This is a genomic window from Arthrobacter sp. 10T419 (assembly GCF_056394105.1).
This window is the reverse complement of sequence record NZ_JBFTHF010000001.1, coordinates 56,392-111,648: the sequence shown is the minus strand read 5'-3', so window position 1 is coordinate 111,648 and position 55,257 is coordinate 56,392. Positions and strand designations below refer to the sequence as shown.

Annotated in this window: 55 protein-coding genes and 1 riboswitch (2 of these 56 cut by a window edge); of the genes, 26 read left to right on the top strand and 29 right to left on the bottom strand. The window is 68.8% G+C overall.

The features are described 5' to 3' along the window. From AC1DBD_RS00520 to AC1DBD_RS00505, 4 genes are all read left to right on the top strand, one after another. Positions 1-649, top strand: partial view of an SDR family oxidoreductase gene (locus tag AC1DBD_RS00520; RefSeq protein ID WP_476925509.1) — the 3' portion only. Its footprint begins 116 nt before the window's first position; the window shows 649 of its 765 coding nt (coding positions 117-765); the start codon falls outside the window, past its left edge; it ends in the stop codon at positions 647-649. A 20-nt stretch (positions 650-669) separates the two neighbouring features. Then, the gene (kce, locus tag AC1DBD_RS00515) at positions 670-1,602 is read left to right on the top strand and encodes a 3,5-dioxohexanoate:acetyl-CoA acetone transferase (RefSeq protein ID WP_476981178.1); all 933 of its coding nucleotides are present in this window, start codon (positions 670-672) and stop codon (positions 1,600-1,602) included. Between the two features lie 4 nt (positions 1,603-1,606). Continuing rightward, on the top strand, positions 1,607-2,596 hold the full coding sequence (locus tag AC1DBD_RS00510) for a glycerate kinase (protein ID WP_476981177.1): 990 nt from the start codon (positions 1,607-1,609) through the stop codon (positions 2,594-2,596). Between the two features lie 315 nt (positions 2,597-2,911). Next, positions 2,912-3,430 (top strand): carboxymuconolactone decarboxylase family protein, encoded by a 519-nt coding sequence (locus AC1DBD_RS00505; protein ID WP_476981176.1) that lies wholly within the window; start codon positions 2,912-2,914, stop codon positions 3,428-3,430. A 22-nt stretch (positions 3,431-3,452) separates the two neighbouring features. Here the strand turns inward: AC1DBD_RS00505 and AC1DBD_RS00500 are convergent, their stop codons facing one another. The 5 genes from AC1DBD_RS00500 to AC1DBD_RS00480 all read right to left on the bottom strand — a co-directional run bounded on the left by AC1DBD_RS00500 (position 3,453) and on the right by AC1DBD_RS00480 (position 7,721). Further along, a complete protein-coding gene (locus AC1DBD_RS00500; RefSeq protein ID WP_476981175.1) occupies positions 3,453-4,535 on the bottom strand; it encodes an SDR family oxidoreductase in 1,083 nt (360 codons plus the stop codon). 132 nt (positions 4,536-4,667) lie between these two features. Next, on the bottom strand, positions 4,668-5,717 hold the full coding sequence (locus AC1DBD_RS00495) for a sulfate/molybdate ABC transporter ATP-binding protein (protein ID WP_476891927.1): 1,050 nt from the start codon (positions 5,715-5,717) through the stop codon (positions 4,668-4,670). Continuing rightward, positions 5,714-6,547, bottom strand: coding sequence for an ABC transporter permease (locus AC1DBD_RS00490; RefSeq protein WP_476981174.1), 834 nt, complete (start codon positions 6,545-6,547; stop codon positions 5,714-5,716). Before AC1DBD_RS00490 ends, AC1DBD_RS00495 begins: the two co-directional genes overlap by 4 nt. Next, positions 6,544-7,314 (bottom strand): molybdate ABC transporter substrate-binding protein, encoded by a 771-nt coding sequence (modA, locus tag AC1DBD_RS00485; RefSeq protein ID WP_476981173.1) that lies wholly within the window; start codon positions 7,312-7,314, stop codon positions 6,544-6,546. Before modA ends, AC1DBD_RS00490 begins: the two co-directional genes overlap by 4 nt. After that, positions 7,311-7,721, bottom strand: coding sequence for a TOBE domain-containing protein (locus AC1DBD_RS00480; RefSeq protein ID WP_441416635.1), 411 nt, complete (start codon positions 7,719-7,721; stop codon positions 7,311-7,313). Before AC1DBD_RS00480 ends, modA begins: the two co-directional genes overlap by 4 nt. Positions 7,722-7,815: 94 nt before the next feature. On the opposite strand from AC1DBD_RS00480, the gene AC1DBD_RS00475 reads away from it, so the two are divergent. Next, positions 7,816-8,685 carry a DUF4031 domain-containing protein gene (locus tag AC1DBD_RS00475; protein WP_476925515.1) on the top strand — a complete coding sequence of 290 codons (870 nt, stop codon included), beginning with the start codon at positions 7,816-7,818 and terminating at the stop codon, positions 8,683-8,685. 88 nt (positions 8,686-8,773) lie between these two features. Here the strand turns inward: AC1DBD_RS00475 and AC1DBD_RS00470 are convergent, their stop codons facing one another. The 4 genes from AC1DBD_RS00470 to AC1DBD_RS00455 form a co-directional block, all read right to left on the bottom strand. Continuing rightward, on the bottom strand, positions 8,774-9,262 hold the full coding sequence (locus tag AC1DBD_RS00470) for an SRPBCC family protein (RefSeq protein WP_476891922.1): 489 nt from the start codon (positions 9,260-9,262) through the stop codon (positions 8,774-8,776). 44 nt (positions 9,263-9,306) lie between these two features. Next, positions 9,307-9,708, bottom strand: a complete 402-nt coding sequence (locus AC1DBD_RS00465; RefSeq protein ID WP_476891921.1) for a YccF domain-containing protein — start codon at positions 9,706-9,708, stop codon at positions 9,307-9,309. A gap of 76 nt (positions 9,709-9,784) precedes the next feature. Then, positions 9,785-10,336, bottom strand: coding sequence for a YceI family protein (locus AC1DBD_RS00460; protein ID WP_476891920.1), 552 nt, complete (start codon positions 10,334-10,336; stop codon positions 9,785-9,787). Positions 10,337-10,490: 154 nt separating this feature from the next. After that, positions 10,491-11,090, bottom strand: a complete 600-nt coding sequence (locus AC1DBD_RS00455; protein ID WP_476981172.1) for a phosphoribosylanthranilate isomerase — start codon at positions 11,088-11,090, stop codon at positions 10,491-10,493. A 130-nt stretch (positions 11,091-11,220) separates the two neighbouring features. On the opposite strand from AC1DBD_RS00455, the gene AC1DBD_RS00450 reads away from it, so the two are divergent. The 5 genes from AC1DBD_RS00450 to AC1DBD_RS00430 all read left to right on the top strand — a co-directional run bounded on the left by AC1DBD_RS00450 (position 11,221) and on the right by AC1DBD_RS00430 (position 14,571). Beyond that, positions 11,221-11,838, top strand: a complete 618-nt coding sequence (locus AC1DBD_RS00450) for a HutD/Ves family protein (protein ID WP_476981171.1) — start codon at positions 11,221-11,223, stop codon at positions 11,836-11,838. A gap of 108 nt (positions 11,839-11,946) precedes the next feature. After that, a riboswitch (guanidine-III (ykkC-III) riboswitch) is annotated at positions 11,947-12,014 on the top strand. A gap of 9 nt (positions 12,015-12,023) precedes the next feature. Continuing rightward, the gene (locus tag AC1DBD_RS00445) at positions 12,024-12,347 is read left to right on the top strand and encodes a DMT family transporter (protein WP_476981170.1); all 324 of its coding nucleotides are present in this window, start codon (positions 12,024-12,026) and stop codon (positions 12,345-12,347) included. After that, the gene (locus tag AC1DBD_RS00440; protein WP_476981169.1) at positions 12,347-12,715 is read left to right on the top strand and encodes a DMT family transporter; all 369 of its coding nucleotides are present in this window, start codon (positions 12,347-12,349) and stop codon (positions 12,713-12,715) included. The genes AC1DBD_RS00445 and AC1DBD_RS00440 overlap by 1 nt, the downstream gene beginning before the upstream one ends. 174 nt (positions 12,716-12,889) lie before the next feature. Next, positions 12,890-13,900: an aldo/keto reductase gene (locus tag AC1DBD_RS00435; RefSeq protein ID WP_476981168.1), complete on the top strand. Its 1,011-nt coding sequence runs from the start codon at positions 12,890-12,892 to the stop codon at positions 13,898-13,900. Positions 13,901-13,920: 20 nt separating this feature from the next. Continuing rightward, positions 13,921-14,571 (top strand): MBL fold metallo-hydrolase, encoded by a 651-nt coding sequence (locus AC1DBD_RS00430; RefSeq protein ID WP_441416620.1) that lies wholly within the window; start codon positions 13,921-13,923, stop codon positions 14,569-14,571. A 113-nt stretch (positions 14,572-14,684) separates the two neighbouring features. Here the strand turns inward: AC1DBD_RS00430 and AC1DBD_RS00425 are convergent, their stop codons facing one another. The 3 genes from AC1DBD_RS00425 to AC1DBD_RS00415 all read right to left on the bottom strand — a co-directional run bounded on the left by AC1DBD_RS00425 (position 14,685) and on the right by AC1DBD_RS00415 (position 19,536). After that, the gene (locus AC1DBD_RS00425) at positions 14,685-16,592 is read right to left on the bottom strand and encodes a DEAD/DEAH box helicase (protein ID WP_476981167.1); all 1,908 of its coding nucleotides are present in this window, start codon (positions 16,590-16,592) and stop codon (positions 14,685-14,687) included. Between the two features lie 409 nt (positions 16,593-17,001). Then, the gene (locus AC1DBD_RS00420) at positions 17,002-18,408 is read right to left on the bottom strand and encodes an MFS transporter (protein WP_441416618.1); all 1,407 of its coding nucleotides are present in this window, start codon (positions 18,406-18,408) and stop codon (positions 17,002-17,004) included. Positions 18,409-18,501: 93 nt separating this feature from the next. Further along, positions 18,502-19,536: an Lrp/AsnC family transcriptional regulator gene (locus tag AC1DBD_RS00415; RefSeq protein WP_476981166.1), complete on the bottom strand. Its 1,035-nt coding sequence runs from the start codon at positions 19,534-19,536 to the stop codon at positions 18,502-18,504. Positions 19,537-19,666: 130 nt separating this feature from the next. Here AC1DBD_RS00415 and AC1DBD_RS00410 point away from each other — a divergent pair, with 130 nt between their 5' ends. Next, complete coding sequence (locus AC1DBD_RS00410; RefSeq protein ID WP_441416616.1) at positions 19,667-20,929, top strand: M20 metallopeptidase family protein; 1,263 nt, start codon at positions 19,667-19,669, stop codon at positions 20,927-20,929. A 24-nt stretch (positions 20,930-20,953) separates the two neighbouring features. Then, positions 20,954-22,243 carry an MFS transporter gene (locus AC1DBD_RS00405; RefSeq protein ID WP_476891911.1) on the top strand — a complete coding sequence of 430 codons (1,290 nt, stop codon included), beginning with the start codon at positions 20,954-20,956 and terminating at the stop codon, positions 22,241-22,243. 25 nt (positions 22,244-22,268) lie between these two features. Here AC1DBD_RS00405 and AC1DBD_RS00400 read toward each other — a convergent pair whose 3' ends face one another. Continuing rightward, positions 22,269-23,549: an MFS transporter gene (locus tag AC1DBD_RS00400; protein ID WP_476892279.1), complete on the bottom strand. Its 1,281-nt coding sequence runs from the start codon at positions 23,547-23,549 to the stop codon at positions 22,269-22,271. A 163-nt stretch (positions 23,550-23,712) separates the two neighbouring features. Between AC1DBD_RS00400 and trmB the strand changes: the two genes are divergently transcribed. Further along, entirely contained in the window at positions 23,713-24,636 is a 924-nt protein-coding gene (gene trmB / locus AC1DBD_RS00395; RefSeq protein WP_441416614.1) for a tRNA (guanosine(46)-N7)-methyltransferase TrmB, read from the top strand. A 152-nt stretch (positions 24,637-24,788) separates the two neighbouring features. After that, a complete protein-coding gene (locus AC1DBD_RS00390) occupies positions 24,789-25,607 on the top strand; it encodes a DUF1206 domain-containing protein (protein ID WP_441417822.1) in 819 nt (272 codons plus the stop codon). A gap of 8 nt (positions 25,608-25,615) precedes the next feature. Here AC1DBD_RS00390 and AC1DBD_RS00385 read toward each other — a convergent pair whose 3' ends face one another. Further along, positions 25,616-26,290 (bottom strand): anti-sigma factor family protein, encoded by a 675-nt coding sequence (locus AC1DBD_RS00385; protein ID WP_476981165.1) that lies wholly within the window; start codon positions 26,288-26,290, stop codon positions 25,616-25,618. Beyond that, entirely contained in the window at positions 26,287-26,787 is a 501-nt protein-coding gene (locus AC1DBD_RS00380) for a sigma-70 family RNA polymerase sigma factor (RefSeq protein ID WP_476981164.1), read from the bottom strand. The genes AC1DBD_RS00385 and AC1DBD_RS00380 overlap by 4 nt, the downstream gene beginning before the upstream one ends. Positions 26,788-26,940: 153 nt before the next feature. Between AC1DBD_RS00380 and AC1DBD_RS00375 the strand changes: the two genes are divergently transcribed. Continuing rightward, positions 26,941-27,507, top strand: coding sequence for a COG4315 family predicted lipoprotein (locus tag AC1DBD_RS00375; RefSeq protein ID WP_476909227.1), 567 nt, complete (start codon positions 26,941-26,943; stop codon positions 27,505-27,507). Here AC1DBD_RS00375 and AC1DBD_RS00370 read toward each other — a convergent pair. Continuing rightward, entirely contained in the window at positions 27,504-28,403 is a 900-nt protein-coding gene (locus AC1DBD_RS00370) for a DMP19 family protein (RefSeq protein WP_476909226.1), read from the bottom strand. The two genes, AC1DBD_RS00375 and AC1DBD_RS00370, sit on opposite strands and share 4 nt — an antisense overlap. 163 nt (positions 28,404-28,566) lie before the next feature. Here AC1DBD_RS00370 and AC1DBD_RS00365 point away from each other — a divergent pair, with 163 nt between their 5' ends. Both AC1DBD_RS00365 and AC1DBD_RS00360 read left to right on the top strand, forming a co-directional pair. Next, positions 28,567-32,025: a DEAD/DEAH box helicase gene (locus AC1DBD_RS00365; RefSeq protein WP_476909225.1), complete on the top strand. Its 3,459-nt coding sequence runs from the start codon at positions 28,567-28,569 to the stop codon at positions 32,023-32,025. 109 nt (positions 32,026-32,134) lie between these two features. After that, complete coding sequence (locus AC1DBD_RS00360) at positions 32,135-33,760, top strand: FG-GAP repeat domain-containing protein (RefSeq protein ID WP_476916917.1); 1,626 nt, start codon at positions 32,135-32,137, stop codon at positions 33,758-33,760. Positions 33,761-33,776: 16 nt separating this feature from the next. On the opposite strand, the gene AC1DBD_RS00355 is transcribed toward AC1DBD_RS00360, so the two are convergent. Beyond that, on the bottom strand, positions 33,777-34,175 hold the full coding sequence (locus AC1DBD_RS00355) for a hypothetical protein (protein ID WP_441416607.1): 399 nt from the start codon (positions 34,173-34,175) through the stop codon (positions 33,777-33,779). A 669-nt stretch (positions 34,176-34,844) separates the two neighbouring features. Here AC1DBD_RS00355 and AC1DBD_RS00350 point away from each other — a divergent pair. The 4 genes from AC1DBD_RS00350 to AC1DBD_RS00335 all read left to right on the top strand — a co-directional run bounded on the left by AC1DBD_RS00350 (position 34,845) and on the right by AC1DBD_RS00335 (position 38,011). Beyond that, positions 34,845-35,297, top strand: coding sequence for a hypothetical protein (locus AC1DBD_RS00350; protein ID WP_476981163.1), 453 nt, complete (start codon positions 34,845-34,847; stop codon positions 35,295-35,297). Positions 35,298-35,416: 119 nt separating this feature from the next. After that, positions 35,417-36,250 (top strand): COG1470 family protein, encoded by an 834-nt coding sequence (locus AC1DBD_RS00345; RefSeq protein ID WP_476981162.1) that lies wholly within the window; start codon positions 35,417-35,419, stop codon positions 36,248-36,250. Position 36,251: 1 nt separating this feature from the next. Further along, positions 36,252-36,758 carry a hypothetical protein gene (locus AC1DBD_RS00340; RefSeq protein WP_476981161.1) on the top strand — a complete coding sequence of 169 codons (507 nt, stop codon included), beginning with the start codon at positions 36,252-36,254 and terminating at the stop codon, positions 36,756-36,758. Beyond that, positions 36,755-38,011 (top strand): hypothetical protein, encoded by a 1,257-nt coding sequence (locus AC1DBD_RS00335; RefSeq protein ID WP_476981160.1) that lies wholly within the window; start codon positions 36,755-36,757, stop codon positions 38,009-38,011. The genes AC1DBD_RS00340 and AC1DBD_RS00335 overlap by 4 nt, the downstream gene beginning before the upstream one ends. 57 nt (positions 38,012-38,068) lie before the next feature. Here AC1DBD_RS00335 and AC1DBD_RS00330 read toward each other — a convergent pair whose 3' ends face one another. The 6 genes from AC1DBD_RS00330 to AC1DBD_RS00305 all read right to left on the bottom strand — a co-directional run bounded on the left by AC1DBD_RS00330 (position 38,069) and on the right by AC1DBD_RS00305 (position 45,305). Beyond that, positions 38,069-38,494, bottom strand: a complete 426-nt coding sequence (locus AC1DBD_RS00330; protein ID WP_476981159.1) for a heat shock protein transcriptional repressor HspR — start codon at positions 38,492-38,494, stop codon at positions 38,069-38,071. 10 nt (positions 38,495-38,504) lie between these two features. After that, positions 38,505-39,488: a DnaJ C-terminal domain-containing protein gene (locus AC1DBD_RS00325; protein WP_441416605.1), complete on the bottom strand. Its 984-nt coding sequence runs from the start codon at positions 39,486-39,488 to the stop codon at positions 38,505-38,507. A 94-nt stretch (positions 39,489-39,582) separates the two neighbouring features. Further along, positions 39,583-40,233, bottom strand: a complete 651-nt coding sequence (locus tag AC1DBD_RS00320) for a nucleotide exchange factor GrpE (protein ID WP_476981158.1) — start codon at positions 40,231-40,233, stop codon at positions 39,583-39,585. Between the two features lie 2 nt (positions 40,234-40,235). Then, positions 40,236-42,095: a molecular chaperone DnaK gene (gene dnaK / locus AC1DBD_RS00315; protein WP_175322345.1), complete on the bottom strand. Its 1,860-nt coding sequence runs from the start codon at positions 42,093-42,095 to the stop codon at positions 40,236-40,238. A gap of 324 nt (positions 42,096-42,419) precedes the next feature. Further along, complete coding sequence (locus tag AC1DBD_RS00310; protein ID WP_476981157.1) at positions 42,420-42,872, bottom strand: hypothetical protein; 453 nt, start codon at positions 42,870-42,872, stop codon at positions 42,420-42,422. A 207-nt stretch (positions 42,873-43,079) separates the two neighbouring features. Next, a complete protein-coding gene (locus AC1DBD_RS00305; RefSeq protein ID WP_476891908.1) occupies positions 43,080-45,305 on the bottom strand; it encodes an MMPL family transporter in 2,226 nt (741 codons plus the stop codon). A 176-nt stretch (positions 45,306-45,481) separates the two neighbouring features. Between AC1DBD_RS00305 and AC1DBD_RS00300 the strand changes: the two genes are divergently transcribed. The 4 genes from AC1DBD_RS00300 (at position 45,482) to AC1DBD_RS00285 (ending at position 48,186) form a co-directional block, all read left to right on the top strand. After that, positions 45,482-45,985: a MarR family winged helix-turn-helix transcriptional regulator gene (locus AC1DBD_RS00300; protein ID WP_476981156.1), complete on the top strand. Its 504-nt coding sequence runs from the start codon at positions 45,482-45,484 to the stop codon at positions 45,983-45,985. Between the two features lie 63 nt (positions 45,986-46,048). Further along, positions 46,049-46,864: a methyltransferase domain-containing protein gene (locus tag AC1DBD_RS00295; protein WP_476891906.1), complete on the top strand. Its 816-nt coding sequence runs from the start codon at positions 46,049-46,051 to the stop codon at positions 46,862-46,864. A gap of 86 nt (positions 46,865-46,950) precedes the next feature. After that, positions 46,951-47,502 (top strand): dihydrofolate reductase family protein, encoded by a 552-nt coding sequence (locus AC1DBD_RS00290; RefSeq protein ID WP_476981155.1) that lies wholly within the window; start codon positions 46,951-46,953, stop codon positions 47,500-47,502. A 60-nt stretch (positions 47,503-47,562) separates the two neighbouring features. Continuing rightward, the gene (locus AC1DBD_RS00285) at positions 47,563-48,186 is read left to right on the top strand and encodes a LysE family transporter (protein WP_441416598.1); all 624 of its coding nucleotides are present in this window, start codon (positions 47,563-47,565) and stop codon (positions 48,184-48,186) included. 19 nt (positions 48,187-48,205) lie between these two features. Here AC1DBD_RS00285 and AC1DBD_RS00280 read toward each other — a convergent pair whose 3' ends face one another. From AC1DBD_RS00280 to AC1DBD_RS00255, 6 genes are all read right to left on the bottom strand, one after another. Further along, positions 48,206-49,798: an acyl-CoA synthetase gene (locus AC1DBD_RS00280; RefSeq protein WP_476981154.1), complete on the bottom strand. Its 1,593-nt coding sequence runs from the start codon at positions 49,796-49,798 to the stop codon at positions 48,206-48,208. Positions 49,799-49,840: 42 nt separating this feature from the next. Continuing rightward, a complete protein-coding gene (locus AC1DBD_RS00275; RefSeq protein ID WP_476925526.1) occupies positions 49,841-51,184 on the bottom strand; it encodes an MFS transporter in 1,344 nt (447 codons plus the stop codon). Between the two features lie 41 nt (positions 51,185-51,225). Next, positions 51,226-51,681 (bottom strand): MaoC family dehydratase, encoded by a 456-nt coding sequence (locus tag AC1DBD_RS00270; protein ID WP_441416595.1) that lies wholly within the window; start codon positions 51,679-51,681, stop codon positions 51,226-51,228. A gap of 79 nt (positions 51,682-51,760) precedes the next feature. Continuing rightward, on the bottom strand, positions 51,761-52,981 hold the full coding sequence (locus AC1DBD_RS00265; RefSeq protein WP_476891901.1) for an acyl-CoA dehydrogenase family protein: 1,221 nt from the start codon (positions 52,979-52,981) through the stop codon (positions 51,761-51,763). A gap of 1 nt (position 52,982) precedes the next feature. After that, the gene (locus AC1DBD_RS00260) at positions 52,983-53,876 is read right to left on the bottom strand and encodes an amidohydrolase family protein (RefSeq protein WP_476925527.1); all 894 of its coding nucleotides are present in this window, start codon (positions 53,874-53,876) and stop codon (positions 52,983-52,985) included. Then, on the bottom strand, positions 53,873-54,826 hold the full coding sequence (locus AC1DBD_RS00255; protein WP_441416592.1) for an SDR family NAD(P)-dependent oxidoreductase: 954 nt from the start codon (positions 54,824-54,826) through the stop codon (positions 53,873-53,875). Before AC1DBD_RS00255 ends, AC1DBD_RS00260 begins: the two co-directional genes overlap by 4 nt. 123 nt (positions 54,827-54,949) lie before the next feature. Here AC1DBD_RS00255 and AC1DBD_RS00250 point away from each other — a divergent pair, with 123 nt between their 5' ends. After that, on the top strand, positions 54,950-55,257 hold the 5' portion of the coding sequence (locus AC1DBD_RS00250) for a MarR family winged helix-turn-helix transcriptional regulator (RefSeq protein ID WP_476981153.1). 166 nt of this gene lie beyond the right edge of the window; the window shows 308 of its 474 coding nt (coding positions 1-308); it begins with the start codon at positions 54,950-54,952; the stop codon falls past the right edge of the window.

Genomic DNA, 55,257 nt, shown 5'->3' with positions numbered 1-55,257 from the left:
CGACGCCGTCGAGAAGGCCCGCGTCAACGGCCTCGCCGCTGCGGTCAGCGACGTCTCCGACGAAGCCCAGGTGCGCGCCCTCATGACCACCGTGGCCGAGGAACTGGGAGGGCTGGACGTGCTGGTCAACAACGCCGGCATCGCCGGCCCCACCGGCCCGCTCGAAACCCTCGACGCCGCCGCCTGGAAGGCCACCTTCGACGTCAACATCCACGGCCAGTTCTACTGCATCAAGCACGCGCTGCCCCTGCTCCGGCAGGGCACCGGCGCCTCGATCGTGAACCTCTCCTCCGCGGCGGGACGGCTCGGCATGGCCGGGCGCAGCGCCTACTCCGCGTCCAAGTGGGCCGTCGTCGGGCTGACCAAGACGCTCGCAATCGAACTGGGCCCGGACCGGATCCGGGTCAACGCGATCTGCCCCGGCGCCGTCAACGGGCCCCGGATCGACGCCGTCATCGCGGCCAAGGCGCAGATGCTGGACCTCCCGGCAGACCAGGTTTCCGAGCTCTATCACAACCAGTCCTCCCTCGGCCGGCTGATCGAGGCGGAGGACATCGCGAACATGGCCGCCTTCGCCGCGAGCGACCTGGCCCGCAACGTCAACGGCCAGGCCCTCGCCGTCGACGGCAACACCGAAAAGCTTTACTGAGCCCCGAAGGAGCGACCCCCATGGCTGCTGCACGCAAAGTCATCATCACCAGCGCCGTCACCGGCGCCATCCACACCCCGTCCATGTCCCCACACCTGCCGGTGTCGCCGGATGAAATCGCCGACGCCGCGATCGGTGCCGCCGAGGCCGGCGCCGCGATCGTGCACATGCACGCCCGCGACCCGAAGGACGGCCGGCCCTCGCAGGACCCGGAGCACTTCGCCCCGATCCTGGACAAGCTCAAGCGCAACACCGACGCCGTCATCAACATCACGACCGGCGGCTCCCCCCACATGACCGTGGAGGAGCGCATGCAGCCTGCCGCGCTGTTCAAGCCCGAACTGGCCTCGCTGAATATGGGGTCGATGAACTTCGGCCTCTACCCGATGCTGGACCGTTTCACGGACTTCGGGCACGAGTGGGAGCGCGAAGGACTCGAAAAGAGCCGCGACCTGGTCTTCAAGAACACCTTCCAGGACATTGAAACCATCTTAGGGCTGGGCAACGAGAACGGCACCCGGTTCGAATTCGAGTGCTACGACATCTCCCACCTGAACAACCTGGCCCACTTCCACGCCCGCGGCCTGGCCCGCGGCCCCCTGTTCGTCCAGTCCGTTTTCGGCCTGCTCGGCGGGATCGGCGCCCACCCGGAAGACCTCATGCACATGCGCCGCACCGCGGACCGGCTGCTGGGCGAGGACTACCAGTGGTCCATCCTGGGCGCCGGCAAGAACCAGATGCCGCTCGCAACGATCGGTGCGGCCATGGGTTCGCATGTCCGCGTCGGACTGGAGGACTCGCTCTGGATCGGCCCCGGCCAGCTCGCCACGTCCAACGCCCAGCAGGTCACCCGGATCCGCACCATCCTGGAGGCGCTCAACTTCGAGATCGCCACCCCGGACGAGGCCCGCGAAATGCTGCAGCTCAAGGGCCGCGACAAAGTGGGATTCTAGGCCGGTGAGCATCCTCGTTGCCCCGGACAGTTTCAAGGGGACCTTCCCGGCAGCGGACGTCTGCGCCCACATCGCTGCCGGGATCCGCGCGGCCGGGGCGGCCGCCGTCGAACTGCCGGTGGCCGACGGCGGCGAGGGGACCTTCGACGTGCTGGTCCGGGGCCTCGACGCCCGGCCGGTCCGGGTCCGCACGGTGGGACCCTGGGGCGATGACGTCGAGGCGGTCATCGCGCTGGCCCCGGACGGGACCGCCGTCGTCGAGCTTGCGTTTGCCAGCGGCCTGAACCTGCCCAGCACCGGCGACCGGGACCCCGTCCGCGCCAGCACGTACGGCACCGGGGTGATGATGGCGGAGGCCGTCCGGCTCGGTGCCCGGCGGGTGCTGGTGGCGGCCGGCGGCTCCGCGACCACCGACGGCGGGGCCGGGGCCATCGCCGCCATCGAGGAGCGCGGCGGCCTGGACGGCGCCGAGGTGGTGGTGCTCAGCGACGTGACCACCCGCTTCGCCGACGCCGCCCGGGTCTTCGGCCCGCAGAAGGGCGCGGACCAGGCCACGGTGGAGGTACTCACGTTGCGGCTCAACGAGCTGGCGGACGGGTTTGCCCGCGAACTGGGCCGGGACCCCCGGCCGTTGGAGCGGACCGGGGCCGCCGGCGGCTTCTCCGGCGGCATGTGGGCGAAGTACGGGGCCAGCCTGGTCTCCGGCGCCGACCATGTGCTGGACGTGCTCGGCTTCGAGGCCCACGCCGCCGCCAGCACCGCGGTGGTGGTCGGGGAGGGCCGGCTGGACTCCCAGACCGGCCAAGGCAAGATCATCGCCGCCATCCTGGCCCGCAGCGGCACGACGCCCGTGTACGCCGTCGTCGGTTCCGTCCACGAGGACCTGGGCGACTATGCCGACAACTTTGCCGGCGTAATCGTGGCCAGCGATGCGGAAGCCCTGGTGGCCGCGGGGTCGCAAGTGGCACGCATCGCCGGACACGCCCTGCCCTGACCCGGGGCTGCTCTCCCCGGAGGACGGACATGCCCATTCCCCGCCTCGAACGGTGGGCATAATCCCACTATGTCCATTCTTCGTGCCAAGGGTTGGGCATGTCCCCGGGGCGGCCGCGGGGAGAGGGGGCATGCGCGGCGGCAGGCGTCGAGGGTTGGACATGTCCCGCAAAAAAGAAGCGATCCGGCGGTCGGCTCCCCCAAGGAACCGACCACCGGATCGAATTATGGCTACACGCAAAGCTTGTCACACGTTTGACAACTTTGTCACATGACGCGCGGGCGGTACTGGCCGGACCTCTGTAATCTGGGAGTCATGGATGAGACTCCGGCACCCGGGCACAGCACCCGCAGCGTTTTCCTGGACAAGGCGCACCCCGCCGCGTGGCGCGCGCTCAACGGCCTGGGCCTGAAGGCCAAGGAAGCCGCGGAGGAGGCAGGGCTGGACCAGACGCTGATCGAGTTGCTGAACGTCCGCATCTCGCAGATCAACGGCTGTGCCTTCTGCCTGGACCTTCACGTGGGGGACGCGGTCAAGAACGGTGAATCAGCCCAGCGCCTGTCGGTGCTCCCGGCCTGGCGCGACACCACCCTTTTCAGCGAAAAGGAACGTGCGGCCCTGACTCTGGCCGAGGCGATCACCAACATCTCCGACGCCGAGGCCCGCGAGCGCGAAGGAGGCCGGGCGCGCAGGCACCTCACCGACGTCGAGTTCTCCGCCATCAGCTGGCTGGCGATCACGATGAACGCCTTCAACCGCGTCTCGATCGTCAGCCAGCACCCGGTGCGGAACAAGGCCCAGGGCAGCAAGGACCAGGAAACCAAACCCAAGTAACAACCGGCCCCGCAGCCGGCGGCTACGGGATCAGCCGGTCCGCCCGGAGCCGGTCAAAGAGCACTGTGAACGAGTCCAGGGTCCGGCGGTATCCGGTGAAGCCCGCGAGGCGGCTCGTGCTCATGTCGGCCAGCACCTCGATGTTGCGTCCCAGGTCGCCGTCGGTGTGCCACCACGAGGAGACCCGCGCGAGGTCCGGTTCGGCGAGTCCATGCCGGGCGGCCAAATCTGCCCACACCGTTTCCATGCCCCGCATCTGCTCTTCCAGCGGCCTGGGTTCGTTCTCGAAGCCAACGGCTTCGACGCCGAAATATGCGGCAAGGCGCGGCCACATCCAGCGCCAGCGGAAGACGTCGCCGTCGACGATGTTGTACGCCTGATTGCCTGCCGACTCCGCGGTCGCTGCCCAGAGCATGTGCTCTGCCAGCAGTCCACTGTCGGTCATATCGGTGAGGCTGTTCCACTGCGTCTCCGAGCCGGGGAAGATGAACGGCCGGTTCAGCTCCTTGCAGAGTGACGCCTGTACCGCGAGGGTGGTCCCCATGTTCATGGCGTTGCCCACCGCGTGGCCGATGACCGTGTGCGCACGGTGAACCGACCAGCTGAACCCCTGTCGTTCGGCCGCGGCCCACAGTTCGTCCTCCTGGGCGTAGTAGAAGTTGGGCACCGGCAGCCGCGGTTCCTCCTCATGGAAGGGCGTGTCCGGCATTTCCCCCGCGGCGTAGGCCTCAAAGGGGCCCAGATAGTGCTTCAGCCCGGTCATCAGGGCGACGTGTTCCACCGGGCTGTCGCGCAGGGCGTTAAGCAGGTTCCGCAGCAGCGCGGCGTTGACTTCGATGTTTTCCCGTTCGGTGTCCTGCCGCGACCAGGCGGTGAAGAACACGTGGGTCGGGCTTTCGCCGACCAGCGCGGCCGTAAGGCTCTCCGGTGAGCTGAGGTCCGCACTAACGGGCCGCACCCCGGGACGGGCAACGACGCCGCGGGACAGGGCCAAGACGTCCCAGCCTGTTTCCGTAAGGAGGGTGACGAGGGCGGACCCGGCGATGCCGCTGGCTCCGACCACCAGTGCGGTGCGTCCATGGGCTGGGGCTGGGTTGTTCTGCACGAGATTCCTCCTGGTTGCGGGGCGGGCCTCTCTCCACCCTAGGCCGTGGGGCCGGCCCGGCTGATACCGGGGCGTGGCCCAGAGCCGCCGGGACCGGGGCGTGGCCCAGAGCCGGCCGGCACTCCAGTGGCCCTACGCCGGGTATATCGACACCGCCGCCGCCTTGACCACGAAGTAGACGCCCACTCCGGGCGCCAGGCCGAGGTCCGCCGACGCGGCGGGCGTCACGTCCGCGGACAGTTCCCCGGCCCGGACCCGGATCTGGTCGCCATGCGGTTCCAGGTCGGTGACCGTGACCGGGAACGAGTTGCGCGGGCTGCCGTGTGCTTCGCTGAGGAAGACTGAGACGGCCGACGGCGGGAAGGCCGCCACGCCGCTTTGGCCGGGAACCGGCGGATCCTCATGCCGGCCAGCGAATTCCTGGCCCGCGGCCGTCCGGAGCCCGGCCGCGGTGACGGTGCCGGCCACGAGGTTCAGCCCGGCCAGCCCGGCGGCGAAGCGGCTGCGGGGCCGCTGGAGCACGTCCCGGGTGGGGCCGTCCTCGGTGATCCGGCCCTGTTCCAGCACGATCACGCGGTCGGCGAGCATGTAGGCGTCCAGGACATCGTGCGTGACGATGATGGCCCGGCGCCCGGCCAGGACCCGCTTCAGCAGCCGCCGCAGCAGCGGGGCTGCGTGGACGTCCAGGGCGGCCATCGGCTCGTCCAGCAGGAGCAGCCCGGGATCGGCGGCCAGCGCCCGGGCCACCGCGACCCGCTGGGCCTGGCCGCCGGAGAGTTCCCCGGGCCTCCGTCCGGCGAGGTCCGCCGCGTCGACCTCCGCGAGCCAGCGCCGGGCCGTCTCCCTCGCCTGGGCCCTGGCGGCCCCAGCGCTCCGGGGGCCGAAGGCAACGTTTTCGAGGACCGTCAGATGCGGAAATAGCAGCGGCTCCTGGGCCAGCAGGGCGGTGCCGCGGCGGTGCGGCGCGGTCCAGGTGTTCTGCCCGGGCCCCAGCTCGAAGAGGATCCGGCCGTCCACCTGCGCCCGTCCGGCATCGGGGCGGAGCAGGCCCGCGACCACGGAGAGCAGGGTGGACTTCCCGGCCCCGTTCGGCCCGAGCACGGCCACCGTCTCCGCGTCCGCCAGGCTCAGCGAGACGTCGAACCCGCGGGCGGCGACGGCGGCGTCGAGCGTGAACGTCATCCCCGCACCTGCCCGGCGGCCGCGGGGCTGCCCGCCCGGCGGCCGGCCGCGGCCGGTCCCCGGTAGCTGAGCCCGACGACGATGACCGCCACCGCGACGAGCAGCAGCGAGAGGGCGACGGCGGCGTCGGCGTCGGTCTCGCGCTGCAGGTAGATTTCCAGCGGCAGGGTGCGGGTGACGCCCTGGAGGCTGCCGGCGAAGGTGAGGGTGGCGCCGAATTCGCCGAGGCTGCGGGCGAAGGAGAGCACGGCCCCTGAGGCGAGGCCCGGCAGGACCAGCGGTACGGTGACACGGCGCAGCACCGTGGTGGGACGGGCGCCGAGGGTTGCCGCCACCGCCTCGTAACGGCTGCCCGCGGAGCGCAGCGCACCTTCGAGGCTCACCACGAGGAAGGGCAGCGCGACGAAGGCCTGGGCGAGCACCACCGCCGTCGTCGAGAACGCGATCTGGATGCCGGCCACCTCGAGGCTCCGGCCCAGCAGGCCCTGCCGGCCGAAGGTGTAGAGCAGCGCGATGCCGCCCACCACCGGCGGCAGCACCAGCGGCAGCAGCACGAACGAGCGCAGCAGTCGCTGGCCCGGGAAGGCGCCCCGGGCCAGCACCAGGGCCAGCGGGACGCCGAGCAGCACGCATAGCACGGTACTCGCCGCTGCCGTGCGCAGGCTGAGCCCCAGGGCCGTGAACGAGGCTTCCGAGGTGAGCAGCGGGACGAACTGCGGCCAGTTGACCCTGGCGACCATGGCGGCGAGGGGCAGCAGGACGAACAGCGCCCCGGCCGCGGCGATGGCCTGCACCCAGCGCGGAATGCCGCTGTAGCCGTGGCGGGTCACGGGCTGCCGAAGCCCGCGTCGGCGAGGACCTTCCGGCCCCCGGCTCCGGTGACCAGCGAAACGAAGGCGTCCGAGAGTTCCTGGTTTCTGCTGGTCTTCAGCGCGGCGATCGGATAGTGGTTGACGGCGGCGGCCGCCTCGGGGAACGGGATCCCCCTGACCTTGCTCCCGGCCGCCCGGACGTCGGTGACATAGACGAGTCCGGCGTCGGCTTCTCCCGAGGTGACCTTGCCCAGCACGTCGGTGACGGAGGATTCCTCACTGACGGGCTTCAGGGCCACGCCGCTCCTCCCCTCGACCGACTTCGCCGCCGCTCCGCACGGGACCTGGGCCGCGCACACCACCACTTTGACCCCGGGTTTCGCCAGATCGGCGAAGGAGCCGATGCCCGCGGGGTTGGCTGGAGGCACGGCGATGGCGAGGACGTTGCTGGCGAAGTTCCGGGGCGCGCCTGCCACCAAGCCTGCGTCGGCGACCTTGGCCATGTTCTTCAGGTCCGCGGAGGCGAACACGTCCGCGGGTGCGCCTTGGCTGAGCTGCGTGGCGAGGTCGGCGGACCCGGCGAAGCTGAGTACCACCTTGGTTCCGGGGTGGCCGGCCTCAAACTCCCGGGCCAGGGCAGTGAAGGGCGCCTTGAGCGAGGCCGCCGCGAACACTGTCAGGTTCTTCTCCGCCCCTCCCCCGACGGCCGGTGCGGCGCAGGCGGCGGTCCCTGCTGCGAGGGCTCCCGCCAGCAGGAGGGCGGCGACCTTCCGGAGCCGGCTCATACGAGGGCCCTTCCATGCGGGCTTTCGATGATCACCGTGGTGGCTTTCACGACGGCGGTGGCCACGGAGCCCAGTTCCAGGCCGAGTTCGCGGACCGCCTCGCTGCTCATCAGCGACACCACCCGGAAGGGCCCGCACTGCAGCTCCACCTGGGCCATGACGGTGTCGGCCGTGATGGCCGTGACCAGTCCGACGAAGCGGTTCCGGGCCGAACTCCCGGCACGGGCAGGGTCCTCGGGCAGTTTCGCCTGCTCCCGGGCCAGGGTGGCGAGCTCGAGCCCGTCCACGGCGAGCCGGCCCGATTCATCCCTGAGCGGCGTGAGGCTCCCGTTTTCGGTCCAGCGGCGGACGGTGTCGTCGCTGACGCCGAGGAACCGGGCGGCTTCCGAGACGCGAAAAGTAGGCATAGAGACACTGTAACCCGCATTTGCGGAGAATCCGGCCGTTTTCCTTTTCATCTCCGGGTCACCGCCCAATTCGGCCGCCTCGTAGACTTCCTGCATGGCCGTATACCTCGATCCCCCGCTCTGGCCCGCCCACGGAACGCACTTTTCGCACCTCATCTCGGACAGCTCGCTGGATGAGCTCCACACCTTCGCGCGGGCCGCGGGCATCCCGGAGCGGGCGTTCGACGGCGACCACTACGACGTGGCCGAGGCCCGCTACGACGCCCTGGTGGCGGCCGGCGCCCTCCCCGTCGAGGGCCGGATCCTGGTCCGCAAACTGATCGAAAGCGGCCTGCGGATTCCTGCGCGGCGACGCAACGGATCGCTGAAACTGCCGCTGCTGACCCGCTGGAACGAGGCCCTCCCCGGTCACGACGCGCTCTTCCTCGACCTGCTGGACCGCTGGGGCGAGGAGCACCGGAAGTACCACGGCCGCACCCACCTGCTCGCCGTGCTGGAGGCCCTGGACCGGCTGACCGCGCCGGCACGGCCACCGCGGACCGTGCTGCTCGCGGCCTGGTTCCACGACGCCGTCTACCTCGGCATCGCCGGCGAAGACGAGGAGGAGTCTGCCCGGCTCGCCGAGGAGCGGCTGGAGCGCGCGGGGCTTCCCGCCGACGAGGTCGACGAGGTCGCGCGGCTGGTCAGGATGACGGCGGACCATCGGCCGGATCCCGACGACGAACCCGCCGCCCTGCTCAGCGATGCCGACCTCTCCGTCCTGGCCGGCGATCCCGGCGCCTACGCCCGCTATCTTGCGGCCGTCCGCGAAGACTTCGCCCACATTGGCGACGCAGATTTCGCCGCCGGACGCGCCGCCGTCGTCCGCCAGCTCCTTGAACTGGACCCCCTCTTCCACACCGCGCGCGGCCGCGAACTGTGGCAGGACACGGCCCGCCGGAACCTGCAGGGCGAACTTGCCTGACTCGGTCCCGCCACCACATCGCGGGGTCACTTAGCGCCTATAAATCCCTTCGGGATGGCGCTAAGTGACCCCGCGATGCTTGGTTGTTTCAGGCCGCCTTGCGGAGGTGGTCGGCGAGACGGTCGAAGGACTCCCGCCAGCCGGTGCCGTTGCTGTCCCGGTTCTCCGCCGTGTCAAAGGGTCCCTGCGTGAACGTCATCCGGGTACCGCCGTCGATCTCCTCCAGCCGGAAAGTCACCTCGGTCTCAAAGCCGCGGGTGCCGTCGGCCTTGTCCCAGGCATGGGTGAACACGAACAGGTTCGGCGGTTCGATGTCCGTGTGTACGCCGCTCCACCAGTACTGCTGGCCAGTGGCGTCCTGGACCATGCAGGCGCGGTAGAGGCCGCCAATTTCCAGGTCGGCATCGATGCTCTCCCGCGGGGTATGGAAACCGCGCGGCCCCCACCACGCGGGCGCCTGTTCCGGGTCGGTCAGGGCGGACCATACCGCCGAAATCGGGACCTGGAACTCGCGGGTGATGACCAGCATCAGTTCATCGTTACTGTTCTCTGCCTCCGGGATTGTTGGCTCTGGCATTGCTCTTCCCTCGGCTTCCTGTGGTTGTCCGGACCGGGCGCGCCCTAGCGGTAGCTGACGGCAAACGGCCGGTCTGTGGGCACGATCTGCTTGCCCAGCGGCATCAGGGATACCGGAATGAGCTTGAGGTTGGCGATGGCCAGCGGGATGCCGACAATCGTGATGGCCATGGCGAAGGCCGTGACAACGTGCCCGATCGCGATCCAGATGCCCGCCACGAGCAGCCAGATGACGTTGCCCAGCAGGGTGAACACGCCGTTTCCGCCGGGCTTGTCCACCACCATGCGGCCGAACGGCCACAGGGTGTAGGACGCAATACGGAACGAGGCCAGCCCCCACGGAATGGTGATGACCAGCAGGCAGCAGACGATGCCGGCAAGGAAATACCCGAGCGCAAGCCAGAGGCCGCCGAAAAGCAGCCAGATGATGTTGAGCAGTGTCTTCATGGCTTCATTGTCTCCCGCGAGCCGCAGATTCGGATCAGGGGTTGGCCCTGATCAATCCCTGATCTTCGGACCGTTCTTAGGTGTCAGCCTGCTTGACCATGGCCGCTTCGACGTTGATCTTGACCTTGTCGCTGACGAGCAGTCCGCCCGCCTCGAGGGCGGCATTCCAGGTCAGGCCGAATTCCTTGCGGCTGATGTCCGCCTCGGCGCTGAAGCCGGCCCGGGTCGCTCCGAAGGGATCCACCGCGACGCCGGTGAACTCGACTTCGAGGTCCACCGGCTTGGTGACGCCGCGGATGGTGAGGTCGCCGGTGAGCACGTAGTCCTCGCCGTCGCCCCGGACGGACGTTGCGCGGAAGGTCATCTCGGGGAAGTTCTCGACATCGAAAAAGTCCGGTCCGCGGACATGGCCGTCGCGGTTGGCGTCGCCGGAATCGAAGCTCGCGGTCTTGATCGTGGCGTGCAGGCTGGCATCGGCCAGGGAATCCCGGACCCGGGCCTCCGCAGTGGCCTCGTTGAAGCGCCCCCGGACCTTGCTGATCCCGGCATGACGAACGCTGAAGCCGATCTCACTGTGGGACATGTCCAGCGTCCAGACGCCGGGGGTCAATCCATTGGGCAGGGTCATCGCCGTTTCTCCTTCACGTGGGTGACGAGGGGGCTCGCCTGGATTCGGAGGGCCTAAGAAGCATGCTAACGAGGAAGCCCGCACGGCGATAGGTCCGTCCGCCGGATGGTGCCGCCTCACGCCGTCGGGCCGCCGTCGGGACGTCAACTGGCCGTCAGAACCCTTTGGCCGCCGCCACGAAATCCCGGATTTTCGCGAGGTCCTTGACCCCCCGGGATTGCTCGACGCCGGAGGAGACGTCCACGCCGCAGGCGCCGGCCGCCGCGGCCGCCCCGGCCACGTTTTCCGGGTCCAGCCCGCCGGCCAGCAGCCATTCCCGGCCCTCCAGCCCCAAGGCGCGGACCGACGCGTAGTCCCAGGCCTCACCGGAACCGGGAACCGCCGCGTCGATGAGCAGCAGCTCCTCGCCCCAGTCCGCAAACGCGTCCGGAGCCGCGGACATGGTGACGGCGCGGATAATTTTGAGGCCGGCGTCGTGCACCGTGCGGACATCATCGGCGGTGCGGTCGCCGTGCAGCTGCACCCATTCCAGCCCGGCTTCGCGGGCCACGGCGACGGCGTCGGCCGCCGCCTCGTGCCGGAAGACACCTACCGCGGGAAGCCCGCGCGGCACCGCGGCGAGCAGTTCACGGACGAGGTCCGGGGACACCTCGCGCGGGCTGCGGGTCAGCACGAAGCCGAGCGCATCGGCCCCGGCGTCGACCGCGGCCAGCACCGATTCTGGGGTGCTGAGGCCGCACACTTTGACGAACATTCCGGCTCCCTACGCAGTTTTTCGCTGCTTTGACGTTAGCAAGCCCGCACCGGCCGTGCTGACGTTACGTTCATTGGGCCCCGCGCCGGGAGGTCCCCGGGGGCCTGCGGCCGGCGGCTAGGCTGGGTTGATGGAGATCATCCGGTATGCCGAGCTCAAGCCCCGCCCCTGGAGCAACGGCGGCGGGGTGACCCGCGAACTGGCCAGGTTCCCGGAATCAGCCGCCGGGCGGGCTGCCGCTGCGGATGACGCCTGGGACTGGCGGGTGAGCATCGCCGAGGTGGCGCGGGCCGGCGCTTTCTCCCGCTTTGCCGGGATGGAGCGGGTCCTCACGGTGGTCGAGGGCGAGTTGCTGCTCCTGACCGTGGACGGCGCCGAGCATCCGCTGGAGAAATACCGGCCGTTCCGGTTCTCCGGCGACGCGGACGCCGCCGGCGCCCTGCCTACCGGCGACATCCGGGATCTGAACGTGATCACCCGCACGGGCGCCTTCAAGGGCTACACCTCCATCATCGAACTCTCCAAGAAGCGCGCCCACCCGGTCTTTGCCGGCCAGTTCGGCATCCTGATGCAGGGACAGGCCACCGTCAGCGTCGGTGACACAGCCGACCCGGCGCCGCAACCGCTCGGCCGGTACGACGCCGTCGTAGGCTCCGACAGCGACACCCCGGAAATCCTGGGCCGCGGCTTCCTCGCCGTCGTTTCAATCGACCCGGCTGAGCCGGCCGGCGAGGGCACCGCAGGCTAGTTCCCGCCGGCCTGCACCCCCGGGGCATCCTCCGAAATCCCATCGACGGCCGGGAACGCACGTCGGGTTCGCCCGGGACGGTCGGCGGCCAACGTTGCTACGCTGGAATCAAGGCCCCTCCTTCGGCGGCCTCCGGACGACGGTTCAGTACCCGGCACGCGACAAGACTGGCCACAGGAGCAGTCATGTCGTGGTTGATTCTCATCCTTTCCGGGGCGCTGGAAGCTGTGTGGGCCGCAGCCCTGCACCGGACCTCGCAGGCCACCGGCCGCGGCCGGATCGCGCCGGCCGCCCTCTTCCTCGTGTCCGTGCTGGCCAGCACCGGCGGGCTCGCCATCGCCATGCAGTCCATCCCGACCGGCACCGCCTACGCCGTCTGGGTGGGCGTCGGCGTCGTGCTGACCGCCGTCTACGCGATGGTCACGAAAGTGGAGTCGGCAACCCGCGGCCGGATCCTGTTGCTGGCCGGGATCGCGGCGTGCGTGGTCGGTCTCAAGGTCGTGGCGTGATGGCCGCCCGAGCAGTCCGGGCAACTGCGCCCGCTGCGACGCTGGCCTGGGTCATCCTGCTGGCCTCCGCCGTGCTGGAGGCGGTCTGGGCCACAGCACTGGGCGAATCAGACGGCTTCACCCGCCTTTTGCCGACGGTGATCTTCGCCCTAGCCGCCACCCTGAGCCTGGCCGGGCTGGGTCTGGCCGTGAAGCGCATCCCGCTGGGCACCGCCTACGCCGTCTGGGTGGGGATCGGCGCGGCCCTGACGGTCGGCTGGGCGATGGCGACCGGCGTCGAGCCCGCCAGCCCGCTAAAGCTGGTGTTTATTGCCGGAATTGTGGGCTGCGCGGCCGGGCTGAAGCTGCTGCCGGCCGGGAAATCCTAGGCATCCTAGGCGCTCCCGCCCAGTTAATGCGTGCCCCGAGCGGTAATCCCGGGCGACACGCCGTGGCTCCGGACCGCCCGCCGGCATGAACTGGGCGGGATCGCCGGAATAGCCGCGCGCCTGCCGCGGTTCTTGGCTGGGACGGCAAATTCCGGCAGCGATAGGAGATCAAAGATGACTTCAGCAACAGTCCAGCTCGGCGACGGACTCAGCGTCAGCCCGCTGGGGTTCGGCGGTATGGCCCTGACCCCGGTGTACGGGGAAGTGGACCCGGCGGAGGCCCTGGCCACCCTGCACCACGCGGTGGACGCGGGTGTGAGCTTCATCGACACGGCGGACATCTACGGCGGCGGGAGCAACGAGGAACTGATCGCCCAGCTGCTCAAGGATCGCCGCGGCGAGGTGCAACTGGCCACCAAGTTCGGTCTGGTGGGAACCCCGTCGACCGGCTACTCGGACATCCGCGGTGACGCCGCCTACGTGAAGCAGGCGGTCGACCGCAGCCTGCAGCGCCTGGGCACCGACACCATCGACCTGTACTACATGCACCGCCGCGACCTCCGCGTTCCGATTGTGGAAACCGTGGAGGCCATGGCGGAGCTGGTGCAGGCCGGGAAGGTGCGGCACCTTGGACTGTCCGAAGTGACGGCCGAGGAACTGCGGGACGCCAGCAGCGTCCACCCGATCGCCGCAGTCCAGAGCGAGTGGTCCATCTGGAGCCGCGACGTGGAACGCAACGTTGTTCCTGCCGCCGCCGAACTTGGCGTGGGTTTTGTGCCCTACTCGCCGCTGGGCCGGGGATTCCTCACCGGCACAGTCGACGCCTCGAAGCTGGGCAGCAACGACTTCCGCCGGAACATCCCGCGCTTCGCCGAGACCGCGTTGGACGCCAACCAGGCCGTAGTCGCCGCGGTCCAGTCGGTCGCAGCGGAGCTCAGCAGCCCCGGTCACGCCGCGACGCCGGCCCAGGTGGCGCTGGCCTGGCTGCTCGCGCAGGGCCGGAAACTGGGGCTGCCGGTGGTCCCGATCCCCGGGACGCGCAAGGCGGCCCGGATTGATGAAAACCTCGGCGCCCTGTCGCTCGACCTGACCCCGGCGCAACTGGAGAGGCTCGACGCCGCCGCGGACGCCGTCGTCGGCTCCCGCTCGGCAGACCCCAACTGGGTCTCCCAGGGCCGCGAATAGGCCGTCCTAGACTGATGCCCATGGACTCGCTCATTCATTCACTTCGTGACATCACCATCCGCCGGATTTCGGTCAGCGAGATGGACAACAACGTGTACCTGCTCACCGCCAAGGCGTCCGGCGCGCAGCTCCTGATCGATGCGGCCGATGATCTGGCCGCCATCCAGGGGCTGCTGGCCGACGCCGCCGCGGATACCACCGCGACGCCGAAACTTGCTCTGATCGCCACCACCCACCAGCACTGGGACCACGTCCGTGCGCTGCCGGGCCTGGTGGAAGCGACCGGGGTGAAGACGGCTGCCGGGACGGATGACGCCCCGGAACTGCCGGTGAAGGTCGATGTGCTGCTCGATCACGGCGACGTCGGCAATTTCGACGGGTTCGACGTGACGGCGGTGCACCTGCGCGGCCACACCCCGGGTTCGGTGGCATTCGTGTACCAGGACCCGGAGGGACCGGCGCACATCTTCTCCGGCGACTCGCTGTTCCCCGGTGGAGTGGGCAATACACAGCAGGATCCGGAGCGGTTTGCCCAGCTGCTCACGGATGTCAGCGAGCGGCTGTTCGACGTGTATCCGGACGACACCGTGGTGCACCCGGGCCACGGGAAGCCGACCACTCTGGGCGCGGAACGCCCGCACCTGGAAGAGTGGCGCGCCCGCGGCTGGTAACTGGCGCTAGAGGTTGTGACTTGCGCTGCGCATAATGCCGGTCGCTGCGGGAATTCCCGTAGCGACCGGCATTTTGCGCGTCATCAGCTACTTTATCTGGCGCACAAGCGACCTTAGCGGCTGCGGCGTTCGTTCGACGCCGGGGCCGACGCGCGGCGGGGTCCGCCGCTGCGGGCCGGACGGCCTTCGCCGGAGCGGCCGTTGCCGCCGCCTGCGTAGGATCCGCCGGAGGTGCCGCCGGTGTTGGAGGACCAAACCGCTGCGGAGCCGCCGGACTTGGTGCCTGCCGCGGCACGCTGGCCGGTTGCGGGACGTCCGCCGCGCTGGCCGCCGGCCGAGGCGCCGGTACGGCCTGCACCGGCGCGGGGTGCCCCGCCGGTGCGCGGTGCCGAACCGGTGCGGGGTGCGGAACCGCCGCGGGAGTCGCTACGACCCTCCGCAGCGCGACCGTCCGAGCCACGGCCAGCCGAGGCGCGGCCGCCGGCTGCGGGAACATCGTTGTGGTGCGCGTAGGCCGTGGTGCGGCCACGGCCCCGGGCGTTGCGACGCTCGGCGCGCTCGGCGTCGGCCCGGTCCTGGTTCTTTTCCGCGACGCGCTCTGCGGCGTTTCGGGCAGCGGCCTGGCCTTCGTAGGCCACGGCGCGGCGCTCGGCACGGGGAAGATCGGTACGGGGAGCCTCGGCTCCGACGCGTCCTCGTCCGCCACGGCCGCCACGGCCACCCGCGGTGGGTGCAGCCTGGGTGGTGCGGCGGGCGCGCTTGCGCTCGGCGTTGGCACCGGTGGAGGTGCCGCCGCCCTGCTGCTTGGCCTTGGTGGCCAGCAGCGCGGCGCGGGTGCGCGGATCGATCTTATCGGCCATCTCGCCGACCAGCTCGGCAACCAGCGGGGAGTTGGCGGTGACGCGCTCGAAGTTGACCTCGACGCCGGCAGCCTTCATCAGCTTCTTGACGTCGGACTGCTGCTCCGGCAGGGTCAGCGTGACCACGGTGCCGTCGGAACCGGCGCGGGCGGTACGGCCCGAGCGGTGCAGGTACGCCTTGTGCTCCGTGGGCGGATCCACGTGGATGACCAGCTCGACGTCGTCGACATGGACGCCGCGGGCGGCGACGTCGGTGGCCACCAGCACGCGGACGTCGCCGGAGGAGAACTCGGCGAGGTTGCGGTCACGGGCGTTCTGCGAGAGGTTGCCGTGCAGATCGACCGCGGGGATGCCGGCGTCGGTCAGGGTCTTCGCCAGCTTGCGGGCATGGTGCTTGGTGCGCATGAAGAGCACCCGGCGGCCGGCGCCCGAGGCGAGCTCGACGATCAGCTGCTTCTTGACGGTCTGGTCGTTGACGACCAGGACGTGGTGCTCCATGGTGGTGACCGCAGCCTGTGATTCGTCCACGGCGTGGGTCAGCGGATTGGAGAGGTAGCGCTGCACGATCTTGTCCACGCCGTTGTCCAAGGTGGCGGAGAAGAGCAACCGCTGGCCCTGGCTGGGGGTCATGTCCATGAGCTTCTTGACCACCGGGAGGAAGCCGAGGTCGGCCATGTGGTCTGCCTCGTCCAGGACGGTGATCTCGACGGCTTCGAGGGTCAGGATGCGCTGGCGGATCAGGTCCTCCAGGCGGCCCGGGCAGGCGATGACAATGTCGACGCCGGAGCGCAGCGCCTTTTCCTGGCGGGCCTGGGAGATGCCGCCGAAAATGACGGTAGTGGTCAGGCCCATGGCCTTGGCCATCGGCTCGATGGTCGCGTTGATCTGGGTGGCCAGCTCGCGGGTGGGCGCCAGGACCAGGCCCATCGGGCGGCCGGGCTTGCGGAAGTGCGCGGCTTCCCGCTCGGCGAGCCGTGCCACCAGCGGAATGGCGAAGGCGATGGTCTTGCCGGAGCCGGTACGGCCGCGGCCCAGGACGTCGCGTCCGGCCAGGGTGTCCGGGAGCGTCTTGACCTGGATGGGGAACGGTTCAACGATCCCCTGGGCGGTGAGGGTGTCGGCGAGGGCCTTGGGCGTGCCGAGGGCAGCAAAAGTAGTCATGTGTTTCAAAGGTCTTTCAGGCGGTATCCAAGCGGATATCGGCCCCCGGTGCCGGTTGGCCCAGGGGTTCGCCGAAGAAAAGTCAGGTGATCAACCGGGCCGCTTGCAAAGTTTTGCAGGCCGCCGGGACCAAATAGAACGCGTTCATCGACGCAGGATGTGCCTCTCACATGAATAAAGCCCACGGCCTGCATTTGGAGTCCGGAGGAATCCTGCAGGGGATCCGGCCGGTGAACCGAGGCTGACCAAACCGAATCCAAAGTGGGCATCACTGCACATCAAGTTCCTCCAGTCTAGCATCTGCGCGTGCCCTCCCGTTTTCAGGGCCTCCCAACCAGCTCGCAATAGTTGTCGTTTTGCGCGCTCATAACGACAACTATTGCGAGTCAGTTGGGCGGGCCTGCGGCGCCTAGGCTCGCCCGGATCCGGACACCCGGGGAGCGACCGCCACGCCCGCCACGCCGATCGCCGCAGTAAGCGCGAAGACCCCCGCGAAGGGCGCGACGCCGGTGCCGGCCGCCGTCGTGAACGCCGCGAAGACGATCCCCGTCGCGGCCAGCGCCAGGGCGCCGCCGAGGGAGTCGGAGATGGACATTGCCGAGCTGTTGAAGCCCTCGGTGTCCTTCGTGGACAGCGCCAGGGTCATCACACTCAGCCGCGGATACATCAGCCCCATCCCGCCGCCGGCGAAGATCCAGCCGGTGATCGCGACGGCGGCCGGCCACGCCAGGAGCGTGGTCGCCAGCGCCAGCAGCACGGCGCCGAGGACCAGCGCCGAGCCGATCCTGATCGCGCGGCGGTGGTCCAGCCTGGCCCCGAGCCGGCCCTGGATCGCGGAGGCCGCGGCCCAGGCGAGCGCTCCGCCGGTGAGGGTCAGGCCGGCGAAGGTGGGCGAGAAGACATAGCGCTCCACCAGCAGGTAGGGCAGGTACACCTCGGCGCCGAAGAACGCCGCGGACGCGAGCCCGCGGGCGAGGATGACGGCGGGCAGGCCGCGGCGGGCCGTCAGCGTCCCGCTGGGCACCAGGGGGCGGACGGCCACCAGCGCGACGACGACGGCGGCCGCCGCCAGCACCCAGCCGGCCGCCGGCAGCTCCACGGACAGGTTCAGCCCCAGCACGGCGAGCGCCGCGAGGCCGGCCCAGGCCAGCCGGCCGTAGTCCCACGGTCTGGGCGACGCCGCGCCGTCCTCGGCGCCGCCGGAGAGTCCGCGCAGGGCCGGGACGATCATCAGCAGGGCCGGCACCACCAGCCCCACCACACCGAGGAAGACCCAGTGCCAGCTGGCCAACTGGGCGACCAGCCCGGCGGCGAAGGGGCCCACCAGCGAAGGAATGACCCAGGCCGCGGCGAAGGCGGCGAAGATCTTGGGGTGCAGCACGGGCGGATAGACGCGGGCCACCACCACGTAGAGGGCCACCGTCACCGCGCCGCCGCCGAGCCCCTGGACCAGCCTTCCGGCCAGGAGCATGGCCATGGTCCCGGCCGATCCGGCGATCAGCAGGCCCAGGACGAACAGCGCCACGGAAGCATAGAGCGGGCCCACCGGGCCGCGCCGGTCCGACCAGTTCCCGGCGGCCACCATCCCGATGACGCCGGTCGCCAGCGGCCCGGCGAATGCGAGGGCGTAAAGGCTGGCGCCATCCAGTTCGCGGCTGACCAGCGGCATGATGGTGGTTACCGCCAGCGATTCAAAGGCCGCCAGGAAGACGAGGGCCAGGGCGCCCAGGGTCACCAGCAGGTAGCTGCGGTGGAAGATGCCGCCGGTATCCGGGGCGGTATCAGTGCCCGGTACGGGAGGGTCTATTTGAGGCACGTGCCACAGCCTACTAGAGGGGTGCCGGGCGGGTGCCCCAGCCGGGACGGAGCGCCCAGCCCGCCGGACGGTCCCCGGCCATCACCGAAATGCTCACCCGGGCGCGTCGAGCCCCTGGGCCGAAACCACCACGGCGCCGCTCGCCCTGGAATCCGGATTCAGCATCCAGCCCACCCGTTTGACCGTGCTGAGCATGACGACGCTTTCGACCAGCTCGATCCCGGGCACCTTCTCCTGAAGCTCCAACTCGATGCCCATGACATCCGCCAGGGACTGCAGCCACATGATGATCACGAAGTTTGTGGGACCTGTGGTGGAAGCGCTGAGCCGCACATTCCGCATCGCCTTCAGCTCGGCGGCCGCCGCCTCGTGCCGGCCGGCCGGGACGTTGACGAACCACTGGCAAGTGACGGGGAAAGCCGAAAACCTCTGGGCGACCTCGCAGCGGAAAGACAGGATCCCGCTCGCGAGCACCCGATTCAGCTGCCGCTGCACGGTGGCCGGGTGCCTGCCCAGTCCGCGCGCGATCTCCGCCGCCGTCGCCCGGCCGTCCTTGGCCAGGAACGGCAGGAGCGCCAGGTGGCTGGCCGGCAGGCTCTCCCTGGCGGCAGTCGGGGCGACGCCGGTGGCCTCGGGGCCGGCCATTGCCTTCACGGCGGCCTGCTGTGCGCGGCTGAGCACGTTGAGCCGCCAGGACCCGCCGCTTGCGTGCAGCCTGGTGCACAGCGCGGTCTGATATTTGAGCAAGCCGTCAATCTCCTTCAGCCGTTGGATCACTCTCGTGCTGAACTCGTCCAGGGAGGGCGTGATAACGGTCAGCATCAGGTCCCGGTTGCTGGCCGCCTCCTCGACCGTGATGATTTCCGGCATCCTGGCGAGCCTGGCCGTGACTTCAGCGCGCCGGTGCATTTCGCAGTCCACGGCAACGAACGCCAGGCACATCTGATGGGGGTCGCCGATCAGGTGGGCGGTAATCCAGGAGACGCCCGAAGCCCGCAGCCGTTCCCAGCGGGCGGCCAGGGTGGTGGCGTGGACGCCCAGCACCTCCGCGGCATCCGCCCAGCTCAAGCGCGGCGCGATCTGCAGGACGTTGATCAGGGCGAGGTCGTCCTCGCTGAGTTCCACCATTCACTCCTTCACTCATGCACAAAAACTGTGATGCAGATCAGTTCCTGCATATTTCCAGCCCTTTGACCGCCTGTGAACCACGTCACTTCAGAATAGACGAGAAAGCCGAACCCACCACAAAGGAGACCACGTGCCGATCACCGCAGACGCCCGGGAAATGCAGGCTGACCTTGCCCGGTTCCGCCACGAGCTGCACCAGGAGCCCGAGATCGGACTGACCCTGCCCCGCACCCAGGAGAAGGTGCTCCAGGCACTCGACGGGCTCGGCTACGAGGTCACCCTCGGCACGGACACGACGTCCATCACCGCGGTTCTGCGCGGCCAGGCGGCCGGGAACGGCGTGGATACCCGACCGGCGGTACTCCTGCGCGCGGACATGGACGGCCTGCCGGTGCAGGAGAAAACCGGCGTGGACTTCACGTCCAGGGTCGACGGCGCCATGCACGCCTGCGGCCACGACCTTCACACCGCCATGCTCACCGGCGCCGCAACGCTCCTGGCCGAGCGGCGGCACCGGCTGGCTGGCGACGTCGTGCTGATGTTCCAGCCCGGCGAGGAGGGCTTCGACGGCGCCGGCCACATGATCCGCGAGGGCGTGCTCGATGCCGCCGGCCGGCGCGTGGACGCTGCCTACGGCATGCACGTGTTCTCCGCGCTGGAACCGCACGGCACCTTCTGCACCAAGCCGGGCGTCATGCTCAGCTCCTCCGACGGACTGATGGTCACCGTGCTCGGCGCCGGCGGCCACGGTTCGGCCCCGCATTCAGCCAAGGATCCGGTCACGGCCGCCGCCGAAATGGTCACCGCCCTCCAGGTCATGGTCACCCGCCAGTTCAACATGTTCGACCCCGTTGTCTTGTCCGTGGGGGTGCTCCAGGCCGGCACCAAGCGCAACATCATCCCGGAAACCGCGCGCATCGAGGCCACCATCAGGACCTTCTCCGAGCAGTCCCGGCAGAAAATGATGGACACCGTGCCGCGCCTGCTGAAGGGCATCGCCGCGGCGCACGGCCTCGACGTCGACGTCGACTACCAGCAGGAATACCCCCTCACCATCACCGACGAGGACGAGACGCGCACCGCGGAAACCGTCATCGAGGGCCTGTTCGGCGACTCCCGGCTCGCCCGCTGGGCCACCCCGCTGAGCGGCTCCGAGGACTTCTCGAGGGTCCTCGCCGAGGTCCCCGGCACCTTCATCGGGCTGAGCGCCGTCCCCCGCGACGCCGACCACGCCACCGCCGCGTTCAACCACTCCCCGTACGCGACGTTCGACGACGGTGTGCTGGCCGACGGTGCCGCGCTCTACGCGGAGCTCGCCATTTCCCGGCTTGCCGCACTTGCGGCAGCCAACGCCCCCGCCGCGGCCACGGCCGCCGGCTCAACCCTTTCCTAGCCCCATCCCCTGAGGGAGAAGACCATGACAGCAACCGCGTCCATGCCGACGGCAACCCGGACCTCCACCCGCAAGACAATCATCGGCACCGGCATCGGCAACGCCGTCGAATGGTACGACTGGGCCATCTACGCCACGTTCACGCCATTCATCGCCAGCCAGCTCTTCAGCAAGGCCGATCCCGCCTCGGCGGTGCTGTCGACGCTGGCGATTTTCGCCGTCGGCTTCGTGGCGCGGCCCTTCGGCGGCTTCCTGTTCGGCTGGATCGGTGACCGGATCGGCCGCAAGGCTTCGATGACCCTGGCCGTGGGGCTCGCCTCGGTGGGCAGCCTGATGATCGGCATCGCGCCGACCTTCGCTGCGGTCGGCGCGTGGGCCTCGCTCATGCTCCTGGTGGCGCGCCTGGTCCAGGGGCTGGCCCACGGCGGCGAGCTGCCGTCGTCGCAGACGTACCTGTCCGAGATGGCGCCGAGGGAACACCGCGGCTTCTGGGCCACCCTGATCTACACCTCCGGCACGGTGGGAATCCTGTTCGGAACCCTGCTGGGCGCCGTGCTGAACATGGTCCTCAGCACCGAAGTGATGAACGCGTGGGGCTGGCGCATCCCGTTCCTGGTCGGCGCAGCCATGGGCCTCTACGCGCTGATCATGCGGTCCCGGCTGCACGAAACGGACGTCTTTGCCGGCGAAGCCTCGGCGGAGAAGCACGCTCCGATCTGGCCGCAGATCGTCCGCCACCGCAAGCAGGCCCTGCAGGTGATCGGATTAACGGTCGGCTTGACGGTGATCTACTACATCTGGGGTGTTGTCGCCCCCAGCTACGCCACCACGGCCCTGAAGATTGACCGCGGCGAAGCCCTGTGGGCCGGCGTGATCGGCAACATCGTCTTCATCGCGGCACTGCCCTTCTGGGGCAAGCTCTCAGACCGGATCGGCCGCAAGAAGGTCCTGTGGGCCGGGGCGATCGGCGCAGGCATCATGCACTTCCCGATGACCGCGCTGCTCAAGGACTCCGCCTGGCAGCTGGCCGTCAGCATGTCCGTGATGCTGGTCTTCATCGCCGCCAGCGCTGCGATCGTTCCGGCCGTCTACGCCGAACTGTTCCCCACGAGCATCCGCACTGTCGGCGTCGGCGTTCCCTACTCGATCTGTGTGGCGCTGTTCGGCGGCACCGCGCCCTACCTGCAGCAGTGGCTCGGAACCAGCCTGCAGATGCCGCAGCTGTTCAACGTCTACGCCGTGCTGCTGCTCGCCATCTCCGCCGTCTTCGTCTTCACCATCCCGGAAACGAAGGGCAAGGACCTCACCCTCTGAGGTGGCGCACCAGGGCCGGCCTGCGTCAGTCGCCGACGAAACGATCCTTGCCGGCCCGGTACCCGAACACGGCGGCCAGCGAGCCGACCACCAGGAAGAGCACGCCCGCCGCGGCGAAGGATCCGGTGGCCTGGTGCAACTGTCCGACCAGCAGGGTTCCGGCCGAGCCGACGCCGTAGCCCACCCCCTGCATCATGCCGGACAGGTGGGCGGCGGTGTGGCCGTCGCGGGTGCGGAGCATGATCATGGTCAGGGCCACCGCGGTGAGGCTGCCCTGTCCCAACCCCAGCAGCCCGGTCCACACCCAGACCAGGTCCAGGGGGCCGAAGATGCTCAGGGCGAAGCCGCCGCCGGTCATCAGCGCCACCACCGTGTTGATGGCGCGCTGGTCCCGGAGCCGGGCGGCGAGGGCGGGGGCAAACAGGGATCCGAGCATCTGCAGCACGATCGAGGCGGACACGATCAGGCCGGCCGTACCGCCGTCGACCCCGCGCTCGCGCAGGATCGGCGCCAGCCAGGCGAAAACGCTGAAGGACATCATGGCCTGGAGCACCATGAACCCGGTCACCTGCCAGGCGACCGCCGAGCGCCACACGTTGATCCCGCTGGCCGCGATCTGGTGCCGCCCGTGGCGCTGGGCCGCCGCCAGCGGCAGGAACAGCAGGAGTACGACGCCGGCCGGCAGCGCCCAGAACCACAGCGCCGCCGTCCACTGGCCGCTCGCGCTGAACAGCGGGTAGGTGAAGCCGGCGCCGAGGGCCGCGGACGCGCAGATCGCGGTGGTGTAGAGCCCGCCCATCAGGCCGAGCCGGTGCGGGAAGTCGCGCTTCACGAGGCCCGGAAGCAGGACATTGCAGAGCGAGATGGCAGCGCCGCAGGCCGCCGTGCCGGCCAGGAGCGCAGGCAGGTGGCCCAGGCCGGGTACGTCCAGGGGGCGCAGCAGCAGGCCTGCGGTCAGCACGGCCATGGCTCCAAGCAGCACCCGTTCGGCCCCGAACCGGCGGGCCAGCCGCGGCGCGAGCGGGGCGAACACACCAAGCAGGGTCACCGGCGCCGTGGTCAGCGCGACGACGGCCCAGCCGGGCAGGCCGACGTCGGCCGTCACTTCCGGAAGGACCGCGGCGAAACTGGAGAAGACGGTGCGCAGGTTCAGTCCGATCAGCACCAGGCACACGCCCAAATAGGCCAATGCGCGGCGGCTGCCGAGTAGGGTGGGCTCCGCGGCGGGAACGTCGTCTATCTCCGCGTCCACCAGGGGATCCAGCCGCTGGTGCGGGTGGCCGCCGGCAGCGGTGCGGGCGGGCACGGGTGCGTTTCCAGGTGTCGTCACCGACCCATTCTGGCAGGCGCGGGGCGCCGCTTCGAAAGAATGGCGGAGCGACGCATGGACGCCCGGACCGTCCTCCGCGTGGCCGTATGGTGGTTCCCCGGTCCGTCGGGCCTGCGCGAACTCCACTATTCTGGGAGTGATGAGCGAATCCCCAGAATCCCCCCAGACGCCGCAGCCTCCCCGCCCGGTTACTCCCGGCAGCCAGGCATCGTTCGGCACCTACGGCGGCCGGCCGGTCAGCTTCGTACGCCGCGGCACCCGCCTACAGGGACGCCGCCAGGCCGCGTGGGAAGAGCACTCGGACCGGTGGGCGGTGGAGGTCCCCCGGCACATCGCCAACACGTCCGTGCACCCCGCTTACGTGTTCGACGCCGAGGCCGAGTTCGGCCGGACGGCTCCCTTGATTGTCGAGATCGGCTCGGGGCTGGGCGACGCCGTCTGCCACGCGGCCGAGGAGAACCCGGACAAGGACTTCCTGGCCGTGGAGGTCTACACCCCGGGCCTGGCCAACACCCTCATCAAGATCAACAGCCGCGGGCTGAGCAACGTCCGGGTGGTGGAGGCCAACGCCCCCGAGGTGCTTGCCACCATGCTCCCGGCGGGCTCGGTCACCGAGCTCTGGGTCTTCTTTCCCGACCCCTGGCACAAGTCGCGGCACCACAAGCGGCGCCTTATCCAGCCGGCCTTCGCCGAGCTCGCGGCCCGGGCGCTCAAGCCCGGCGGTATCTGGCGGATCGCGACCGACTGGTCCAACTACGCCGTGCACGTACGCGAGGTCCTGGCCGGCTCCGCCGACTTCGAGAACCTGCACGAGGGCGAGCGCAGCGGCGCTGACAGCCCGCTCACGCAGGTCTGGGAGTCCGGGGTGGAGTCCGTTGTGGGCGGGGCCCCGGTCAAGGAGGGCCGCGCGCCGGTCAGCACCGAACACACCGGGCCCAACGAAGGCGTCGACGAGACCGGCGGCTGGGCGCCTCGGTTCGAGGGCCGGATCCTGACGAGCTTCGAGAACAAAGCCCACGAAGCGGGCCGGCTGATCTTCGACCTCTGCTACCGGCGCCGCTGACACACGCACCCGCCCGGTCCCGGTGCCGGGACAGCGGCCGGCGTGGCACCAGTGCTGTTGCGCAGCAGGTTCCCGTGGCACGATTACCGAAGATGCATGGCTAGCGGCGGCACGAAGGCGCCAGCCGAGCCAGAAGACGCGAAGGACCGATCATCAAAAAAGAACTTAAGGACGCCGCGGAAGTCGCCGAGGACGTCACCAACTCCAAGCCGCTCGAGTACGCGGCACGGGCAGGGTTCGCCGTTTCCGGCGTCCTGCACTTCCTGATCGGGCTTGTCGCGATCCGGCTCGCGATGGGCGGGCAGGGGCAGGCTGATGTCAGCGGCGCCGTTGAGGAACTCGCCAAGCAGCCGGCTGGACCGGCGCTGCTGTGGAGCGCCTTCGCGGCCTGCGTCGCCCTGGCCATCTGGCAGACCAGCGACGCGGTGTTCGACTTCAACCGCCTGCCCACCAAGGACAAGGTCGGCAAGAAGCTCAAGGCCGCCCTCCAGGCCGTGGTCTATGCCGGGTTCGGGCTCACGCTGGCGTCCGTGGCCCTCGGGGCCCACGCAGACCACCGCCGCTCCACCAGCGACCTCACGGTCCAGCTCATGAAAGCCCCGGCCGGCGTGCTGCTGCTGATCGTCATCGGCGCCGCCATCGCGGTCACCGGCGTCGTCTACGCCATCCGTGGCTTCCGGAAATCGTTCCTCAAGTACCTGCGCCTGCCCGCCAACGAGCACACCCGCACCGCGGTGACCGTCGCCGGTGTCGCCGGCTATGCCGCCAAGGGTGTGGCCCTGCTGTTGACCGGGCTGCTGATAGTCATCGCCACCGTGAAGGCGAACCCGGCGGAATCAACCGGGCTCGACGGCGGCCTGAAGGCCCTGCGCGAGCAGCCGCTCGGGATGTACATGCTCGCCGCCGTCGGCGCGGGCCTGATCTGCTACGGCATCTTCCTGGCCGTCCGGGCCCGGCTCGCCCGGATGTAGGGGCTTCCCTACCGCGGCGCCACGGTGATGACCGCGACGGTCTGCTGCTGGCCGTTACGCATCTCGATGCTGGCGATGCTGGCCAGCTGCAGCGGCGTGGCCCCGGTGATGCGCACCTTGCCGCTGGGGGTGGCCGTCCAGGCGCACGCCCGGTCCTCGCCGCCGTCGCGGCCCTTCACCCAGAGCGAGAGGGTGCCGTCCACTGGCATGCTCCTGCCATCGACTGCCAACTCGGTGCCCCACGTTTTCTTCACGAGGCCGACGGTGAACTGCGGCCCGTTGCCGGCCGCCACGGAATAACTGGCGTCCGGCTGGGGCTGCTGTGCCAGCAGCGGCCCGGCCAGGAAACCTACCGCCAGACAGGCCGCGGCAACCGCCGCCAGCGCCGCCGACCACAGCCGTCGCGCCTTCCGCCGGCGGGCCGCGAGCGCGGCCAGCAGCCCCCGAGGGACGGACGCCGGTGCAGCCTCGGCGGCCGGGGCGGGCCGCGTGAGTGTGGTGAGCGCGACGGCGTCGGGCACGGGGACGGCGTCGAGCAGCGCCGGGAGGCTGGCGAGTTCGTCGAGGGCCGTGCGGCAGTCCCGGCAATCGGCCAGATGCCGTTCGAAAGCCTCAGCCTCACCGGGTTCCAGGCCGCCGAGCAGATACGCGCCAAGCACCTGGTGGAGTTCGGTTCCGTTCACTGCTGCACCCCCATTTCGTCGAGGATCGTCCGCAGGGCCCGCACCGCGTAAAAGGCCCGGGACTTCACCGTGCCGGCTGGAATGTTCAGGTGCGCGGCGGCTTCCTGGACGGTGAAGCGGCGGTAGTGGAGGGCGACCAGGACGTCGCGGTGCTCCGCATTGAGGCGCAGCAACGCCTCCTCCATCAGGACCCGGTTGAGCAGCTCATCGACGCGTTCCGCGGCGCCCGCAGGGTCGGCGACCTCACGCTCGGCGGCCTCCCGCGGCCGGCGCTGGGCCTTGCGGTAGTTGTCGATCATGATGTTGCGGGCGGTCCGGAATAGATAGCTGCGCAGGCTGCCGGTGATCTGCGGCGCCTGCTGCCAGACGCGCAGCACCGTTTCCTGCACGACGTCGTCCGCCAGCTGCGGGTCGTGGCACGCGCCCAGGACGAACCGCCGCAGCGCCGTTCCGTGCTCGCGATAGATCGCGGCCACCACGTCTTCATCCAGCGGCATGCGGCACCTCCCGGGCTTGGTCCCTCTGCCCCACTAGGACGTACACGCCGGCCCGAAAGTTCAACGGAACACCCTTGAACCATTCTTCACCCGCCGCCGTCGTAACAGCTAGCCGGACAGCGAGATGGCCGGCACCTAGCCTAGGAGCCAACAATGACAAAGCACTTCGGCGCCACCCTGTCTGCCCTCGCTCTTGCCGTCGTCGTTTCCGGCTGCGCTGGGGGCAGCGGGACCACGACGCCGGCGCCGGCTGCCGGCACAACGGCGGCCTCCGCCACCACAGCGGCTGCCTCCCCGGCGCCGGCAACTTCGGCGACCGGCACCTCCGGGTCCAGCGCCCCGGCGTCGGCCGCTGAGCTTAAGACTGCCGCGACCAGCGCCGGGCAGGTGGTCGTGGACGCCAAGGGCATGAGCGTCTACCTCTTCACCAAGGACACCAAGGACTCCGGCACGAGTGCCTGCACCGGTTCCTGCATCGCCGCCTGGCCGCCGGTGCTTGCCGGCTCCGACGCACCGGCGGCGGAAGGCGTCACCGGCAAGGTGGGCACCATCCCCACGCCGGACGGCAAGAAGCAACTGACCATTAACGGGATGCCCTTGTACTACTATGCCAAGGACCGGGCGCCCGGTGACACCACCGGCCAGGGCGTCGGGAACGTTTGGTACCTCGTCAACCCAGCCGGTGAAATGATCACTTCCGCCGCTGGCGGCGGCTACTAGGCCCCGGACGCGAGGCCGTCGTCGGACTCGTCCTCGAACTCGACGGCGGCCACGATCTCCCGGGTCTCCGGGTGGATCATGTACGCCTCCTCGTCGTCCTCCAGCATGAGGAACTCGCCCTGGTCCGTGGTGAAGTGCCAGGCCAGGACGCGTTCGCCGTTGTGGTCATGGTTCGGGTCGCCCATGGTGATCTTGAGCAAGGTGTGTCCGGCCACCTCGCAGAGCTCCCGGATGATCAGCTCAAACTCCGGCGCGCTGCTGAGTTCCTCCTCGGCCGCTGCTGCCTGACGCTCCGACAGGTTCGGGATCCGGGACACCCGCTCGTGGATGTGCCGGTCGAGTTCGTCCTCGTCCAGGACCAGCAGGTCCGGCTGGCCGCGGAGCCAGGCGGCATTGAGCGCGACAATGTCCTCGGTTTCCAGCAGCGGCTCGAATTCGTCGTCGAGCTGCTCCAGGAGCTGGACCGCCTCGGGTACCGCCGCCGCACCGCCGTCTTCACCACCCAGCTCGGCGTCGCCGTCGAGATAGGCCTCCGCTTCCTCCTCCGAGAGCGAGTCATAGGCAGCCACGCTGCGGTTGAACAGGTCCAGGTGCGCGGCGGCGCCCATGCCGGCCAGCCCTTCGCGGACGTACTCGTCGATCTCCTCGCGCTCCGGCACGGTGAAGACGTACTGGGCGAAGCCGCCGCCGAGCGACTGCGTCAGATAGAAGTCCACGTAATAGCTGCGCAAGGCGTTGGCCGCGATTTCCTCGGCATCCAGCAGTTCCGCGTACATGGCGTTGACGACGTCGACGTTGTTGTCCACGATGTCCACGTTGCCGCCGTTGAGGCTCTCCCTGGTCAGCACCGGGGCATGGCTGGTGGCGGTCGGGCTCTGGGTCAGGCTGGTGCTCATGGGGATCCTCACGGTGGTGGCGGGCGCTGCTCCGGTCCCTTCCACGGTAGGCCCGCCCGGTTCCGGGGCGTCCGAGCGCGAGGTGAACGTCAGGCGAAGTTTCCGGGCACCGCCAGGCTGGCTAAGATGGATCAGATGACCAACTGCTGGAAGTAGTGCGCACATGCCATCCCATCCGGACGAGAGTGCGGCACTGGCAATACAGACCCCCGCAATCAACGACCGCTCCCTCGCGGCCGGACTTGCTTACGCCATGGGGAGCCGGGTTTCCGGGATTTCCTTCGACGCCGCCACCGGGCTGATGCTGGGCAAGGTCCGCGGCGGCGCGGACGTGCCGTATTCGACGACGGCGAAGCTGGTCCGCAAGGGCGGCGGCTGGAGCTGCACCGTCGGTGTCTGCAGCTGCCCGGTGCGCAAGGACTGCAAGCACGTGGCGGCCCTGCTGTTTGCCGCCGAGGACAACCCGGCGACCCGCGTCCAGCTGCTCGCGCCCGCGGAATCCTCCCGGCTGTCGCGCCAGCCCTCGGCGCTGGACCTGCCGGACTGGGAGCAGGCCCTGAGCCCGCTAATCGCCCGGCCTGGGATCACCCAGTCGACCAACGGCGTGCCGCTGGCACTGCAGTTCGAGATCGAGGAACCGGCCCCACACTTCTCCTACACGGGCCGCCGGGACCCGCTGCGCAGCGTCCGCCAGCTCAAGGCCCGGCCCGTCATCATGGGGGCCAAGGGCAAGTGGATCCGGGGCGACGTCTCCTGGAACACCCTGAGCTACCTGAACTACCGGCGCGAATGCAACGAAGCCCACGTTGAGTGGATGCAGGAATTCCTCGCCTCGCACACGGCCCTGGCCAACCGACAGCACGCCGGCACCGCGCCCTGGCTGGGACTGAACACTTACGCCGGCAAGAACCTCTGGAGCCTGCTGGCCGAGGCCCGGAAGATCGGCCTCGCCCTGGTCCACGGCCGGGGCGACGAACCCGTACGGCTGGCCGACGAGCCAGCCGCCGTCGGACTCAACCTGACCCGGCTCGGCGCCGAGGAGGCCGACGGCGGCGGGCTGGCGCTCGCACCGACGATCACCGTCGAGGGCGCGGTGGTGGATCCGGCATCGGTCGGGACCATCGGCCGCCCGGCCCACGGCATCTTCCTGACCTCCGGCGCCGACGCGCTGCCCGGCGTCGCCCCGGGCGACTCCGCGATCACCCTCGCACCCCTGGAGGCCGGACTCAGCGAGGAACTCCTGACCTTCGTCACCGCCGGCACCACGCTGCATATTCCGTCCCGGGACGAGGGGCGCTTCCTCACCGGGTTCTATCCCAAGCTCAAGCAGACCGCCCGGGTGACCGCCTCCGACGAATCCGTCGAGCTGCCCGCCCTGGCCGTCCCCACCCTGTCCCTGCTGGCCAACTACGGCGCAGACCACCGGGTCCGGCTGCACTGGGAGTGGCACTACAAGGCCGGAACCCTGGTCACGGCCCAGCCGCTGTGGCGGCACCCCGGCGACCACGGCTACCGCGACGACACCGCCGAGGCCCGCATCCTGGAAACCGTGGGCCAGCCGTGGGACATGGTGCCGAAGCTCGGCGAATCGGCTACCGGAGGCTGGGGCACTCCGCGGCTGGCGGCGTCCGCGGAGCTCAGCGGCCTGGACACCCTCGCCTTCACGGAGGAGGTCCTCCCTAAGCTGCGCGAGCTTTCGGAAGTTTCCGTGGACACGGCCGGCGAGATTGCCGACTACCGCGAGGCCGAGGAAGCCCCGGTGGTGTCGATCTCCACCAAGGCCACCGACCAGCGGGACTGGTTCGACCTGGGCATCCAGATTTCGCTCGAGGGCCAGCCGGTGTCCTTCGCCGCCGTTTTCTCCGCCCTGGCGTCGGGCCAAACCAAGATGCTGCTGCCCAGCGGCGCGTACTTCTCCCTGGACCTGCCCGAGCTGCACCAGCTGCGCGCCCTGATCGAAGAGGCGCGGGAACTGCAGGACAACAAGGACGCGCCGCTGCAGATCAGCCGGTTCCAGGCCGGGCTCTGGGACGAGCTGGCACAGCTGGGCATCGTCGACGAACAGGCCGCCGCGTGGCGCGAGGCCGTCGGCGGGCTGCTCGAGGGCGGCGTCAAGGGCCTGCCGCTGCCCGACACCCTGGACGCCGAGCTGCGCCCGTACCAGCTCGAGGGCTTCAACTGGCTCAGCTTCCTCTACCGCCACGGGCTCGGCGGCGTCCTGGCCGATGACATGGGCCTGGGCAAGACCGTCCAGGCGCTGGCGCTGATCTGCGCCGCCAAGGTCGCCGCCGCCGAGACCGCCGCGTCCGCCGTCGCCGCCACTGTCGCCCCCGGGGCCGCGGCCGACGTCGTCGTCAGCCCGCCCGGCGGCGCACCCGGCGGGGCGCCCTTCCTGGTGGTCGCGCCCACCAGTGTGGTCGGCAACTGGCAGGCTGAAACCGCGCGGTTCGCGCCGGGCCTGACGGTGCGGGCCATCAGCGAGACCTTCGCGAAAAGCGGCTCGGTGCCGGCCGAGGCAATGGCCGGGGCCGACATTGTGATCACCTCCTACGCGCTGTTCCGGATCGACTACGAGGCCTACGCCTCCCGGCAGTGGGCGGGGCTGGTGCTCGACGAGGCGCAGTTCGTAAAGAACCACCAATCCAAGGCCTACCAGTGCGCCCGGAAGCTCCCGGCCGCCTTCAAGCTGGCGATCACCGGCACACCGCTGGAGAACAACCTGATGGAGTTCTGGGCGCTGACCTCGATCGTGGCGCCGGGACTCTTCTCCAGCCCCAAGCGCTTCGCCGAGTACTACCAGAAGCCCGTGGAGAAGAACGGGGACCGGGCACAGCTGGAGAAGCTCAGGCGCCGGGTCCGGCCGCTGATGATGCGCCGCACCAAGGAACAGGTCATCCACGACCTGCCGCCCAAGCAGGAGCAGGTCCTCGAGGTCGTGCTGAACCCGCGGCACCAGAAGGTCTACCAGACGCATCTGCAGCGCGAGCGGCAGAAGATCCTGGGCCTGATCGAGGACGTCAACAAGAACCGTTTCACGATCTTCCAGTCGCTGACCCTGCTGCGGCAGCTCAGCCTGGACCCGTCCCTGATCGACCCCTCGCTCTCGGGGGTGCGCTCCAGCAAGCTGGACGTGTTGTTCGAGCAGTTGGAGGACCTCGTGGCCGAGGGCCACCGCGCGCTGATCTTCAGCCAGTTCACCGGCTTCCTCGGCAAGGTCCGCGAACGGCTCATCGAGGAAAATATCGAGTTCTGCTACCTCGACGGCAGCACCCGCAACCGCACCGACGTCGTCAACGAGTTCAAGAACGGCGCCGCACCGGTGTTCCTGATCAGCCTCAAGGCAGGCGGCTTCGGCCTGAACCTGACCGAGGCGGATTATGTGTTCCTGCTGGATCCGTGGTGGAACCCGGCCTCCGAAGCGCAGGCCGTGGACCGGACGCACCGGATCGGCCAGGCCCGCAACGTGATGGTCTACCGGCTGGTGGCGAAGGACACCATCGAGGAAAAAGTCATGGCGCTCAAGGCCAAGAAGTCCCAGCTGTTCGCCGACGTGATGGAAGGCGACGCCCTCTCCGGCGGCGCACTGACGGCGGAGGATCTGGCCGGGCTGTTCACCGACTGACGGCTGGTCCGGCCCGTCCGCGCAGGGGCGTCCAGCCCTAGCGGAGGGCGTCGATCCGGGTGTCCAATGGTGCGTATCGGGAAGAGCTTGGGCGAAGGAGCGGGTGGCCATGGCCGCGCGTATGAGGTTCATTGACACCGCGGCGCACCCGCGGCGGCCCGCATCGGCGCTGGCGTCGGTGGTGGCAGCCTTGGCCCTGGTGTTGGGCCTGCTGCCGGCCACCGCTCCGCCGGCGCAGGCGGCCACCCTGTACGGACATGACATCTCCTGGCCGCAATGCCCGACGGCGGTCGGCGGCCTGGGCCTGCCGTTTCCTCCGGCGACTACCCAGTTCGTGGTGCTGGGCCTGACCCGGGGACTGCCCTTCACCGAGAACCCGTGCCTGGCCAGCCAGGTGGCCTGGGTCGGCACCAATAACAAGCGCGCCCACGCCTACACCATGGCGGCTTTCCCCACCGCCGCCCAGCTTGCCACCTACCGCGCGCAGGGGCCGTGGTCCGCCAGTACCCGGGCCGGAGAGCTCTCCAACGTCGGTTACGCCGAAGCCCGCTACGCCCTCGCCAGCCTCCAGCGGGTGAGCTTCCGGCCACCCGTCGTCTGGATCGATGTGGAGCCGCGGCCGGCCCAGCCCTGGCCCGCCGCCACCGCGGTGCAACGGCGCGAGAACCGGTACGTGGTGGAAGGCCTGATGCGGGGCCTCCGGGACGCGGGATACTCCTACGGCCTCTACTCCTTCGCCTCCGGCTGGCAGGACATCACCGGCTCGTGGAGGTTGCCGGGGGTGCCGGTCTGGGCCACCGCCGGGCGCCTCGACTACCCGTCCGAAGCCCTGGACCGGTGCCGGCAGGCCAGCTTCTCCGGCGGCCGGGTCTTCCTGTCACAGTGGTACGACGACGTCCGCGACTACGACCTCACCTGCGCCCCCTACGCGTTTACCGCGCTGCCCGTGCCGGCCTCCGCGCTCTCGGGGGCGACCGCGGATTTCAACGGCAACTGGAACAACGATGTCCTGGCCCGGGTCGCCGCCACCGGCGAGCTGCGGCTGTACCCGGGGACGGGGCGCGGCGGGCTGTTTCCGGGCATCCGGATTGGGGCCGGCTGGGCCGCGTACAACGCCCTCGAGACTCCCGGGGACTTCAACGGCGACGGCCCCCTGGACGTCCTGGCACGGGAGGCCGCGACCGGCAAGTTGTGGCTGTACCGCGGCAACGGCACCGGCGGATGGCTCAGCCGTATCCTGGCCGGCAATGGCTGGCAGATCATGAATGGCATCCTCGGCCCGGGCGATTTCAACGGCGACCAGCGCGTCGACGTGCTGGCCCGCGAGGCAGCGACCGGCTTCCTCTGGCTCTACCCGGGCAACGGCGCCGGCGGCTGGCTCCCGCGGGTGCGGGTCGGGGGCGGCTGGAACATCTTTAATGCGCTGGTGGCCCCGGGCGATTTCGACGGCGACGGCGCCGCGGATGTCGTGGCGCGGGAGACTGCCACCGGCCGGCTGTGGCTGTACCGCGGCAGCGGCACGGGCGGCTGGCTCCCCCGGGTGCTGCTCGGCGGCGGCTGGAACGGCATGACCGCCCTGATGAGTCCCGGGGATCTCAACGGTGACCGCACACCGGACATCCTGGCCCGCGATAGCGCCGGAAGCCTCTGGCTTTACCCGCGAAGCAGTGGCGGCACGTGGCTGGTGCGGGTGCGGGTCGGAGGCGGCTGGAACACCCTCAACGCGATTTTTTGAGCCGGCGCCCCGGGGATCACACGGCGGCGGATGCCACAGCCCGCGGCGCCGGCAGGCTCTTGCGGAGCCAGCGTCCCAGGGCCTTGCCCTTGCCCGTCCACCAGCTGTCCTCGTCCGTGTCGTGGTGCCAGCGGAAGATCACCGCAACCAGGACGAAGACCCCGGCGGCCACCTGTTCCCAGGCGCCGGACGCGGCATGGACCAGCACAACGAGGGACATGCAGAGGATGGACGGAAGCGCCAGCGTCCGGAACACGGTGTTGGCTACGTAGCGCCGCCTGGAGCGCGGCACCGAGACTGCCCGGACCATATCGAAACAGACGCAGACCACCACAACGGATTGGCCAAGGGTGAGCAGGAGCAGGCCCGGCAGGGAATGTCCGAAGAGTGCGACGGCGTACAGTCCGCTGTTCATGGCCGGCCCGCGATCGTTGCGGACGCCGGCGCTGCTGCGTCCGGAATAGTTGACTGAAGCATGTGCTGTGCCCCCCGACATTTTGCACTGGAGCCGAGTCATATCGGCTGTCCACTCGGCGGCCACCCGGCTGCCAAGACCATTCAACCGGCCGCGCAGGCGGGAAGTCACTGCCTGGCGGTACCCGACTATGCGGATTAGGCCACCCGAATTTGCGACCGAGTACTCAGTTCGCCCGGGCCGACTACTTGGAGGCGGTCAGGGCGTCTCGTGCGGCCGCCACACACCACCAGGGCCTGCGAACGGCCGCGGACCGCGACGTCCAAGCCGCCGCCCGGGAGCGGAAAAGCAGACTACTGGCCCTCATCGGCCGTGCGCCGCACGCGAAGGCGGCATGCCGCATGCGAGGGGGGTAGCCCCGCCGGCAGCCCCCGTTAGCCGCGCATTTTCCCAGCCGACGACGGGAAGCCCGGGGCCGGACCGCGGATGCTCGTCTCGGAGGCAGGTAGTGCCGGAGGGAAAAGTCGAGTACAACTACGCGTTGCCCGGGCCGTTCTCCATCGCAAACGATTGGGCCATCGATTCAGCGCGGCAACCGCAGGATTGGGGGAATGCGGCTCAGGCCTGATGACTCCTGCCCGGGTGCCACCCACACAAGGAGTCTCACAAATGCGCAAGCTCACCAAGAAGAGCAAGGTCATCGCCGTTGCGGCCTCGGTCGCCCTCGTGGCCGTCGGCGGCGGCACCGCCTACGCCTACTGGACCACCACCGGCACCGGCACGGGCAACGCCGCCAACTCCACAGGCGGCGGAACGGTGACCCTGCACGCCACCTTTGCCGGAGGCCTGGCCCCGGGCAACTCGGTGCCCGTCGCGTACACGGCGGACAACAGCACCAACACCGGCACCGTCGTCGGCGCCCTCACCGCGAGCGTGACCACCAGTGCGCCCGGGTGCCTGCCGGCATGGTTCACGGTCAGCGCCAATACGTCTAACTCGCCGGTGGCGGCTAACAGCACGGGGACCTCTGTGGGGTCGGGAACGTTGACCTTCCTCAATGACGACGCCAACCAGGATGCCTGCAAGTCGGCCGTCGTCACGGTCACCGTCGGCAGCGAGTAGCTGATGTCCCGGCGGGCCGGAGACCCGGCCCGCCGGGCGGCCTTCGGGCCACCGCACAACAACGCATCAGCACGGACACCCACGACCAGGCCCTGCGCCTGGTCCAAGGAGGATAGGGAATGCAGCATCCACTGCGGTTCTTCCGGCTCGCAAGGGATCACGCGGGCCTCGCCGGCCGCGTCCTCGTCATTGGCATGCTCGCCATCTTCCTGCCAGCTGGCACCCTCTACGCCGCGGCACAGCAGTCGGCTCCCGCGAAGCCCGGAATCACCGTGCAAATCACGCCGTCCAGCCGGAACGTGGATCAGGGGCAGGCCACGAGCTATTCCGCAACGGTCAGCTCCACCGGCGGGTTCGCCGGCACAGTGCTTATGGCCCTCACCGGCCTCCCCGCCGGAGGGGCCTCCAGCATCTCGCCGTCGTCCGTCAAGCTGACCGCGGGGAGTACCGCCCCGCTCAACATCAACGTAACTACGGCATCAAACACCAGGGCCGGAGACTACGAGCTGACGCTGACGGGCCAGGGCGGAAGCGTTCAGGCTGTGCCCATCAGGGTACAACTGCGGGTCAAGGCACCGCTGCGCGTCTTTGGGGTTGCCGGCGATGCTCCAGGCCTTCTCGCGCCGGGCACCAGCCAGTCCCTTGACCTCGGATTCAACAACCCGGACAAGAGCATCGACGTCGGCAATTTGGCCGTATCGATCACGGGTGTGCTCCGCACGTCAAAGGCGATCGCGGCCAACCTGCCCTGCACGTCTCAGGACTACGCCGTGACTCAGTTCAGTGGGCGCTATCCCCTGACTGTCCCGTCCGGCAGCAGCTCACTCTCACAGCTTGGCGTTCCGTCGGCCCAGTGGCCACGGATCGCCATGCTCGACACGCCGCGCCTCCAGGACGGCTGCAAGGGTGCAGTCCTCCAACTGGCTTACACCGGATCAGGGCAGGGAAACTGACATGCAAGTCTCACGATCCATTGTGCGCGCCACCGGGCTGGCCGGAAGCGCCTCGGCCGCTGCCGTCGCGCTGTCCCTGCTGGCCGGCATCGGCACGGCCTACGCGTACTGGGCCAGCACGGGCGCCGGCGCCGGCGCCGCGGCCGCAGGCACCATGCAGATCAGCGTGGACGCGGTGGCGGCAGGCGACGCGAACCGCGCCAGCCTTTTCCCGGGCGGGACGGCCGACGTCATCCTCCGGACCAGCAACCCCAACGCCTTCGCGGTGACGCTGTACTCTGTGGCCGCCAGCGGGCCGGTCACTGCGGATGCCGCGCATGCCGGATGCGTGACCACCGGGGTTTCCTTCACTGCCCCGGCCGCACCGCTCGCCCCCGCCGTCACCATCCCGGCGAAGTCCTCGGTGCTTGTCACCCTTCCTGGCGCGGCGAGCATGTCCGCCCAGTCACAGTCCGCCTGCCAGGGCGCGACTTTCAAGATTCCCGTCACCGTGGAGGCACGACGATGAGCCGTCACCAGGGGCGCGGGGCACGCTCCCGCACCCGAAGCCGGATCGCCGTCGTCCTTACCGGGGCCGCTCTCCTCTCGTGGGCCGGCCCCGGGGCCAATGCCTTCTGGACGGCCACGTCAAATAGCGGTGCCGCATCTGCCAGCGCGGACGGCATGGGCGCCGGCGCCACGCCGACAGCCACAGTGTCCGGCGGCAACGTCACGCTGGCCTGGAACGCCACCACCACCCTCGCCGGGCGGCCTGTCACCGGCTACACGGTGGCGCGCTATGCATCCGCCTCGGCCGGTACCAAGTCCCCCGCGGGCGGAACCTGCTCAGCCACGGTGACGGTCGGACTGGGCTGCACCGACCAGGGCGTCCCGACCGGCACGTGGTACTACACCGTGACCCCGGTACTCGGGCAGTGGCAGGGAGTCGAGAGCGTCCGCAGCAGCGGCGCCGCCGTGGACACCACGCCGCCAGGCGCTCCTACCGTGGTTGCCCCCGCTTATGTCTATGGCGGCAACGTCGCTGCGGTGCCGGTCAGCGGCACCACCGAACCCGGCGCCTCCATTGCCCTGGCTGTCACCGACGCCGGCGACCCGTTGCACACGGTCAACGCCACGGTGACGGCGAACAGTGCCGGGACCTGGGATGCCACCGTCAACCTGACGGGGCTCAACGCCGGAACGCTCACCTACCGCGCGGTTGCCACCGACACCGCGGGCAACCAAGGCAATCCCGCGACCCCGGGCACCGCGAGTTCCATCAAGGACGTCACGGCGCCCATCGTCACCGGGGTGCTCCTTGAAGACGGCGGCGGCAGGAACGGCAAACTCGATCCCAAGGACAAGGCCACCATCACCTTTGGGGAGTCGTTGGACGCGTCTACGATTTGCAGTAATTGGGCGGCCAGCCCCGCCGGAATGCTGACACTGAGCGAGAGTCAAGCCACCGTAAACATCGTCGCCGGCAACACCCTCAGCGTCGCCGTGGATAGCTCAGTCTGTCCCACGTCGAGAATCGGCACCGTCGCCTTGGGCGGCAACTACTACGGCTCAGGCACGCTCAGGTACAAGGGAACCGTGAGCTGGGATCCCTCAAGCAAAGCACTCACCGTCACGCTGGGCGCGTACGTCTCGGGCAATCAAGGGAACGGGACGGAACAGCCCGCTGTCCCGTTCTACACACCTGCAAGCGGAATGGGGGACCTCGCGGGCAACCTCGTCGCTACCGCACCCGCGGTCGCGGGCACCAAGTCACGCTTCTAACGCACTGAGTGCGCGGGACCCATGGGGTCCCGGGCACTCAGTAGGTTTATCCAGGCTTCAGTCTTGGATCCCGTGCGGCCGCCACACCACCAGGGCCTGCGAACGGGCGCGGGGCCGCTGTCCGCGGGCCAATGTGACGACGTCGCCGGCTGCCCCTGCGGCGAAAATGCGGGAGTCCAGCGGCTGCCGGCGCCGGCCCAGTTCCTCTGTCAGCTCCGTGACCCGGCGCTGCAGCGCGGCAACCTGGTTTTCCAGTTGCAGGATCCGCTTGATGCCCTCGAGTGAGACGCCCTCCTGGGAGAGCCGCTGCACCTCGCGGAGCATGTTCACGTCGCGCTGCGAGTACCGCCGGGACTTGCCGGGGGCGCGGCTGGGCGAGACGATGCCGAGCCGGTCGTACTGGCGCAGCGTCTGCGGGTGCATGTCCGCCAGCTCCGCGGCGACGGAGATGACGAAGATCGGCTGGTCGAACTCGATGTCCATGGCAGGACTCCTACAGCCGGGCCTTGGCTGCCAGGCCGGCGCGGACGTCCTCGCCGGAGGTGGCCGCGGCGAAAGCCTTCACGGCTTCCTCGGCGTCCTTGCTCAGCTTCTTCGGCACGGCGACGTCGATGGTCACCAGCAGGTCACCGGTGGCCTTGGTGTGCTTGACGCCGCGTCCCTTGACGCGGAGCGTGCGCCCTGACGGGGTGCCGGCGGGAACGCGGACCCTGACCTTGTCCCCGTCGATGGTCGGAACCTCGATGTCGGCGCCCAGGGCGGCCTCGGCGAAGGTGACCGGGACATGGATGCGCAGGTTGTCGCCGTCGCGGGTGTAGAAGTCGTGCGGTTTCACCGTGACGGTGACCATGAGGTCGCCGTTGCCGGCCGGACCGTACTGGCCCTTGCCGCGGACGCGGACCTTCTGGCCGTCCTTGATGCCGGCCGGGATGCGCACGTCGATGACTTCGCCGTCCGGTTCGCGCAGCCCGATGGTGGTGCCGCGGATGGACCCGGCGAAGGAGATGCTGGTGGACGCGGTCCGGTCGGCACCCTTCTGGGGTGCGCGCTGGAAGGACTGGCCACCGCCGCCGAAGCCGCCGCCGCCAAACAGGTCGGCGAACTCGGGCGGGATGCCGCCGGCGGTGCTGTAGCCGCCGGAGTGGCGTCCGCCGCCGCCGGTGAACAGTCCGCCGAAAAGGTCCTCGAAGCCGGCACCGCCGGCCGCCCCGCCGGCGCCGCCGGGGGCGAAGCGGGCGCCGCCGCCCATGGCCCGGATGGCGTCGTACTGCTGGCGCTCGTCGGCGTCGGAAAGCACCGAGTAGGCCTCGGAGATGTCTTTGAACTTCTTCTCCGATGCAGTGTCCCCGGCGTTGGTGTCCGGGTGATGCTGCCGCGCGAGCTTCCGGTAGGCCTTCTTGATGTCGGCGTCGGAAGCGTCCTTGGCGACACCAAGGATCTTGTAGAAGTCCTTGTCCACCCAGTCTTGGCTAGCCAATGGCGTTTCCTTTCAAAAGTGTGTGCCGAGATGACAGTTCACGCCAATGTTTGCGGGAAACACCGGCGCGAACTGTCATCTCGATGACGTGCTGCTAGGCAGGGACGGCCACGATGACCTGGGCCGCGCGGAGCACCCGGTCGCCGGACTTGTAGCCCGAGCGCAGGACCTGGCTGACGGTGTCGGTCTCGACATCCGGGCCGGGCTGCTGGATGAGGGCCTCGTGGATCGTGGGATCGAACTCCACGCCGGTCTCATCGATGCGCACCAGGCCGTACGTCTTCAGCGCGTTCTCCAGCTTCGCGGCGATCGCGGCGAACGGTCCGTCCGCCAGGTCGCCGTGCTGCCGGGCGGCGTCGACGTCGTCCAGCACCGGAAGCAGGGCGTTGAGGACGCCGATGACGGCCATCTCCCCTGCCACGGCGCGGTCACGTTCAACGCGCTTGCGGTAGTTGACGTACTCGGCCTGCAGGCGGCGGAGGTCGTTCTTCAGTTCCTCCGCCTCCCCGGCACCTGCGCCCTGCGCCACGGACTCCGCTGCCGGAACCTGGACGCTATTGAGGATGTCCTCGGCCTGGGACAGTGCGTCCCCGGAATCGGGCTCCCCTGCGGCGGCGCGCTCCTGGTCGGGATGGCGTGCCTGGCCGGTCTTCGGATCAACCTTGCGGTTGTCGTGGATCACCGGCTTCTGGCTGTCATCACGGCTCTCGTCGCCGTGCTCTTCTTCGTTACCGTGGTGCGGCATGATTACTTCTTCTCGTCTTCGTCTACGATCTCGGCATCAACGATGTCCTCGTCGGAAGCCGCCTGCTCGCCGGCCGGAGCACCCTGGGCGCCAGCGGCACCGTCGGGGGAACCGGGCTGGGCGTAGATGGCCTCGCCGAGCTTGGTCTGGGAAGCCTGCAGCTTCTCAAACGCGGTCTTGACGGCGGCGTCGTCGGTGCCTTCGAGCGCTGCCTTGAGGGCGTCGACGTCGGCCTGGACCTCGGTCTTGACCTCTTCCGGCAGCTTGTCGGCGTTGTCGGCGATCAGCTTGTCCACGGAGTACGCGAGCTGCTCGGCAGTGTTGCGGGTGTCGGTCGCCTCGCGGCGGGCCTTGTCCTCTGCTGCGTGCTCCTCGGCGTCGCGGACCATGCGGTCGATGTCTTCCTTGGAGAGGCTGGAGCCGCCCGTGATGGTCATCGACTGTTCCTTGCCGGTGCCCTTGTCCTTCGCGGAGACGTGCACAATGCCGTTCGCATCGATGTCGAAGGTGACCTCGACCTGCGGCACGCCGCGCGGGGCGGGTGCGATGCCGGTCAGTTCGAAGGTGCCCAGCGGCTTGTTGTCGCGGGTGAACTCACGCTCGCCCTGGAAGACCTGGATCGCCACGGACGGCTGGTTGTCGTCCGCCGTGGTGAAGGTTTCGCTGCGCTTAGTGGGGATGGCCGTGTTGCGCTCGATCAGGTGCGTCATGACACCGCCCTTGGTCTCGATGCCCAGGGACAGCGGGGTGACGTCGATCAGCAGCACGTCCTTGCGCTCACCCTTCAGCACACCGGCCTGCAGTGCGGCGCCGACGGCGACGACCTCGTCCGGGTTGACGCCCTTGTTCGGCTCCTTGCCGCCGGCGAGTTCCTTGACCAGCTCGGAGACGGCGGGCATACGGGTGGAGCCGCCGACCAGCACGATGTGGTCGATGTCGGAGAGCTTGATGCCGGCTTCCTTGATGACGTCGTGGAAGGGCTTCTTCGTGCGCTCCAGCAGGTCCTTGGTGAGGTCCTGGAACTTCGCGCGGGTCAGCTGCTCGTCCAGGTGGACCGGGCCGTCGGGGGTGACGGAGAGGTACTGGAGCGAGACGTTGGTGCTCGAGGAGGAGGAGAGTTCCTTCTTGGCCTGCTCGGCAGCTTCACGCAGGCGCTGCAGGGCGATCTTGTCCTTGGAGAGGTCGATGCCCTTGACCTTGAGCTGGTTCAGCAGGTAATCCACGACGCGCTGGTCCCAGTCGTCGCCGCCGAGGCGGTTGTCACCGGCGGTGGCGCGCACCTGGATGGTGGAGAAGTCGTCTTCGTCCTTGCCGACTTCGAGGAGGGACACGTCGAAGGTTCCGCCGCCGAGGTCGAAGACGAGGATGAGCTCGTCTTCCTTGCCCTTATCCAGGCCGTAGGCCAAGGCAGCCGCGGTGGGCTCGTTGACGATGCGCAGGACCTTGAGGCCAGCGATCTCGCCGGCTTCCTTGGTGGCCTGGCGCTCGGCGTCGTTGAAGTATGCAGGAACGGTGATCACGGCGTCCGTGACCTTTTCACCGAGGTAGGACTCGGCGTCGTTCTTGAGCTTCATCAGGATGCGCGCGGAAATTTCCTGGGCGGTGTACTTCTTGTCATCGATCGCGACGTTCCAGTCGGTGCCCATGTGGCGCTTGACCGAGGCGATGGTGCGGTCGATGTTGTTGACGGCCTGGCGCTTGGCGATCTCGCCGACCAGGACTTCGCCGGACTTGGAGAATGCAACAACCGACGGCGTGGTGCGGCCACCCTCGGCGTTGGCAATGACGGTGGGCTCGCCACCTTCGAGAACGGAGACGACGGAGTTAGTGGTTCCGAGGTCAATACCTACTGCACGTGACATGTGTTGCTTCCTTCTTTCCTTGGAAACTTGCTGGCCCCCGGCAATCGGGCGGGTGCCCGGCGGCCGGGCCATACCCGGCGATCGAGCCCGTCGAAAACGAGGCGCGCCCACTTATTGAGCGCTCTGCACTCAACTTTACCCAGCCCGGGATGGATGTCAATCCGAAGTTGAGTCCATTCGACTCAACTTGGAGTTACGAGTGGTGCTTCCGGGCCGGGAAGCGCCGCAAAGCCGCGGATTTGAGCGGATTTAGGGCAGCGCAAACGCTCCGCAGCCGTGATTTCGCTGTGCGAGAACGGGCCCGCGCCAGGTGCGGCAGCGGAACTAGAGCTCCTCGCGGCCCGCATCGTCCCGGACGGTGCCATCCCGCCCTGCCGGTTCGTCGTGGGCGGCATCCTGGGCGCGGCGGCCTGTGCGCTGGGCGCCCGCGGCCCCGGCGGCCCCATAGTCGCCCTCCGGATATTCGCCCTCCTCGACGCCGGCGGCGTCTGGACCGGTTGCGCCCGCCGCCCCGTAGTTGCCTTCGGGGTAGTCCCCCTCTTCGGCGCCGACGGTGGAGCCGCTGGCTACTCCGGCCCGGCCGTAATCCCCTTCTGCATATTCACCCTCAGGGGCCGCTGCCGGATTCTCCCCCGCAACGCCCGCCCGGCCGTAGTCGCCCTCGACGTACTGGCCGGCGTCGCCCTCGGTCGCCGGTTCTTCGGCGGCAGCCGGAACCGGGGCGGTGCCGTGCTGCTTCTCTGCTGCCGTTCGATCAAACTCACTGTTTTCAGACATGTTTGGATCCCTCCTGCAAGCGTGGGCGCCCGCGCGGGCGCAGTCGCAGTCTATCGAGCGCCGCGGGGAGGCAACAGGGGTCCGCCCGAGCGTGCGGCACCCCGCCTGCCCCCCCGGCGCCGCTTAACGAAGCAGCCGCCGCCACCGCACCTGGTGGGGGCCAGGGACGGTGACGGCGGCTGCGGCAGGGGGTTCGCCGGGTTCCGGCTAGCGGAGCCCCGCCTCGGCGGATTCCGGCTCCGGGGCGGCCGGCAGCTCGCGTGCCGCGGCATCGGATGAGGGCCGTCCCAGCTTGCTCGGCCACCAGATCCGCGGGCCAATGTCGTAGGCCAGGGCAGGGACCAGCAGGGACCGGACCAGGACGGTGTCCAGCAGCACGCCGAACGCGACGATGAAGGCCAGCTGCACCAGGAACATGATCGGAATGACGCTCAGCGCCGCGAAGGTGGCCGCCAGGACCACGCCGGCCGAGGTGATCACGCCGCCGGTGACGCCGAGGCCCCGCAGGATGCCCGGACGGGTGCCGTGTTTGAGGGACTCCTCGCGGACCCGGCTCATCAGGAAGATGTTGTAGTCCACGCCCAGCGCCACGAGGAAGACAAAGCCGAAGAGCGGGACCGTGGCATCGGCCCCCGGGAATCCGAGGATGTGGTTGAAGACGACGGCGGAGACGCCCATCGCGGCCCCGTAGGAGAGCACCACCGAGGCGACCAGCAGGACCGGCGCCAGCACGGAGCGCAGCAGCAGCATCAGGATTACCAGGATGACCGCGAGGACCACCGGGATGATGGTGACGAGGTCACGCTGGGCCGTGGTGTTGGTGTCCAGGGCCGTGGCGGTCACACCGCCGACGAGGGCGCCGCCGTCGATCTTCTTCAGTTCCTGCCGCAGGTTTAGCACGACATTTTCGGCCTCATTTGAGTCCGCGGCGTAGTTCAGCGTGGCGTTGATCAGCACCTTGCCATCCCTGACCGCCGGGGCGGTGGGGGCTGCGGGGGCGCCGGGGGCGCCCTGCGCGCCGGGGATGATCGGCACGTTGCCTTCGGCCAGCAGGTAGGCATCCCCGACGCCGTCGCTCGTCTTGGTCCTGTCCAGCACCTCCTGCGCCTTGGCCTGGTCGGCGACGATCACGGCGGGGCTGCCGGAGCCGGCGTCGAAGTGCCGGGCCAGGGCGTCCTGGCCGTCCACCGCGTTGGAGGCTGCGAGGATGACGTCGGTCTGCGGTACCCCGTTGGCCTTGAGCTGGAGGACGCCGGCGGATGCCACCAGGAGCAGCAGTACGGAGGCGATCCAGACGGTGCGGGGCCGGCGGGACACCAGGGACCCGGTGGCGCGCCAGATGCCCTTCTGGCCCTCCAGGCCGGTGACGAGTTCGGGTTCGCGCTCTGTCTCCGGGAGCAGCTTGGGGCGGAACGGCCAGAAGGCGACGCGGCCCAGCAGCGCCATCATCGCCGGCAGCAGGGTCAGTGCCGCGAAGAGCGAGCACAGGATGCCCGCGGCCGCCACCGGGCCGAGGGCCTTGTTCGAGTTGAGGTCGGAGAAGAGCAGGCAGAGGAGCGCGATGATGACCGTGGCGCCCGAGGCCAGGATCGGCTCCCAGGCGGCCTTCCACGCCGTGAGCGCCGCGGCCGTGCGGTTGGCGGTGTGTGTCAGGGCTTCCCGGAAGCGTGCCACGTAGAGCAGTGCGTAGTCTGTGGCGGCGCCGATCACCAGAATGGAGAGGATGCCCTGGCTCTGCCCGTTGAGCTGGATCCAGCCCAGCTTCGCCATGCCGAAGACCAGCAGGATGGCGGCGCAGAGCGCGAACACGGAGGTGAACAGCACGGCGATCGGCAGCAAGAGCGAGCGGTAGACGACCAGCAGGATCAGGAAGACCGCCGCCAGTGCCACGAGCAGCAGGATGCCGTCGATGCCGGCGAAAGCACTGACCAGGTCCGCCGTCAGCCCGGCCGGACCGGTCACAAAGGTCTGCATTCCCTCCGGAGCGGAGGACTTCACCTCGTCCCGAAGTTCCTTGATGACGGTCTTCACTTCATCGGAGGACGCGATGGGCACCACGAACTGCACCGCCTTCGCGTCCTCCGACGGGATGGGTCCGATCACGGTGCTGCCAAGCTGCAGGGCTTCGAGTTTGCCCTTCAGCGCAGCGGCCTCGCCGAGCTGGGCCCGGGTGAACTCGGTATCGCTTTCGATCACAATAACGGCCGGGATCTCCTTGGAGTCCCGGAATTTAGCCTGCCAGTCCTGCGCCTCGGTGGCCTCGGCGCCCGCGGGAAGGAACGACGCCTGGTCGTTGGAGGAGACCTCGCTTAGCCGCCCGAACGTGGGGCCGCCGATCCCGGCGATAGCGAGCCAGGCGACGACGAGCACCACGGGCACCAGCCAGCGCAGCCAGAACGGGACACGGGTGGAGTTTTGCCGGTTGCGTTTCATGGTGTCCTTCTCGGGGTGGCGGTGCGGAGTAGACTTTAGTAAATCATAGATTATCTCCATGATCGATATAAGTGACAGGCTAGAAAGATTTTGACCGTGAAGGCTTACGGGCTGGAGTAAACTCCGGAAGGCGCGAACCGCGCAGGCCTCCCGAGGCGCCGAGCAGGAAGGGTGAAATGTCAACAGAGATGCCGGCAATCCCCGACGCCGCCGGCCCGCCCCCGCTGGTCAGTCTGCTTCAGGAGTTCAGCCTCGAAGCCAACCGCTACGCGGACTCGGCGGGCGCCCGCAACGACATGCACCGCACCGACCTCAACGCGTTGTCCGTGATCATGCAGCACACCGCGAAGAACCAGGTGGTCACGCCGGGCGTGCTGCGTAGGGAGCTCCATCTCAGCTCGCCCGCCACCACCGCGCTGATCGACCGGCTGGACAAGTCCGGGCACGTGGTCCGGGAACGGCAGGGCACGGACCGCCGGCAGGTCCAGCTCAGGATGACCCCCAAGGCGTACCGCGACGGCGGCGCCATGTTCCTGCCGCTCGCCCGGCACATGGGGGCCGCCCTGGAGGAGTTCACCCCGGCCGAGCTGGAAATCGCCACCCGGTTCCTGCACGCGATGATCGATGCCACGGTCCGCGCCGGCGAGGAAGCCGCCGCGGCCCCGACTGACTCGCAGTAGTCGCCGGCAACTGGCGCCGGTCAGTTGGGCCCGCCCCGGCCGCGGGAGGCGTAGCGTTTCCTTATGAGTGCCGAGCAGCCCGACGATGTCTACACCCACGGCCACCACGAGTCGGTGGTCCGCGCGCACGCCTCGCGAACGGCGGAGAACTCCGCAGCGTTCGTCCTCCCGCATTTGACCCCCGGAGTTTCGGTGCTCGACGTCGGTTGCGGGCCCGGCAGCATCACCTGCGATTTCGCCGCGCTCGTCGCCCCCGGCGAGGTCACCGGAGTGGACCGCTCCCCCGAGATCATCGCCCACGCGGGCGCCCTGGCCGCGGAGCGCGGCGTGGCCAACGTCCGCTTTGTCGCCGGCAACCTCTACGAGCTGGACTTCCCGAACGAGACGTTCGACGTCGTGCACGCGCACCAGGTGCTGCAGCACCTCACCGATCCGGTGGCCGCCCTGCGGGAAATGCGCCGGGTGGCCAAGGCCGGCGGGATCGTGGCGGTCCGCGACGCCGACTTCCACGGCATGAGCTGGTACCCGGCCGTGCCGGAGTTGGACGAGTGGATGGAGCTCTACCAGCGGATCGCCCGACGGAACGGCGCCGAGCCCGACGCCGGACGGCGGCTCGTGTCCTGGGCGCAGGCCGCCGGGTTCACCGACGTCGCGCCGTCGAGCAGCAACTGGCTCTACGCAACCGGCCAGCAGCGGCGCTGGCAGGCCCGGGTCTGGGGCGAGCGCGTGCTGCACTCGGCCTTCGCAGACCAAGCGCTCGAGTACGGTTTCGCCACCGAAGCGGACCTGGCCCGGATTTCCGCGGGCTGGCACCGTTGGGGCTCCACGGACGACGGCTGGTTCCTGATCCCCAACGGCGAAGTGATCGCCCGGGCCTGAGCCACAAAGCAGGTTCCCGCCAGCCATTCCCTGCTTTCCAAACTCCCGCTAGGGTGCACTCAAAGACCCAGCAGCGAGGAGAAACCATGCGCAAAGTGACGGCCGGCCTGTTCAGTTCCGTGGACGGAGTGGTTGAAGACCCGTTCTTGTGGCAGTTCGACAGCTTCGACGAGGAACTGGGGGCCGGGATGGGCGAGATGATGGGCCGGATCGACATCGGGCTTCTGGGCCGGGTCGGGTACCAGCAATGGGCGCAGTACTGGCCCAACGCCGAAGCGGACGCGGATTTCGCAGGGTTCATCAACCCGCTGCCCAAATTTGTGGCGTCCCGGACCCTGACCGGTGACCTGGAATGGCAAAACTCCCGGCTGATCGAAGGCCCCTTGGAGGACTTCGTCGCGGACCTGAAACAGGGCGAGGGCGGCGACATCGGCATCTTCAGCAGCATCTCGCTGGTCCACCAATTACTGTTCGCCGGCCTGCTGGACAGCCTGATGCTGATCGTCCATCCGGTGATCGCGGGCAGCGGCCGGCGGCTCTTCAACGACGGCGATCCCCTGACGCGGCTTGAACTGCAGTCGTCCCAGCAGACCAGCAAGGGCAACATGATTCTCAGCTACGGCCTCCGCGAGGGCTGACGACGGGCAGGGCCGCGTCATCAGGCAGGGCAGCCGGGGCCGGAACCGTAGACTTGGTACGTGCAACTTTCCCTCTGGCTGGCCCTGGCCGGCGCCGGCGTCCTGATCAGCTTCACGCCGGGTGCGGGCGCCATCAACACCATGAGCAACTCCCTGAACTCCGGCTTCCGGCGTTCCATCTGGGGCATCCTTGGCCAGCAGGCCGCCTTGGTGGTGCACATCCTGATCGTGGCCCTTGGCGTCGGGGTGCTGGTGGCGAGCTCGCCGCTGGCCTTCAACATCATCCGCTACGCCGGAGCCGCCTACCTCGTCTACCTGGGCATCCAGCAGTTCCGGCACAAACCCGATCTGGACCAGGAGAAGGCCGCCGCGCTCCGCAACGAGCCGGCGCTCTCAATGTTCCGCCGCGGCCTGTGGGTCAACCTGCTCAACCCTAAGGCGATTGTCTTCTTCCTCGCCTTCATGCCGCAGTTCATCCGCCCGGACCAGCCACTCCTGCCGCAGTACCTCGTGCTGTCCGCCACCGTGATCGTGATCGACATCCTGGTCATGTGGTTCTTCTTCGCGGCAGCCGCCACGAGCTTCCAGCGCTTCACCCACGACGCCCGCGGGCAGCGGATCCTCAACCGGACCTTCGGCGTGCTGTTCATGGCCGTCGGCGTGCTGCTGGCGCTGATCCACTAGCCGCCGCGGACCCGGGCCGCTACTGTCCGTTCGCCGTCGTCAGTTTCCGCAGATCTGCCTTCCGGATCTTGCCGCTGGCGGTCCGGGGCATTTCGGCCACGAAAACCACGGACTTGGGGATCTTGTACCGGGCCAGCCGGCCTTCCAGGTGGCTGCGCAACTGCTCTTCGGTAAGCCGGGCGCCGTCGCGCAGCAACACCACGGCCCGCGGCACCTCACCCCACCTCTCGTCCGGCACGCCGATCACCGCGACGCTTCCGACGGCGTCGAGCTCGGCGATCGCCTGCTCCACCTCGGCCGGGTAGATGTTCTCCCCGCCGGAAATGATCATGTCCTTGAGCCGGTCGGAGATGAACACGAAGCCGTCCGGGTCCTTGTAGCCCATGTCACCGGACTTGAACCAGCCATCCGGGGTGTAGGAATCGGCCGAGGCCTCAGGACGGTTCCAGTACTCCCGGATGACGTTCGGGCCCTTGATCTGGATCTCCCCGACCGTTCCGGGCGCGGCCGGGCCGGCCTCCGGATCAATGGGGTCGGCCACCCGGACATCCGTGAAGAAATGCGGCAGCCCCGATGACCCGGCCTTGTCCCGGGACCGCGCGGCAGGCAGGGTGGTGGCACCCGGGGCCGTTTCGGTCATGCCGTAGCCGTTGGAGAACCGCAGGCCCCGCCGCTCGTAGGCCTCCAGGACGCGCATCGGCACCGCGGAGCCGCCGCAGGTCAGCTTGTTCAGCGAGCCGAGGTCCGTGGCGTCCCAGTCCGGGTGCTCACACAGCATCTGGTAGGTGGTGGGAACCCCGCTGATGGTCGTGGCGCGGTGCTGCTGGATCAGTTCCAGCGTCCGGCGCGGATCGAACTTGGCTTCCAGCACCACGGTGCCGCCCTTCAGGAGCGTCGGCAGCACGCCCATATCCAGCGAGGCCACGTGGAACATCGGAGAGATCATCAGGGCCACGTCGGTGGAGGAGAAATCGAAATCCACCAGCACGTTGAGGCAGTTCCAGGTGATGTTGCCGTGCGTCAGCAGCGCCCCCTTGGGGTTGCCGGTTGTTCCCGAGGTGTAGAGAATCATGGCCCCGTCGTCGAGGCCCACGGGCTCATCCGGCGCCAGCTCGGAACCGGACGCCACCACGTCTTCAAAAGCCTCGACGCTGCTGGAATCGGACCCTGTGCCCTCGGTACCGCCGTCGGGCGTTGCCCCGTCGGGCAACGGCGAGTCGACGACGACGATGCGGGCACGCACCTCGGTCGCCGCCGAGCCGCGCTCCGCGAGCCCGGCGAGCGCCGCCGCGTGGACCAGAAGCGCGGCGCCGCTGTCCCGGAGCTGGAACTGGATCTCGGGCGGAGCCAGCCGGGTGTTGAGCGGCACGAAGACCGCACCGAGCAGCCCGGCGGCAAACAGTGTTTCCAGGAAGGACGGATCGTTCTCCCCGAGGTAGGCCACCCTGTCACCTTTGACCACCCCGCGATCGCGGAAGGCGTTGGCGAGGCGGGCGGCCCGCCGGGCAAGCTCCTCGTAGCTGAGCTCCCGTGTTCCGGCGATGACGGCAGTCTTAGTGCCCGACTTTGGTCTGCGTCGTTGCAGCCACGAGCCGATGCCAAGATTCTCCACGGCAAATCCTTTCTAGTTAGACGGTAATGCCTGCGGGGCCGGTTAGGACCGGACGGCTTCCAGATCGTTGTTCTTCGGCTCCCGCGTCAGCAGGATGAAGACGATCGATACGACAGACATGATGGCGAGGTACCAGACGACGGACGAGGTGTTCTGGCCGGAATCCTTGAAGATCTGCGCCACAATCCCAGGCGTGAACCCTGCCCCCAGGAGGGTGGCGAGCTGGTAGCCCAGCGACGCGCCGGTGTAACGGGAGGTGGTGCCGAACTGTTCGGAGACAAAGGCCGCGAGCGGGCCGAACAGCGTCGAGTGGATCATCAGGCCCACCGCGAACGCCACGAAGATCAGGCCGATGTTGTTTGAGGACAGCAGCTGGAACATCGGGACGAGGTACGCGATGAAGAGGAGGAGCCCGCCGATCATCACGGGCCGGCGGCCCAGCTTGTCGGAGAGCCGGCCGCCCATGACCACGAAGATGATGGAAACGAACGACGCCGCCGCGAAGGCGTAGAGCACGCCCTGCCGGTCGGCGCCCTTGGACACCGCGTAGGTCACGGAGAAGGTCGCCAGCACCACCTGCAGCGCAAATCCCGCCGCACCGGCCAGCATGGTGAAGATGAGGGTCTTGGGCCGCCGCAGGACCTGGAGCAGCGGGATTTCGCGGCGCCCGGCGCCCTCTTCGGCCTGTTCGGCTATTTCCTGCTCGAGGGCAGCCTTGAAGATCGGGCTTTCGGAGACCTTGAGCCGGACAAACATGCCCACCCCCAGCAGGACGAAGGACAGCAGGAACGGCACGCGCCAGCCCCAGGCGAGGAACTGTGCGTTTGGCAGGGCGGAGAAGGCGCCCATCACGAGGGTGCCAAGCACGGCGCCGGTGGGGGCGCCCGCGTTGACGAAGGACGCGGCGAAGCCGCGCTTTCCGGACTCCGAGTGTTCCAGCGCCATCAGGGCGGCCCCGCCCCATTCGCCGCCGACGGCGATGCCCTGGAACACCCGCAGGATCACCAGCAGAACCGCACCCCAGGGGCCGGCCACCGAGGCGTCCGGTACGAGCCCGATCAGGGTGGAGGCAATCCCCATCACCAGCATCGAGACGATGAGCATGCCCTTGCGGCCCAGCTTGTCGCCGAAGTGGCCAAAGATGATGCCGCCCAGGGGACGCGCGACGTAGCCCGCGGCAAAGGTGCCATAGGCGGCTACGACGCCCACCCAATCGTCCATGCCGGAAAAGAAGACCTTGGGGAAGACCACGGCGGCAGCCGTGGCATAGAGCAGGAAGTCGTAATACTCGATGGTGCTGCCGAGGTAGCTGGAGGCGATGACGGTCCGCGCCTCCCTGCGACGCGTGCCAGCGTCCATGGACTGCAACTGGGAAATCTGGGACATCGTTGTTCCTTGGGGCGGTGGGGATACTGGGGGTGAACGGTTTACTTGTAGAAGCGGGCGAGGAATTCGGCGACGACGGCGGGCCGTTCCTGGCCTTCGATCTCGATGGTGTTGGAGACCTTGATCTGGGCGCCGCCCTTGACCTCGGTCACTTCGGCGATCGTGGCGCGCATCCGGATCCGCGACCCCACTTTGACCGGGGAGGTGAAGCGGACCTTGTCGAGGCCGTAGTTCACCTTGGTGGTGACGCCTTCGACGTCGAACAATTCGCCCCAAAACGGGATGATGAGCGAGAGCGTCAGGAAGCCGTGCGCGATCGGGGCGCCGAAGGGCCCCTCCTTGGCGCGCTCCGGATCCACGTGGATCCACTGGTCATCGCCGGTGGCGTCGGCGAATTTGTTGATCTGTTCCTGGGTGATTTCGCGGTATTCGGTGACGCCGAGGTCGGTGCCGGCGAGGGTGAGCAGTTTGTCGAAGTCGACGACGAGGTTGGGCATCTTTGGCTCCTGGTGTAGGTGGGTGGGGCGACGGCGGACCCGGCTGGAGGGCACCGCCTGGTGGCAAGAGGGTGGACGCTTAGTGGGTGAAGGCGCTGTGCCCGGTGAGTGCGCGTCCGATGATCAGGGCATTGATTTCGTGGGTGCCTTCATAGGAATAGACGGCCTCGGCGTCGGCATGGAACCGGGCGACGTCGGCCTCGAGCGTGATGCCGTTGCCGCCCACCACTTCACGGGCGAGCGCCACCGTTTCGCGCATCAGCAGGGAAGTCTGCATCTTTGCCAGGGCCGAGTCCTGGTCCCGGTAGATGCCTTTGGCTTGTTGTTCGGTCAGCCTGACCACGAGGGACAGGGCCGAGGTGACGTTGCCGAGCATCCGGGCGAGCTTCTCCTGGACGAGCTGGAAAGACCCCAGGGACCGGCCGAACTGCTCCCGCTGCGTGACGTAGCGGGTAGCTGCCTCGAACGCGCCGGCGGCCACGCCGGTTGCGATCCAGGCGACGTCCGAGCGCATGGCCCGGAGCATGGCGGCCACATCCCGGAAGGAGTTGACGTTGTGCAGGCGCATGGACTCGGGGACGCGGACCTCTTCGAGCGTGATGTGCGCATTCTGCATCATCCGCAGGGATGTCTTGCCGTGGATTTTCTCCAGGGTCACCCCGGCGGCCTCACGGTCCACGAGGAACGCTTTGACCTGTGCGTCCGCCTCGTCGCGGGCGAACACCGCCAGGACATCGGCGGTGGCTGCTCCCCCGATCCAGCGCTTGGCGCCGTTGATGACCCAGGTGTCGCCCTCCCGCCGGGCGCTCGTGGAGAGCCCGCCGGCGATGTCCGAGCCGGACTCCGGTTCGGTCAGCGAAAAGACGCCTTTGAGGGAGAAATCGAGGACCTTGGGCATCCACTCGGCCTGCTGTTCCGCGGAGGCGCCGACCCGGATGGTGGTCCGGAACAGCCCGGCCTGGGCCGTGTAGAACGTGGCCAGGGACGCATCGGTTCTGGCGAGTTCGAAGATCCGGAAGCCGTGGTAGATGCCGCGGGCGGGTGTTTGCCCTGCACCCGGGGCGCCTGTCAGTTCCGCGGGCTCCATCAGGTCCAGGTCGATCAGCGGCCGGGCCAGCTGGTCCGGGAACTCGCCGCGCTCCCAGTACTCGGCGAGCAGCGGCCGGGCCTGTTCGTCCAGGAAGGCGCGCAGCCGGCCCAGGACCCGCCGTTCGGCGGGGGTTAGCAGGGATTCCGCGTCGTAGAAATCGCAGACGCCGTAGAGCCGCTCCTGCGCGGCGAGTTCCGAGTCCACGCTCACCTCAGGCCTCCAGACCGAGCAGGCGGACGGCGTTGTCCTTGAGGATCTTGGGCCGGACCTCGTCCTTGATCGGCAGGTCCGCGAAGGCGCCCAGCCATTTCTGCGGGGTGATCAGCGGGAAGTCGGTGCCGAACAGCACTTTGTCCTGAAGCACCGAGTTGGCCATCCGGACCAGCGACTCGGGGAAGTACTTCGGGGACCAGCCGGACAGGTCGATGAACACGTTGGACTTGTGCGTGGCGATCGAGTTGGCCTCGTCCTGCCACGGCACCGAGGGGTGCGCCATGATGATCTGAAGCTCCGGGAAGTCTGCGGCGACGGCGTCGAGCAGGAGCGGGTTGGAGTAGGCGAGCTTGATGCCGAATCCGCCGGGCAGTCCTGCGCCCATGCCGTTCTGGCCGGTGTGGAAGATCGCCGGCAGGCCCAGTTCCTGGAGGGCTTCCCAGAGCGGATAAAACTGCTCGTTCGAGGGGTCGAAGCCCTGCAGGCTGGGATGGAACTTGAAGCCGCGTGCGCCGAGATCCACGGCCTGGTGCTTGGCGCCCTGGATGGCCTCGGCGCCGGTGCGCGGGTCAACGCTGCCGAACGGAATCAGCACATCGTTGTTCCGGGCCGCCCCGGCGATCAGCTCGGGAATGCTGTTGGGTTCGTGCTTGAGCTGGGTGCGGGCGTCGACGGTGAAGATGACGGCTGCCATGTTCAACTCACGGTAAATCTCCGCGATCCGGTCCAGTGACGGCGTCCGGTCCTCGGCTTTGAAGTACTTGGCCGAGGCTTCGGTGAGTTGGTCCGGCAGGGAGCCGTGGCCGTGGCCGTCGACCTCGAGGTGGACGTGCATGTCGATCGCAGCGAGCTTTGCGGCGTCGACGCCGAGTTCGTAGCGTGCGACGGTCATGGCTGGCCGACCTTCGCAGGTGCCGCTGCCGGTTCCGGCTGCAGGTCCTCCGGCAGCGGCAGGAACTCCTCCCCCACGCTCTGCAGTTTGTCGCCGAAGAGCGCGCCGAAGTTCTCGACAAGGTCCTGGTAGCCCCAGCCGCCCTCGCGGTACTCGGTGGCCGCCGCCTCGGGATGCGTCCAGAGCTGCAACCTGTCGCCGCCTGCGCCGATTGCCTGGCCGCTGATTCCGGAGGCAGCGTCGGAGGCCAGGAAGGCTACCAGCCCGGCGACGTCGTCGGCGGTGCCGAAGCCGAGGTCGTGGCGGAAGAAGGCCGGCATGGCCTCGCCGCGTTCGTCCGCCTCGACGGCCTTCTGGAAGTACGGCACGGTCTTGGTCATCGCCGTGGCGGCCACCGGGATGACGGCGTTGGCGGTGACGCCCGCCTTCTTCATCTCCAGCGCCCAGGTGCGGACCATGCCCACGATTCCGGCCTTGGCGGCGGCATAGTTGGTCTGGCCGAAGTTGCCGCGCTGGCCGGTGGGAGAGCCGATGGTGATGATCCGGCCGGGGATCCCGTTCTCCTTGAAGTAGCCGAACGCTTCCCGGGCACAGGTGAAGGTGCCGCGCAGGTGGACGTTGATGACGGCGTCAAAATCGTCATCGGTCATCTTCAGCAGTGACTTGTCCCGCAGGATTCCCGCGTTCGTGACCAGGATGTCCAGCCGGCCAAACTCAGTAACGGCGGCCTGCACCAGCTGCCTGGCGACCTCGGAGCTGCCCACCGGCGCGACGACGGCGGCCGCCCGTCCGCCGTCGGACTCAATGGTCCGGACCGCGTCGGCCGCGACACCTTCATCCACATCGTTGATCACGACGGCGGCGCCCTGCCGGGCCAGCTCCCGGGCGTAGGCCAGGCCCAGGCCGCGGCCGCTTCCCGTGACGATTGCTACTTTTCCTGCCAGGCTCATCGCTGCTCCTTTGCTAGCTGCCGTGTGCATCCTGCCGCTCGGCATGGGATGCTGTTCTGCATCCATGAAAGTATGGATAATTGAGAATGTCAATGATTTATTTTCTGGACTATTGGAGTGGCCATGACGACCGAAGTAGACGAAGCGCCGGGCACCCGGGCCGCGGACAAGCTCGTGGCGGCGTCGATCAGCCTGGATGCCGGTTTCCTGCTGGCCAAGCTGCACGCCGCCGGCTCGATCCTCAACAACCGGGCACTGGCCGAATTCGGACTCAAGGAACGCTCCTACTCGGTACTGGCCCTGGCCAACAGCGGACTGGAGCCCACGCAGCGCGAAATGGCGGAATTCCTGAGCCTCGATCCCAGCCAGATCGTGGCCCTCATAGATGAACTCGAGAAGCGCGGCCTGGTGCTCCGCGCACCCGGAAGACA

What these genes read in the sequence shown, in the direction of transcription:
- AC1DBD_RS00445 (WP_476981170.1), top strand. Translation starts at nt 12,024, where the DNA reads ATGTCGTGGTTGATTCTCATCCTTTCCGGGGCGCTGGAAGCTGTGTGG.
- AC1DBD_RS00355 (WP_441416607.1), bottom strand. Translation starts at nt 34,175, where the DNA reads ATGAACAGCGGACTGTACGCCGTCGCACTCTTCGGACATTCCCTGCCG.
- AC1DBD_RS00270 (WP_441416595.1), bottom strand. Translation starts at nt 51,681, where the DNA reads ATGCCCAACCTCGTCGTCGACTTCGACAAACTGCTCACCCTCGCCGGC.
- trmB (WP_441416614.1), top strand. Translation starts at nt 23,713, where the DNA reads ATGAGCGAATCCCCAGAATCCCCCCAGACGCCGCAGCCTCCCCGCCCG.
- AC1DBD_RS00450 (WP_476981171.1), top strand. Translation starts at nt 11,221, where the DNA reads ATGGAGATCATCCGGTATGCCGAGCTCAAGCCCCGCCCCTGGAGCAAC.
- dnaK (WP_175322345.1), bottom strand. Translation starts at nt 42,095, where the DNA reads ATGTCACGTGCAGTAGGTATTGACCTCGGAACCACTAACTCCGTCGTC.
- AC1DBD_RS00455 (WP_476981172.1), bottom strand. Translation starts at nt 11,090, where the DNA reads ATGTTCGTCAAAGTGTGCGGCCTCAGCACCCCAGAATCGGTGCTGGCC.
- AC1DBD_RS00460 (WP_476891920.1), bottom strand. Translation starts at nt 10,336, where the DNA reads ATGACCCTGCCCAATGGATTGACCCCCGGCGTCTGGACGCTGGACATG.
- AC1DBD_RS00300 (WP_476981156.1), top strand. Translation starts at nt 45,482, where the DNA reads ATGTCAACAGAGATGCCGGCAATCCCCGACGCCGCCGGCCCGCCCCCG.
- AC1DBD_RS00335 (WP_476981160.1), top strand. Translation starts at nt 36,755, where the DNA reads ATGAGCCGTCACCAGGGGCGCGGGGCACGCTCCCGCACCCGAAGCCGG.
- AC1DBD_RS00435 (WP_476981168.1), top strand. Translation starts at nt 12,890, where the DNA reads ATGACTTCAGCAACAGTCCAGCTCGGCGACGGACTCAGCGTCAGCCCG.
- AC1DBD_RS00360 (WP_476916917.1), top strand. Translation starts at nt 32,135, where the DNA reads ATGGCCGCGCGTATGAGGTTCATTGACACCGCGGCGCACCCGCGGCGG.
- AC1DBD_RS00415 (WP_476981166.1), bottom strand. Translation starts at nt 19,536, where the DNA reads ATGGTGGAACTCAGCGAGGACGACCTCGCCCTGATCAACGTCCTGCAG.
- kce (WP_476981178.1), top strand. Translation starts at nt 670, where the DNA reads ATGGCTGCTGCACGCAAAGTCATCATCACCAGCGCCGTCACCGGCGCC.
- AC1DBD_RS00370 (WP_476909226.1), bottom strand. Translation starts at nt 28,403, where the DNA reads ATGAGCACCAGCCTGACCCAGAGCCCGACCGCCACCAGCCATGCCCCG.
- AC1DBD_RS00295 (WP_476891906.1), top strand. Translation starts at nt 46,049, where the DNA reads ATGAGTGCCGAGCAGCCCGACGATGTCTACACCCACGGCCACCACGAG.
- AC1DBD_RS00310 (WP_476981157.1), bottom strand. Translation starts at nt 42,872, where the DNA reads ATGTCTGAAAACAGTGAGTTTGATCGAACGGCAGCAGAGAAGCAGCAC.
- AC1DBD_RS00340 (WP_476981161.1), top strand. Translation starts at nt 36,252, where the DNA reads ATGCAAGTCTCACGATCCATTGTGCGCGCCACCGGGCTGGCCGGAAGC.
- AC1DBD_RS00375 (WP_476909227.1), top strand. Translation starts at nt 26,941, where the DNA reads ATGACAAAGCACTTCGGCGCCACCCTGTCTGCCCTCGCTCTTGCCGTC.
- AC1DBD_RS00365 (WP_476909225.1), top strand. Translation starts at nt 28,567, where the DNA reads ATGCCATCCCATCCGGACGAGAGTGCGGCACTGGCAATACAGACCCCC.
- AC1DBD_RS00350 (WP_476981163.1), top strand. Translation starts at nt 34,845, where the DNA reads ATGCGCAAGCTCACCAAGAAGAGCAAGGTCATCGCCGTTGCGGCCTCG.
- AC1DBD_RS00320 (WP_476981158.1), bottom strand. Translation starts at nt 40,233, where the DNA reads ATGCCGCACCACGGTAACGAAGAAGAGCACGGCGACGAGAGCCGTGAT.
- AC1DBD_RS00380 (WP_476981164.1), bottom strand. Translation starts at nt 26,787, where the DNA reads ATGCCGCTGGATGAAGACGTGGTGGCCGCGATCTATCGCGAGCACGGA.
- AC1DBD_RS00330 (WP_476981159.1), bottom strand. Translation starts at nt 38,494, where the DNA reads ATGGACATCGAGTTCGACCAGCCGATCTTCGTCATCTCCGTCGCCGCG.
- AC1DBD_RS00465 (WP_476891921.1), bottom strand. Translation starts at nt 9,708, where the DNA reads ATGAAGACACTGCTCAACATCATCTGGCTGCTTTTCGGCGGCCTCTGG.
- AC1DBD_RS00470 (WP_476891922.1), bottom strand. Translation starts at nt 9,262, where the DNA reads ATGCCAGAGCCAACAATCCCGGAGGCAGAGAACAGTAACGATGAACTG.
- AC1DBD_RS00440 (WP_476981169.1), top strand. Translation starts at nt 12,347, where the DNA reads ATGGCCGCCCGAGCAGTCCGGGCAACTGCGCCCGCTGCGACGCTGGCC.
- AC1DBD_RS00480 (WP_441416635.1), bottom strand. Translation starts at nt 7,721, where the DNA reads ATGCCTACTTTTCGCGTCTCGGAAGCCGCCCGGTTCCTCGGCGTCAGC.
- AC1DBD_RS00345 (WP_476981162.1), top strand. Translation starts at nt 35,417, where the DNA reads ATGCAGCATCCACTGCGGTTCTTCCGGCTCGCAAGGGATCACGCGGGC.
- AC1DBD_RS00260 (WP_476925527.1), bottom strand. Translation starts at nt 53,876, where the DNA reads ATGACCGTCGCACGCTACGAACTCGGCGTCGACGCCGCAAAGCTCGCT.
- AC1DBD_RS00495 (WP_476891927.1), bottom strand. Translation starts at nt 5,717, where the DNA reads ATGACGTTCACGCTCGACGCCGCCGTCGCCGCCCGCGGGTTCGACGTC.
- AC1DBD_RS00405 (WP_476891911.1), top strand. Translation starts at nt 20,954, where the DNA reads ATGACAGCAACCGCGTCCATGCCGACGGCAACCCGGACCTCCACCCGC.
- modA (WP_476981173.1), bottom strand. Translation starts at nt 7,314, where the DNA reads ATGAGCCGGCTCCGGAAGGTCGCCGCCCTCCTGCTGGCGGGAGCCCTC.
- AC1DBD_RS00505 (WP_476981176.1), top strand. Translation starts at nt 2,912, where the DNA reads ATGGATGAGACTCCGGCACCCGGGCACAGCACCCGCAGCGTTTTCCTG.
- AC1DBD_RS00430 (WP_441416620.1), top strand. Translation starts at nt 13,921, where the DNA reads ATGGACTCGCTCATTCATTCACTTCGTGACATCACCATCCGCCGGATT.
- AC1DBD_RS00305 (WP_476891908.1), bottom strand. Translation starts at nt 45,305, where the DNA reads ATGAAACGCAACCGGCAAAACTCCACCCGTGTCCCGTTCTGGCTGCGC.
- AC1DBD_RS00475 (WP_476925515.1), top strand. Translation starts at nt 7,816, where the DNA reads ATGGCCGTATACCTCGATCCCCCGCTCTGGCCCGCCCACGGAACGCAC.
- AC1DBD_RS00255 (WP_441416592.1), bottom strand. Translation starts at nt 54,826, where the DNA reads ATGAGCCTGGCAGGAAAAGTAGCAATCGTCACGGGAAGCGGCCGCGGC.
- AC1DBD_RS00275 (WP_476925526.1), bottom strand. Translation starts at nt 51,184, where the DNA reads ATGTCCCAGATTTCCCAGTTGCAGTCCATGGACGCTGGCACGCGTCGC.
- AC1DBD_RS00425 (WP_476981167.1), bottom strand. Translation starts at nt 16,592, where the DNA reads ATGACTACTTTTGCTGCCCTCGGCACGCCCAAGGCCCTCGCCGACACC.
- AC1DBD_RS00290 (WP_476981155.1), top strand. Translation starts at nt 46,951, where the DNA reads ATGCGCAAAGTGACGGCCGGCCTGTTCAGTTCCGTGGACGGAGTGGTT.